We start from the raw sequence: 57,671 nt of genomic DNA, 5'->3' as shown, positions 1-57,671 counted from the left end.
GATCAAATTGGCTTATACACGGGCACTTATTACAGCTGCATTGAATGGTCAGTTGGAAAACGTAGATTATGCCAGGGATGAGGTATTTGGCCTCGAATATCCGGTGGTTTGTCCGGATGTTCCGTCAGAAGTATTAAATGCACGAAATACCTGGGCAGATCCGAATTTGTACGATCAAAAAGCAATTGCACTTGCAGAATTGTTTACAAACAATTTTGAAAAATATGAAAGCAAAGCCAGTGAAGACATCAAAGCAGCTGCGCCCAGAATTGGGGTAAGAAGTGTTTGATAAGTTGAGTTTGAAGCGCTGATGTAATATCTGGAGACAATTTTTAAAACTAACATTTGTTAGTATTTTTCATTTTTGGATATTAAAAATGAAATGAAAACCCCAAGATTTATGTCTTAGCAAATTATAAAATGATCTATTTTGGAAAGGACCTTGTGTTTTAGATGATGGTCTTAGAGCAACGGATTAAAAAGGATCAGTATCTAAAAACCACCTCCCGGCATCATCCAGTTTTTGATAATAGAAGGCTTCTACATTTCGGGAAAACATCCATCAACTAAAATCTGTCATCCATAAGTGCTCACCTCACCTCCAGCTTCGCTCCACTAAGTGGAGAAGAGGGCAGATTCTGGTTCTTTTAAAATTGTTTCTATTATTTTAAATGAGTAGCTCTGCGTAGTCTATTCCCGCTTTCATAAGCCAACTTCGTAATAAAATATTTTTTCAAAGCGGGATACGCTGTAGCGATAGGAAAACTCCGTTTTCCAGACAGATGCTTTTTTGATTTATATTTGTTTGGTTCTCGTTCAACATTTTGTATACTAAGCTCTAAGCTCCAGCCTTTAACAACTGTCAACTGTCAACCATCAACTAACAACTAACACCTACTCCCCCTTTTGTTTTTCGGGTTTTGTGTATTCAGGAAATTCGATTTCAGGTTTTTCAGGTCGGATGGAATCATAAGGGATCGTGAGGCTGTCGTATTTGATTTTTTTAGAGAGCACTATTAAGATGGAATCAGCATATTGTTCGAGTTTTTCCTGAATGCGTTTGTCGCATTCTAGATTTTTTTCATCGGTAAATTGTTTTTGTTGGGCAGCAAGTTTTTCCTGGATCAATTCTTCAATCCTAGTATTCTGATCTTTACATGCTATAAATATCATAAGAAACCCTATCCAATATAATTTATCAATCATAATCCTTTCTGGAGTTTGATGATTTCAGATTTACGCTGAAGGACTATAGAATCGAGTTTGTATTGAAGAGCATAATTCATTTTATGGATACAAATGGAGTCTATACTTCCTTCCAGTGCCGGGATTTGCAACTGAAAAAGACTATCTGCTTTATGGCGTGAAATTTTTTCCACTTCTGTTTGGTCATTTGCACAAGCAGGCAGTATTACGATATAAAAAAGGAAAATGTAAATATACTTAGTCATGATTCGTAACTCTTTTGCGGAGTATAAAACTTTGGCCTAGATACACCCGGCGAACGGTTTCATTAGCTGCCAATTCTTCAGCGGTTCCAGACATCAGAATTTTTCCATCAACTATGAGATAAGCCCGGTCTGTAATAGAGAGCGTTTCATGAACATTGTGGTCCGTAATGAGGATTCCAATATTTTTAAGTTTCAATTTGTCAATAATGGATTGAATATCTTCAACAGCTATTGGGTCAATTCCTGCAAATGGCTCATCCAAAAGAATAAAATTAGGATCAGAGGCTAATGCCCGTGCAATTTCTGTTCTTCGGCGCTCACCGCCACTCAAAGAATCACCTGAATTTTTACGCACCTTGTTGAGATTAAATTCACTCAACAGACTTTCAAGTTTGTCTCTTTGCTCGGATTTGCTCAAATTGCGCATTTCTAATATTGCTTTAATGTTATCTTCTACGCTGAGTTTGCGAAACACAGATGGCTCTTGTGGGAGATAACCAACACCTTTTCTTGCACGGACATACATAGCATCGCGTGTAATTTCCTGATCATCCAGATAGACAGAACCTGAATTTGGTGTAATAAATCCAACGATCATGTAAAATGTAGTTGTTTTGCCCGCGCCATTTGGCCCGAGCAATCCTACAATCTCTCCCCGGTTGACATCTATTGAAATGCCATTCACGACGGCTCTTTGCCCATATATTTTTACCAAGTGATCTGTGCGAAGTTTCATTTCAAAGTTTAATTTTAGCTTTCACCTCCCAATCTGCGCGAAGTTCAGGAAGATTGAAATAGTAAACTGGTTCAGCCTGCATTTTATTTTGTAAGTCAGAACCATCCCATTGCCCGTTTTGATTCAAATCGTGGATTACGCGCAAGCGATAGGATCCGGAAGGTAAGTATTTAAAGATCAGATTTGTATTGGGAGTTAACAGGAGCAATGACCGTTCTGCTACCAGCTTATTGTTGGTTAACAGTTGTAAAGTGAGATTTATTGGAGTAGCGATGGAATCCAACTCCAGCATCAGGCTTGAATATGAATTTAAGGGCGGACAAAATACTTGGAGCGTATCCGCAGCATTCATTTGACCGAAACAGTTTGTAATAATATCTGCTCCTAAAATACAGTTGAATTGTTTTCCGGGTGGCCATTTTCCGGAGACCTTTATGATTCTCGGATCTTTTTCGCTCAGTTGAATAGTTTCAATGATCGCTGTACTGTCGTCGGTTGATATATGCTGTCGAAGCATCTTACAAATAGGATATTCACTCCTAAGTATTAAGGTATCTGTTGGCACAATACTAACATTTGTTAGTTTTACTTTAAAACTAGAATCAGGATTTATGACCTGCTGAACTTTAACAGGAAAGGTATCCATGAAATTTTCTGACTGAATACGGAATTCCTGAGGTTTGGATGAGAAGTTCCAGGCGATAATGCTATCTTGAAAATGAAAGAGCTTTACACTATCGCTGTTGGAATATAGATTTACCTTCTCAATGGGTTTGCGGTTTAAAACAAGACTTGTGTACCCGGATTTTATATTTTTTTCCTTTACATTTAGCGCATATTTCTGTAAGCTCATTTTTAATGAAATGGGTGCTTGTAATTGATTGGGAATAAGCTGAATGGTATGATCATGAAAAGCAACGGATTCGCTTGCTTGGTCAAAATAAAAATTGTTGTTCTTATCTGTAAGTGCATATAAAGTAAAACTCCCCGGACTCAAATGTTTTAACTCAAATTGGCCGCTACCATTTGTGATCACATAATAATAAGGTTTTCGTGTTTTGAAAATGGAATCTGCAGATTCCAGATACAGGCAAACGAGTGTTTGTTTTTGAGGTTCTCCGGTAAATGCATCGATTACAGTCCCGGTAATTTTCAAGGAATCAATAAAACTTCCTGTGGAAAAAACGAACTGCATATTTTCAGCGACATTGCCTTTTGTGATGTCTTTGATGGCAGCACCCAACTGAAGTATATACGTGGTATTGTTTTTAAGATTTTCGCGCTCATCAAATTTTATGAGAAGTGATTTTCCCTGGATCTTATAAATCAATGGATATTCTGTTGAGGGCGCTATTTGAATATGAGTGTTGGGATTATCCAGGCGAAACCATTCATCAAACAAAAATTTGATTTCGCGATCTTTAAATTCAGTTTGCTGATTAAGACTGGAACCGGCTGGTAACCATTTGGGCGGAGTGAGATCATCCGGACCTCCCGAGATTCCCTGAATATTGGCACAGGCTGCCCACAGGCAAATAAAAAACCCCGCCAATAGCAAACACTTCGCATTCATTATACAAAAATAAACAGGTGAGTGATTCTTTTGTTTGTTTTATAAAAAAGAGGCGTTGTAATAATATTATTTGAATCTCAACCTCAATAGATTCAGCCACGAATGTAACTTACAAATATCTATTTTCAACAATCCTTATATAATACCTTCATTGTTGTAGCGATATGAGAAATCATAAGTTAAATGATCAGCGACTGAAATTTTATAAAGAGTTCAATAAGCTAGACTTTCCAAATTCAGCTCATAAATCAATTCAAACTTTTGAACGAATCGAATTTCATTAAAATTCAATCGCTTTAAATTTTAAATCCGACCATTATAATAAGTTACATCCAATCTTGTTAATCCTTGTCAAACTTTTCTACCTTTCCAGTTATGGCTTATAGGTAACCATGAAAGCAAGCCTATCAGAACAAAGTAAATATTGTGCGCCATCCAAACGGGTAAAAACCATTTTTTCCAGGATGGAATCGCATAAAAATGATTGGCGTGATATTGCAAAATAAAATCTGAGAGACATTGTATAATAAATGAAGCTGCAAAAAGCGCCCAGTGATAGACGTTATTTGAATAAATGGATAATGCCAATGCAATGAACACTGAAATGCGTTGGATCCAAACGAAACTTGATAATGCTGATAATTTCCAACTTTTTACAAAGCGCATTTTGCCGGCCCAGCGCAAACGTTGTGCGAGAAATGAACCCCAGCCTGGGATGGCATAGGTTTCAACCATGAGTTCTTTTTCATGTGCAAAACAAATTCCAGCGGGATATTGCTCCTTTATTTTTTCAATGAGAAAGACATCATCTCCCGACGCAATTTCATAATTATTTTCATATGCTTCGGCATTGAGGAACGCAGCTTTTCGATAAGCGAGATTGGCAGCATTGCATAAATAATGTGTCCCTGACTGAATGCCAGCTGCATTAATCAATCCATTTGCGGAGAAATCCAAAGCTTGTAAATAATCCAGAAAACTTTTGGGCTGTACAATGCCAACCGGTCCACTCACGAGTTGGATTTGGGGCTCTTGAAAATAGTCGAGCATTTTAGTTACCCATTGATCTTTAACTATGCAGTCAGCATCTGTAGTCAGAATAATCTCACCTTGTGCATGATTGATTCCATATGCCAGTGCTTTTTTCTTCGAACCTTTTATGGTAGTGCGTTTGTACACTCCTAGCCGCATAAGCTTAAAATTCTGATGTTCAATCGCATTCAGGATAGCATAAGTATCATCTTCTGATTGATCATCGACCACGATGAGTTCCATTTCCTGATGCAATTCTTTTTGCTTTAGACAAGATTGCACACTTTCAAGAATATGTTCTTCTTCATTCCTCGCTGCGATGATGATACTCGATCGAAAACCAGTCGGAAAAGTAGGGTGGGTTGGCGGAATCGATTTTTTCCAGTAGTAAATAAAATAAGCTATCAGGCCGCTATAAGCCAAACTAAGGAGTAGAATACATATAAAAATGATCAGCATGCCGGTTTATTCGAAAAGATCATCGTAACGATGGTCTAACTCAGCTTTGCGCTGGCGGGATTGCTTGGATTGATTAGGTAAGGATTCCACCTCTTCATAACTTGTAAAAGTATCATTTGTGTTTGCAGGATTTTGATCCTTTGAAAGTTTTCCAAATTTTTTAAATATCCACGATTTGAGAATAAGTCCTATAAGTACAAAGGGCAATCCTAATAAGTTCACCAATGCGCCGGCGAGTCCTGCGAGCCAATTATTGGATATTTGATCTGCAAGGCCTTTGAAATGCGCCCATAAGACTCTGCGGTCGAGAATAAGCAAAACGATAATAAAAACAGGTACTGCAAACCATAAAAGCTTGTACAACTGAAAAAACAAATAAAACAATAACACCATGAGCCCCAAAAAGAGAATGCTTCCCAAAAGTCTTTCCCAGTAGGATTTTCCGGAAGAATAATGATATGTTTTAAATGTGCCCATTGGTCTGGCAAAAATAATATAAATACATTAAAGAAAGATATAATATGAATAAATTAACTTAATCGTAGTGATTATTTTATCCAATAGTTGTTTGAAAATATTTCTCAAACAGGTTTCTATAAAAACCATTGGATTTTTGAATTAGTTCATCAGACTTGCCAAATTCTTTTATTTCGCCTTGTTCCAGCGCTAGAATCCAATTTGCCTTTTGAATGGTAGACAGCCTGTGGGCAATTACAATTGCACTTCTATTGGCAATCAGTTTTTCCAAGGCTCGTTGAAGTATAGCTTCTGTTTCTGTGTCCAGGGAGCTGGTGGCTTCGTCTAAAATGAGCAGATCGGGATCGGTAAGCAAAGCTCGTACAAACGAAAGCAACTGTCTTTGTCCTATGGACAGATTGATTCCGCGTTCGGCTAACATGTAGTTGTAATTTCCTGGAAGTGCCATGATATAGTCATGCGCGCCAATTTTTTGACTGGCTTCTACAACCTTTTCGAAAGATATATTTTGGTTTTTGAGTCTTAAATTTTCAAGCACAGTGCCCTGAAATAAAAACAAATCCTGCAATACCACTGCAATTTTGCTCCTCAAATAATTGAGATCGTATTCGTTTATATTTTTTCCATTTAGGTGAATTCTTCCTGAATTAACTTCATACAGTCGGTTGATCAGACTAATCAAACTTGTTTTTCCGGACCCGGTGGTGCCAACAATGGCCAACATTTCACCTTGCTTTAATTGGAATGAAATATTTTTAAGGATGGGGGTGTTTTCATGATAGGCAAATGAAACATTATTGAATTCGAGATCACCTTTTAATCCACCGGATTTAATCGTGCCTTTGTTTTCCTGACCTTCCTGTTTATCCATGAGTTCGAGTACTCTTGAAGCAGCCAAAAGTCCCATTTGTAGGGTATTAAATTTATCTGCCAGTGTTCTTACAGGCTGAAATAATCTTGTTAGATACATAGGGAAGGCAACCAATTGACCGATCGTAACTACGCCTTCCAAAACGCCCTGAGCGCCCCACCATACCATAAACCCAAGTGAAGCCGCAGAAATGATCTCAACGACTGGAAAAAAAACAGCATAATAAAAAATGCCATCGAGATTCGCCTGTGTATACTCCCGATTGATGTTTTTGAACTTATTCAAAACGCGTCCCTCTGCTGTGAAAATTTGAACTGTTTTCATACCGCTCAGGTGTTCCTGTAAAAAGGCATTCATTCGGGCTACTTCGTTGCGAACGCGTTGAAAAGAGCCTTTCACTTTTTCTTTGAAAATATATCCGGCGACCAGCAAGAGTGGAAAAGTTACGAGGCAGATCAAAGTAAGTTTCACACTGGTGTAGAACATCAGGGCCAATACAGTTACCAAAGCCAAAATATCAGCGAGAATGGTGATTAATCCTTCTGCAAATACGGAATTGACGGTTTCCAGATCATTAATTACACGAGTAGTGTTAGTGCCAACCGGTGTGCGGTCGAAGTAAGATAGTTTGAGCGACAAAAGGTGTTCATAAATGCGTTTGCGAAGATCGAGAATGATATTTTGTCCGAGGCTATTGGTCATTATCGAAAAAGCATATCTACATAACGAAAGCATTATCAGCAATAAAAGGTAGATCAGTGCTATTTTCTGCAGGCCTTTCAGATCCGATTTTAGAATGTGTTCATCCACCATGACATTGACCAAAAAAGGCATCCATGCGTTAAGTGGAGCCATGAGGATGGCCAATATAGCGGAGCCCCATAAGAGCCATTTATACGGACGCGTAAATCCGAGGAGTCTTTTTAGTACCTGGTAACCTGACACAATAAATTAGAACGATGGAATTGTTTTCATAGCATCCCTTCATCTGCAAAGCTAAAATATTTATCTTCTGTTACGATGAGATGATCTAAAACATTCAATTCGAGTTGCTGTCCGGCAGCTTTCATTTTTCGGGTCAGGTCAATGTCTTGTTGGCTTGGTTTAAGTGCCCCGGATGGATGATTATGAGCCAGTATAAGTCCTGTGCATTTCCAGTCCAGCGCCCTTTGAAAGATGAGTCTTGAGTCTGCAACAGTACCTGTTAATCCTCCTTTGCTAAAATTTTCTATGGCCAGAAGTTTATTGGATCTACTCAGAAATAGAACCCAAAACTCTTCATGCGTCAGATCCTCCATTTTAGCTTTGATCAGCAAATAAGCATCTTTGCTCGAAAGCAGTTGTTTTTTCTCAAGGGCTTCGGCATGTTGTCGCCTTCGGCCTAATTCCAAGGCAGCTTCGATGAGCAAGGACTTTGCAGGCCCAAGTCCGTGAATTTTACCAAGCCGGAAATGATCCATTTTGCTCAGTTCGATGAGATTAAACTGGCAGGACTGTAGCGTAAGTTTTGCAAGGCTTAAGGCATCATGGGTTTTGGTTCCTGATCCTAAGAGGATGGCCAATAATTCTGCATCGCTCAATGCCGCCTTTCCTTTGCGAATGAGTTTTTCTCGGGGTCTGTCGTCTTCTGCCCAGCATTTGATAGGTAGATGTAGTGGGTATTTTTCATGCATAGCTTATTATTTGGAATTGTATCAGATTATAAGGCCAAGTTAAGCAGACAAAATTTTTAATAAGACAGCACTTATTTAAAGCCGTAAGGAAATGATTGAAGAAGCTTAAATTATGAGTTGGATAATAATAAAATGAACATCAACTGTTTGAATTGAATAAGTAGAAAGGCAATTAATTTTAAATATAGTCTTGAGAAATGAGCAATAGTTAATGGGTCGATTAAAATATGCGCATTTCACTTTTAGTGTTCTCCAGGAATATTCCGGATTGAGATGTTCCTCAGTGTATGAAGTGCCAGAATCAAGTTTAAGGTAATCTGTACATAAAGCCCAGCCTAATGCCCGTTTCCAAAAGCCTGAGAGGATGATGGTCTGAAAAAAATGGAAGCAATGAATGCACTTTGAAATAAGGATTTACAAATGTTGAAATACCAAAGGGAAGCCCATAGCCTAGTCCCAAACCCAACATTCCACCCATCCCTGTTTGCGCATCAATATCGCTGGCAAAACTGGTATTCATATCAAGAATAAGACCGCCATTCATGAAAAAAAATGGACTTAGATTGAGTTGCAAAGTGATAGGAATGCTGATCAATGAAAAGTTGGCAGCAAATGGTCTATCATCTGCATTTGGTGGAACATTTGGTTCGACAATGATTCTATGATGCGAATATTCTATCCCGGTTTCAATTGACAATTTTGGATTTAATCGGTGCAAATAATGCAAGCCTAAAGTGAAAAAATGGTCTGATTGATACGAATTTGCACCATCTAGTTGCTCAAAATAGAACATATCGTTAGTTCCAAAAGATGAATAAGCAATTCCAATTTGGGTTTTTCCAAATTGTACTTCACTATTTTGTGAATAAGCTGCATTAGCAATCGCAAAGACGGAAACAAATCCTAAAAATAATTTTGAATTCATAATTTCTAAATAGGGTTTTTATACCAAGATCATTTTACCATTTGGATTCTTGGATTAAAATCAAATAGTAATGTAAGCAATTTTAAGGAAATGAACACGATAGTTTATTTAATTATTAATAAAAATTGACAGACACCATTGTTTAAATTCAAGGGATAATACAAAAGAGTATTCATCATCTGGATTCCAAAATATAATTTTATCTTGATGGGTATAGGTGGCCTTTTCAGCAGTTTATTAGCAAAGACTCGGGGCTTATCGTATCTTTGCACTAGTTTTTATGACCAGACAAGCCGCACATAATAGCTTTCAGGATTTCGTGAGTTACTTTCCACCGGCAGAGTTGCCATTGACGGTGCAGTATAACGACTTGCATAGTTATGCAAAGACAAATGACCCTTTGCCAGATACATTTTTAGCTGATTATCTCTTGCCTTATTTGGATTTTGAAGTCGATGAGTTCACAGAATTTCTACCTTGCTTTCAAATTTATGGAACTGAACAAAATATTCAGCTCGTTTTTTGGACCGGAAGACTCATGCATTATGCATTTTACCTCATTACCTATGAAAAATCAGGGCGGTTTGTTGATTTAGCTGAAATTGCCGGTTTTTATTCAGATCGGCAGGAAGTTTTTCAAAGGATGGCTCATTTGAATGAAGATTCAGAAGTCTATATTGTGGAGACCAATTTAAGTACGAATGAAAAACAAATCGTAACAGATCAGACCAAAAAATGGGTATTGAATATTTTACCTGATGGCCATATCCAAAAAATGCAAATTGAATCGATATAATAACAAACAAATTCTCTCACTCACATTTCAGCAGTTAATAATTTTATTTGATAATAGCTGCCAGAATTTCAAATAGATGTCCGAATAATATCATGGATCAACGAAAAAAGAAAAAGAGTAATTCTAAGAAATCAACAAGCTCTTTACCCAATCAATTGCGCGAAAGTATCCTTGCTTTTTTTTACAAACACCGCACGAAAAAATATACAGCATTTCAGATCCTTAAGAAACTCAAAGCCAGGGATCCCGAAACACTAATCCATCAATTGGACCAACTTTGTGAAAAGAAAGTTCTATTTAAATCCAGTAGCCATAAATATTCTTTGAATGTTTCAGAAACTGCGGTCAAAAATTCAGAATTATACGAAGGTTATGTAGATATGGCAAAAGCCGGATTTGCCTACATTATTTGTGAAAATGGAGCTAAAGATATTTATGTAGCCCAGAAAAATTTAATGGGTGCAGACGATGGAGACCTGGTAAGCGTAGAGTATATCCATGGAAAAGGAAGGCGGCCGGAGGGTAGGGTTTTTAAAGTTTTGCAACGCGCTCGAACGCAGGTTGTAGGCGTAGCCAGGTTTTTCAATAAAAGCAAAGTTGCTTTTGCACAAAGTGGCCGGCGGTTGTATGAGATTGACATTTTAATTCCTGAGCATTTAGTTGTAGAAGAATACGACAGGGTAGTTGTTCAAATAACCCATTACAAGGAACGCCCAAAAGATTTATTGAAAGGCGTTGTGATTAAAAATCTGGGTCGTGAATCTTCCATTGATGTTGAAATGCAAAGCATTCTTGCAGATAAGGGATTTCCATTGGAATGGAATTTAAAAATTCTAGAACAGGTCCAGAAAATTCCATTGACAATTGAGGCTTCTCCCGAGAGAAAGGATGTGCGGGACTGGCTCACTTTTACCATAGATCCTTTTGATGCAAAAGATTTTGATGATGCTTTATCCCTTTGGAAAAACGAAAAAGGACTTTGGGAATTGGGAGTGCATATTGCCGATGTAAGTCATTATGTGGAGGAAGGGAGCGCACTTGATCTGGAAGCCCGTTACAGAGGCAACTCGGTCTATTTAGTCGATCGCGTATTGCCCATGCTTCCTGAAAAATTATCGAATGAATTATGTTCATTGAGACCGAATGAAGATAAATATTGCTTTTCAGTAGTTTTTACAATGGATGATGATTTCAAAATTCACCAACATTGGATTGGTAAAACTATTATCCATTCTGATCGCAGATATACCTACGAAGAGGCACAGGAAATTATTGAGGGCAAAAACGATCCCTTCTCTTCCAGTTTACTTCAACTCAATTCAATAGCAAAGGAGTATCGCAAAAAACGCATGCAGCACGGAGCGATCGATTTTGATTCTGAGGAAGTCAAATTTAAATTAAACGAACAAGGATTTCCGGAGACATTAGTCGTGAAGGAACGCAAAGAAGCACATATGCTCGTTGAAGAGTTTATGTTGCTTGCTAATAAATACGTAGCTGCATTTATTGCCAAAAAGCAAAAAAATCAAACTCCGATTCCATTTGTTTATCGCATTCACGACAAACCGGATCCGGAGAAGTTGGAAATGTTTCAAACCTACGCCAGAGAGCTGGGCGCTCATCTGGACTTTAGTAGTCCAAAACGCATTTCGACTTCGTTAAATACCCTGAGTGACCTGGCAAAAAAGGACCCAAAATTCAAAGTACTTCAACCATTGGCCATAAGGGCTATGGCAAAAGCAGCTTACAGTACTGAAAACATTGGCCATTATGGTTTGGCATTTCAGGATTATTCGCATTTCACCTCTCCCATCAGGCGATATGCGGATTTGGTGGTGCACCGTATTTTAAATGCAAATCTAAAGGGTAGCTACCGCGTAGATGGCAGGAATCTCGAAAGAGTTTGTTTACATATTTCCAATCAGGAAAGGAAAGCCATGGAAGCTGAACGCGAGTCCAATCGTTATTTCCAGGTCTTGTATTTGAAGTCCAGAATTGGAGCGCATTTTGATGGCCGAGTCGTCGGCATGAACGAAAGGGGGCTATTTATTGAAATTGGAAATACAAAATGCGAGGGCTTTTTGCCATTTAGTCAGCTTGATGAGGAAACTAGCCTGCATAGTAGCCGTTTGCATGCCTATTCTGAATCTAGTCGCAAAAAGTGGACTTTTGGTGATATCATCAAGGTTAAACTGGAAGATGCGGATCTAGATCAGAAGGAATTACTACTGTCGACAGCTTTATAATGGCTTGATTTACAGAATTGTGTTGGCAATTTCAGCTTGAATCCTCTTTTTGCTTTAAATTTTTGTACCTTTGCACTCCATTTTTGAAAGTTAATGGTATTAATTAAGTATGAGTAAAACCAGAATTCTTTTCATTACCCAAGAGATGGAGCCTTATCTCGATCTTTCCGGAATCGGCTCTTTGATTCAAAAATTACCCGCTTATGCCCAAGATAGTGGTATGGAAATCAGAATCCTTATGCCTAGATTCGGGACGATTAACGAAAGAAGGCACCGCTTGCACGAGGTCGTGAGACTTTCTGGAATGAATATCATTATCAATGACGATGATTTTGCCCTTATCATTAAAGTAGCATCCTTACCAGGATCTCGAATTCAAGTCTATTTTTTGGATAATGATGAATTTTTCAAGCGAAAATCGGTGTTTGAAGATGAGTCAGGCAAATTATTTGAGGACAATCAGGATCGCATGATCTTTTTCTGCAAAGGCGCCCTTGAAACTGTTAAAAAATTTGGATGGCCACCAGACATTGTTCATTGCCATGGATGGATGACCAGTCTCATTCCATTTTATTTGAAAAGCAGTTATAAAAATGATCCTGTTTTTAAACATTCAAAAGTGGTATTTTCCGTTTACGATCAGCAAATCGAAGGAAGTTTCACAGAAGATTTTTTAAAGAAAGCGGCCATTAATAATTTAAAACCGGATCAGCTTTTGGCATATAAAAACGGAACAGGAATTACACTTGATAAAGGTGCGATCCAATATGCCGATGGACTGATTCAAGGAAGCCAGATTTTGAACGAAAATGTGCTTTCTGCGATTCAGGCTTCTGAAAAACCTTTTATCAAGACGGAAGGAGAAGAATATTTACCTTCATACCTTGATTTTTATAAGAATCTCGTTCAATAAGTCGTTACTCTTAGAATTCTTTAATCGGATGAGCATTTTAGTGAAAGGAAAGTACTGGCTGGTTGGCCTGGGCTTTATATACATCATCAATTTTTCTTGCAATGAATTTGATTCATTCGGATCAGATCTACTCGACACAGGTTGGCTTCAGGCAAAAGGTCAGGAAGTCTACGATTTTACGGTTAGTCCCGCTGAGCCAGATTCGATAGTGAGTTTTGCGACCTTTACCACGATGGGAGCGGTTGGTTTTGTAAATGCCGCTTTTCCCGTTGGATATATGACAGATCCTATTTTCGGTCAATCTTCTGCAGGTTTTGGAACGCAATTGCGTTTTATACCTACAGATAATCTGGATTTTTTGGATGCACCTATTGATTCGATCGTTTTGTCGTTAAGGTTTGATACAAGCCTGTTTTATGGCAAATATATTGAACCCATGCGGATCTCTGTTTATGGCCTTGAAGATCCTTATGATCCAAGTAAGGTCTATTACAGCAATCACTTTTTGCCGGTAGACAAATCCAAAAAGTATGGCGAGTTGATAAATTATGTCGTCAATAAAAAAGATAGTTTCGAAATCATCGAAGACACACTCAAGAAAATTTTATTTCCACAATTGCGGGTAAATCTGGATACCGCATTATTAATGGGAATCATGAGAAATTATGCCGATACAGTTTATTATGTGAGCGATAGTTTTTCCAAACTTTTTCATGGCCTTGCCATCGTATGCGAAGATGGTAATGGATATTTATCAGTCTTACCCGAACACGGAGACAGCAAATTGACCATATATTACAGGGATACTACCATGCGACAAAGTAAGGTAGAGTTGTATATGAGCAGTCTCGCTGTTAAAACGCCTTTTTATCAGAGAAATACGACGGGTAGTATTGCAGAACAATGTTATTCCGGAACTATTACCGGAGATAGTCTGTTGCTAATCCAGGGTGCAGCTGGAAGAGATGTTCGATTGAAATTGCCTTATCAAAATACCTGGACCGGAAAATTTATTAATTATGCCATTTTGAATTTTGAAGTATCGGAAATGCCCGGAGTAGACTTAGATAACTATGACTTACCGGATTTGCTTCAGATTTTTGATGTCAGTTCCGGAACGAGAATAGCTATTGACGATGTGGTGGTTGCTGCAGGTTCACTGAGTTCATATAAGAGAGCTTTTGGAGGTCATCCGGTCATTGATTCAACAAGTGGCCAGAAAGTTTATAAGTACAAAATGAACATCACAAGACATTTTCAGAAAGCGCGTTTAAAAAATGCCGACATGGATTTGGTGATTTCTCCGTTTTCAAAATTGGAATCACCGGCACGACTGGTTTGGCATGGTAGAAATTTGCGGGCGACGAGTGCAAGACTTGAGTTAATCTATTCAGAGTAAATATAAAATACATAACATTTACACATAATATGTGTGGAATAATAGCATATCTAGGTAAAAAAAATGCTTATCCGATTTTATTGGAAGGCTTGAAACGCTTAGAGTACAGAGGATATGATTCGGCCGGAATCGCACTTTTAAACGGGGAGTTGGATATTTATAAGAAAAAGGGCAAAGTGCAGGAATTATGTGAATTCACAGAATCAAAGGAACTTTTTGCTACAGTAGGAATGGGGCATACCCGTTGGGCCACACACGGCAAACCGGATGATATCAATGCGCACCCGCATCTTTCTGAAAATGGCAAACTCGCCATCATTCATAATGGTATTATCGAGAATTACGCTACTTTGAAAGAAGCGCTTACAAGACTGGGCCACAACTTTAAAAGTGAAACAGATACGGAAGTTTTAATTCACCTCATAGAAGAAATTAAGAAAAGGGATCAACTACCCATAGAAGAAGCGGTTCGCAAAGCACTTAAAAAAGTGGTGGGTGCATATGCAATTGTAGTCATGGATAAAGATGATCCTGGCAAACTGGTCGGAGCCAGGAAATCAAGTCCTTTAGTTATCGGCTTGGGCGATCACGAAAATTTCATCGCTTCCGATGCAACTCCTATCATCCAATACACCAACAAAGTTGTATATCTCAACGACGAAGAAATTGCCGTTTTAACAAAAGAAAGAGGATTGGAGATTTCGACCATTAGCAATGAAGAAGTGCAGGAACCTTTGATCCAGGAACTCGACATGAGCATGGATCAATTGGAAAAGGGAGGCTACGAACACTTCATGCTGAAAGAGATTTACCAACAACCTCAAACGATTTCCGATTGTATGCGCGGCCGTTTAAATGCAACCGAAGGCTGGGTTCGTTTAGGAGGATTGGAAGAACACATCAATCGTATATTAAAAGCAAACAGGATCGTCATTGCTGCCTGTGGCACTTCATGGCACAGTGCGCTTATTGGAGAATATTTAATTGAAGATTTAGCAAGAATTCCCGTTGAAGTTGAATACGCATCCGAATTTAGATACAGAAATCCGATTCTTACAGAGAATGATGTTGTCTTGGTGCTTTCACAATCGGGCGAAACTGCAGACACACTTGCTGCGGCAGAATTAGCGAAGGAAAGAGGTGCATTGGTGTATGGAATCGTAAATGTGGTAGGTTCTTCTATTGCGCGATTAACACATGCAGGATCTTATATACATTGCGGTCCGGAAATTGGAGTGGCCTCTACCAAAGCTTTCACCGGGCAAGTTACTTTGTTGACCTTGATGTCATTGGTATTGGGTCATCGAAACGGATCCTTATCCAATTCTTATTATCATCAGCTCATAGCCGAACTTGGGAGCATACCGGATAAAGTAGGAAAAGTTTTGTTGCTCAATGATCAAATCAAATATCTGGCAAAAGAGATTCAACAGAATAATAATGTACTTTATTTGGGCAGGGGTTTTAATTTTCCGGTAGCTTTGGAAGGCGCTTTAAAACTCAAAGAAATTTCTTACATCCATGCTGAAGGTTATCCAGCAGCAGAAATGAAACACGGGCCCATCGCATTGATTGATGAAAATATGCCGGTGATTGTCATTGCTACCAATGTAAGTGCCTACGAAAAAATTATTTCAAATATTCAAGAGGTCAAAGCCCGCAAAGGCATTGTCATTGCTATCGTCACAGAAGGAGATAAAGAGATTAAAAAAATAGCAGACCATTGTATTGAAATTCCTTCAACGATAGATCCGCTGACTCCATTACTCAGCGTTATTCCACTTCAATTATTATCTTATCATATTGCAGTTTTAAGAGCTTGTGATGTAGATCAACCCAGAAATTTAGCCAAATCAGTCACAGTAGAATAATTCATTTATGCGCTTCGAAAACGTCCAATTTAGTTACAATACCTCGCAAATAGAACTCGTCATGCCTGAATATGGAAGAAATATTCAGGACCTGATTCTTTTTTGCAAATCTATCGAGGATCCAATTTATCGTCAGCACTTTGCAGATGAAGTGATCGACCTCATGCATATTATTACGCCATACAATAAAAATATGGATGAGCATCGCACAAAAATTGTGGCATCACTTTTTCAGAATCGCAGAATACGATATCAATGTGATTCCAATAAGTGGAATTATACCCACCCCTGATGATGATAAATTGACACCCGAACAAGTAAGTTATCCTAAGGGAACTGATAAATACAGACATTATGGAAATTATGTCAATCAGCTCATCAAAAAAGCATTGGAAATGGAGCCGGGACCGAAGCGCGAAGCTTTTTCTCATATCATTGGTTCTTACATGAAAATGGCTTTTAAAAACTGGAACAAAGAACACTATGTCAGCGATGATCTGATCAAAAGTGATTTGATTCTAATATCAGGAGGCCAACTCAAATTAGATGATGATGTTCAGTTCAACACCCTTGTAGATTCACAACCGCGTAGCCAAAAGCGCACTTTTAGAGGTTCTCACAAGCAAAACTACAAGAACAAAAAAGGTGGCGGAATGATGAATAAGCACCGGAATAGTAACAACAATAACAACCGAAGACGCGCCTAAGATGTATTTGAATATTTGATGATTCGGCATGCTTAGCAACAACCAAAAAACACTTATCTGTAATGCCGCTCGTTCTTGCATTGAAATTGAGCGCAATGTTATCAATCAATTATTGAATAGTATAAACGATGATTTTATAAATGTCGTCGGAGCACTTTTTCATATGAAAGGTAGAGTGGTTATTACCGGTATTGGAAAAAGTGCGATCATCGGACAAAAAATTGTAGCGACTCTGAATTCGACGGGCACGCCTGCATTATTTATGCATGCCGCTGATGCATTGCACGGAGATCTTGGAATGATCCGCAATGACGATATCGTTTGGTGTATATCAAAAAGTGGAGAGACGCAAGAAATTAAGGCTTTGATTCCCCTTATTAAAACATTGGGTTCTCAATTTATCGGAATGGTTTCACAGCGCGATTCCACCTTAGCAAAACAAGCTGATTTTATACTCCATACACCTGTATCCCATGAAGCCGAACCCAATAACCTTGCACCAACAGCCAGCACAACTGCGCAAGTTGTATTAGGTGATGCCGTGGCGGTTGCCCTCTTGGCCATGCGGGGTTTTAGTCCCCAGGATTTTGCAATGTTTCATCCGGGCGGATCATTGGGAAAAAAACTTTATTTGCGCGTAAATCATATTTATCCGCTACACGGAAAACCAAAAGTAAATTTGAATACAAGCTTGCGCGAAGTGATCATTGAAATGACCGGTCAGCGACTTGGTGTTTCTGCTGTGTTGGATGATGATCAAAGGATTGTAGGAATTATCACGGATGGTGACCTTCGCAGAATGTTGCAAAATAGTACAGAAATAAACGGATTGTGTGCAAAAGACATCATGAGTCCGAACCCTAAAACTATTGATGCCGAAGCCCTTGCCGTGGATGCCTTCCGGTTGATGCGCGAAAACAACATCACGCAATTATTGGTGGCAGATAAAGAAATTTATGTAGGTGTAGTGCATATTCACGATTTAATCAAAGAAGGCATTATTTAAAATACCAATATGTTTTTTCCAATTGGCGATGATAATGTAAAAGGAGGAAGTAAACCGCTGTTTTCATACAGCCTGATCCTGATGAACGTATTGGTTTTTTTATACGAAGTTAGTTTGCAGCATTTTCAGGCAGAAGCTTTTGTATTTGAATTTGGGAATATCCCATTAGAACTGCTATCCGGAGTAGATTTATTTACAGTGCTTACGTCTATGTTTCTTCATGGAGGTTGGATGCATCTCATTGGCAATATGCTTTTTTTATGGGTCTTTGCAGACAACGTTGAAGCCATCATTGGCACGTTTAATTTTATCTTGTTTTATCTTCTGGGTGGAATTGCCGCAACTTTGATCCATGCTTTATTCAATCCCATCAGCGATATCCCCGTGGTAGGCGCCAGTGGAGCGATCTCTGCCGTAATGGGAGCCTATCTTATCTTGTTTCCTGCATCGAGAATTCGCGTATTTATTTTGTTTTTGTTTAGTTCTGCAAACGTGCCTGCATTGCTTTTTCTCGGAATTTGGATCTTGCAGCAAATGGTATCCGGATTTGGAACCCTGGGACTAGGTACCGAAGAACAAGGCGGTGTAGCATGGTGGGCACATATCGGTGGTTTCATTTTTGGTGTCATTGCCGGATTTATTGCGCGCAGAAATTATTCAGGCAAATACCGATATGTTGGAGATGATCAATAAATGTTGATTGTCGATGGAACTAACAAACGTTCGTTAGTTGTGTTTTAATTTTCGGCATCCTTTTAATGCTTTCAATCCTGTAAACATTTTGCACCCTAAGATGCTGTTGCGTACCTACGGCACGCGAAGAAATTTTCTGCGAGTTTTTACCAATATGATGTCCCTACGGGACATGGATAAATGTCAAGAGTAAATATTCAATAGTCATCCCGACATGAAGAAGCAAACTAATGATGATAACTTAATGATGTCGGGAGTCCAAAGCAAGATGCTCTTGACAATAAAAGTTATGTATTATGCTTGAAATCCGATAAACTAACGATAGTTAGTTTATCGGATTTCAAGCAGTCAAGCAGTCAAGCCTCGCATATCCCGATACGTCATTTTTTAAGCGCGATAAAAAACGCGATTTCACAAACCAATGCCGGCTTCAGCCGGATTCATAGATTAAATCCTTCATAATTTTAATGTGAAAACGGAACTCCAAAAGCACATAAAATGAACCCGAAACCATCATTAGGAATGGGTTTCAACCCATTCCCGTCAAGCAGTCAAGCCTCGCATATCCCGATACGTCATTTTTTAAGCGCGATAAAAAACGCGATTTCACAAACCGATGCCAGCTTCAGCCGGCTTCATAGATGAAATCCTTCATAATTTTAATGTGAAAACGGAACTCCAAAAGCACATAAAATGAACCCGAAACCATCATTAGGAATGGGTTTTAACCCATTCCCGTCAAGCAGTCATCTTCCTCAAATAACCCCACGAAAGCAAAGTTGAAAACACATATAGGCTGCATCCAATTTGTGTTCCTAGCGTATATTCAACGAAAAAGGAACTCCATAATATGACTTGTATTGAAATAATAAGAGGATGTCGCCACCAGGTTTTTTGTAAAGCACTGAAGTATAAGATCGATAACAGACTCAGAAAACCGAAAATACCGGTAAAAGCCCAGGTGAAGATGAATTGATTGTGTGGCAATTTGTAATTTTCATTGCTTAGGCATTCCTGGTATATGTTAGCAGTCGCTTTGTAGAGATCGCCAATACCGCACCCAAAAAAGGGCTCTTGTTTGATCATTTCCAGACCCATTTGTATGGACATCCAACGCTCAATGTCTGAATAGTTCAACCATTTTCCGCGACTGAATTCGCCGATCTGCCACCAGGTATAATAGATTTTTTGTTGTAAGCTGGGCAGCATATAATAGCTCAGGAATGTTATGCCTAACAAGCTCAGCATTAAAAATAATTTTGTTTGCATACGCGCAGCCGGTAGTCCGCTAAACATATATGCGATGATGGCCAGGTACATCGAAAACAAGCCGGTTTTTGCGCTTAAGAGATGATTGAATGAAAAAAAATAAATGCAAAGCAACAATCCGACCTTTGTCCAAATTTTAGGAGCATTTAAATTTGTGAAAAAAATGTGCAAACAAATTAAAGCACACATAGCAATCAACATACTGTAGCGAATGTGAGAAATATGAGTCACAAATGGTTTGCCTTTGAGTAATTGAAGATTGTAGAAATCCGCATTTTGCAAATAATCAAATCCGATATACAGAGAACTTATAAAACAAACTACTATGAAAATGCCAAGTATGGCATAAAGTAATTTGGATGTTAGATATGCATGCCGGTAAAAGACAAAAGGCAAAAGGAGAAATGGCAGTTGCATTCTTGAAAACCAGATCCAGTCTTTAGGGAGATCAGACCAATAACCCGATATAAATTGAGTTGCCCAAAAGAGCATCATAGACAAAAGCAGGGGCTCCTGTAGCATCTCTCCGAAATCCTGTTTCCAAAGAACATTTATCTTTGGGATAAAGCCATTTTTTGAACACATAAAGGGAATCAGCAAACTCAAGACGATTACGCTGTTAGAAACGAGAAAAACGGACCAGCTGATGCCTGTCGCCACGAGGACAAGTCCTAATGCAAAAGCCCATTGGAGTAAGTGCCAGGAGCCTAAATTTTCTTTCCAATTAGACATTAATGATCTCATTGCTTAAAATACCCGCTGTTGAAGTTTAACTTTGTCGCGTAAAATAATACAAATGTCGGTAGACAGGTTTGCAGAAGTACAACGATTGATTGATGAAATAAATTCTTTTGAAATAAAGGATCAGGATGCACTTGAGTCTTTCCGGCTTAGCTATTTGGGCACAAAAAATAAGATAAAACCACTATTTGCGCTCATGGCTCAGGTTGAAAACGAACGAAAACGAGAATTTGGCCAAATTCTCAACCTGGCCAAGACAACTGCCGAGCAAAAATTTGAAGATTACAAAGATTCACAAACTCAGGTTGGATCACAAACTGTCGATATTCCTGATTTGAGTCTTCCGCCAGTTCGACTCCATACCGGCCGCCGACACCCAATCTCTCAGGCAATGGACCGAATCGTTGACATCTTTTCCAAAATTGGTTTTGAAGTGGCAGAAGATAGGGAAATCGAAGACGACTGGCATAATTTTACGGCTTTGAATACCCCTGAGGACCATCCGGCTCGCGATATGCAGGATACTTATTACCTGAAAGATTTCGCAAACCTCCTTTTGAGAACACACACTTCCTCTGTGCAATCGAGGTTTATGACTCAGAATAAGCCGCCCATCCGAATTCTTGCACCGGGAAGGGTGTATCGGAATGAAACAATTTCGGCCAGGTCCCATTGTCAATTTCATCAGGTAGAAGGTTTGTACATCGATAAAGGAATTTCTATGGCCGACCTCAAACAAACTTTGTTGTTTTATGCGCGCGAAATGTATGGACCTGATGTACAAATTCGACTTCGGCCATCCTATTTTCCGTTTACCGAGCCTTCTGCGGAAATGGATATTTACTGGGGTCTTAAAAATGAAACGGACCACCGCATTACAAAAGGCACAGGCTGGCTTGAAATTTTAGGTTGTGGAATGGTGGATCCTGCAGTATTAGAAAATTGTGGAATTGACCCAAATATTTATTCCGGATTTGCTTTTGGAATGGGCATCGAAAGACAAGCCATGTTGCAACACAAGATTCCTGATATCCGGTATTTTTTTGAAAATGATGTGAGATTTCTAAACCAGTTTTAAGGAATCCCGAAATAGTGCAGATTACGAAACTATGAAAAAAGCAACACTTGCTAAAGGAACCCGCGATTTTTTACCCTTGCAATCGCGCCGGCGAAAATATATTTTTGAAACCATAGAAAATCAATTCATTCGCTATGGTTATCAACCCCTTGAAACCCCGGCCATGGAAAATCTCGATACACTTATGGGTAAATATGGCGAAGAAGGAGACAAGCTTTTATTTAAAATACTCAATAGCGGCGATTTTCTGAAAGATGTCGATGAAAACATGCTTCAAAACAGAGAAGCCGGTAAAATTGCAACGCACATCTGCGAAAAGGGATTGCGTTACGATTTAACAGTGCCTTTTGCACGCGTGGTAGCAATGAACCAACACGAAATTAATTTTCCCTTTAAACGCTACCAGATCCAACCTGTTTGGAGGGCAGATCGGCCGCAAAGAGGACGGTATCGCGAATTTTATCAGTGCGATGCAGATGTAGTGGGTTCTCATTCATTGTTGTATGAAGCAGAATTGATTCAGATCTATGACCAGGTTTTTAGAGAATTGCAAATACCGGTGAACATTCATATCAATCACCGTAAAATTTTGGAAGGCATGGCCATAGAAGCAGGTATTCCCGACAAGTTTATAGCAATGACCATTGAAATTGATAAGTTGGATAAATCGGGACCTGAAGTTTTGAAATCATCGCTCCTTAATTTGGGAGTTCATGAAGATAAAAGCAATTGGTTATTGTCAAGTCTGGAGCAAAAGGACGTCTCGGTTTTTAATATCAATGAAGTCGCAGGAGTTGGTGTTTCAGAGCTGCAAAAAGTATTTGCATTCAATAAAAACTACCAGGCTCATAATAGCGTCATTTTTGATCCGGGATTGGCCAGGGGCTTGAGCTATTATACGGGCTGTATTTTGGAAGTGAAACCTAAAAATTTTCAAATGGGAAGTTTGGGCGGTGGTGGACGATATGATGATCTCACAGCTGTCTTTGGGTTGAAAGGAGTTTCGGGTGTAGGAATTTCTTTTGGGGCTGATCGTATTTACGATGTGCTTTCAGAGTTAAATTTATTTCCGGAAAGACTTGGAAAAGAACCCGTGGCCATGTTGTGTGCACTTGATGAAGATGCCTTACTTTATGCTTTCGACCAGGCAGGAAAAATGAGAGCTGCAGGTCTTCCAGTAGAAGTTTATCCTGAGGCTCAGAAACTTAAAAAGCAATTCCAGCATGCTGAAAAATTAGGAGTACCATATGTCATCATTATTGGGGAAGAGGAACTTAAAACCCAAACTCTAAATATCAAGGATCAGTCTAATGGAGAACAAATCCGGATCCCTGAATCCGAATTGATCAGGTTCTTTGTTAAATAGCTGTAAAATGCCCGTTTAACCATAATATTTAATTGGCGAACTACGCTATTGATAAGCAATTGTAAATACATATTAAAAAATATCTTTATATGTATTAACAATGTATTTAGGCTGTTAACTTTTTGTTTTCAGTTTTAATATGTATCTTTGTCATCCTTCTGCATTTAGATATGACTTTTTTGGTGTATATTTATGGAAGTTATCTAAAAGCTGAGGGATAGAGAAACGGATAAATCCTTTTTCGATCCATGAACAAAATGAAATCTATTTTCAGTATTCTGATTGCCGTCGCATGTCTTCAAAATGCGTCCTCCAATTCCGGAGTTGATTCTCTTTTGACAAAAGAGAATCTGGCAAACAATCCGGCAGCTTTCGAAGATCTCATCATTACCCGCCTTGGACTAATGCAATGTCTGGTATTTGCCAAAGCCGAAGAAGATGTCATTGATCAGGTGAAAAGGTTTGTTGGTAAAAACCGCAACCGGGCGATGGAATTATTGCATCGCACCGAAACTTATTTCCCACTCATCGATAAAATATTTGCGGAATACGAACTCCCGAACGAATTAAAGTATCTTACCATTGTTGAGTCTTCATTGGTCATCAATGCAAAGTCTTATGCAGGCGCTGCCGGATTATGGCAATTGATGCCATCCACAGCAAGATTGTTGAATCTCCGCGTCGATGATAAAATTGATCAGCGCTTAGATCCCGTATTATCCACTCATGCAGCTGCCCGTTATTTTAAAACTTTGTATGGGATGTTTAATGATTGGTCATTGGTTCTAGCAGCATACAACTGTGGCGAAAATCGCATCAAGAGATTATTGCAAAGTTCCAGTAAAAAGGATTTTTGGAGTTTGCGTTCAAATTTACCTCGTCAGACGCAGTTATTTGTTCCAGCTTTTATTGGCGCTACTTATTTTATTGAATATTCTGACGAGCACGAAATGATTTTAGATGTGAATCACATTGAATCCAATAGACTCACTTTCGCTAAAATATTTAAAGAAGTACGCTTAAAGGATTTGTATAAAAAGACAAACATAACTCCGGATGTATTTAAAGCCTTCAATCCGGTTTATAAAAGAGGTCTCATACCAGCTAGTCCTAAAGGATTTTACATCAGTTTACCGGATAGCCTCATGGTTGAATTTATTGACTATTATACTTACAGAAATAATAAAAATCAATCCATGAGTGAAGTTCAGACGCTTATGGAATTTGCCACGCTCTCAGATGCGGAGATTATCTCCTTTTGCAGACCTCAAATTACGCATCCCGACAATATCTCCATCGTTCAGGTCAATGAACACAGCATAGCTTTTCAATTCAGTCCGAAATCAATTGATGAAATACCAATTCCGCCGATGGAGCCCTCAGCTGAATTTAAATATCACATTGTTGGTATAAGGGAGTCTCTATTTTCCATTTCTGAAATTCATCAGGTTGAACTTGAAGATCTCATAAGCTGGAATGAACTTACGAATCCGGAATCACTTCAGGTCGGAACAGTGCTTAAGATAAAGGCTGAGAGGCTTTAAGTCTGTTAGTCTGTTAGGCTGTTAGTCTGTTAGGCTGTTAGGCTGTTAGGCTGTTAGGCTGTTAGGCTGTTAGGGTTAACAATTACTAACGGGTGTTAGTTCAAAAGAGGGTCTTCATGTTGAATTTATTTTTCTGATTTTTTTAACTTAATAAGACATTTTCTTGAGACTTATTAAGGTTCCTGAAAAGAATTTATCGGAAAATCCTGGTTTGGGTTTGATCTATCATTTATATTCATGAAATTTTACCTTTTACCTTTTACCTTTTACCTTTTACCTTTTACCTTTTACTTTTTCCTTTGAACTTATTAGCTTAAAAGGAAAGAGGACCATACGAAATGTATGATCCTCTTTATGACGAATTCCCTAATAATTCTAATGTTTATGCGATCTCGATCGTTTTATTTTGCTTTTGCTCTATGACGGATTTAGGAATTGAAACATTTAAAATTCCGTTTTCATATTTTGCTGAAATGTTATCTGCCTGTACATTTTGTGGCAATTCGAAAGATCTTTTGAAAGAGTGATAACTGAATTCACGTCTGCGATAGTTTTCTTTTTCTTCATTTATTGTTTCTTTCTTTTCGGCAGAAATGTTTAGAAAATTGTTTTCGACATGAATTTTAAAATCAGCTTTATCCAAACCGGGCGCTGCCAATTCTAATTTGAACTCTTTTTCAAGCTCCAAAATATTTAAAGCAGGCGTTTGATTGCGCAGAAGAGATCCTCCGCTCACATCGCTAAAACTTTTAGAAAATAGATCATCCACGATCTGAACAAATGGTACTAATGCATTGAAATTGTTTCTCATATTTTTCTGATTTAAATGGTTAAATAATTATTTCACTTCAATTGAAATTTTAGCAATAGGTTTTTTAGCAATTTTAATCTTTAACACGCCATGTTCAAACTGTGCATTTGCAGATGAAACATCAAGACTGTCTCCAATTCTCAAAATAGCTTTGAATTTCCGATCTGAAAATTCACGGTGTTTAAGCGTCATTCCTTCTCTGTTGAGGATGCGAGTTGCGTTTAGAGTCAATACCTGTTCTTGCCATTCTAATTTAATGTTTTCTTTGGAGACACCAGGTAATGAGAACTCCAATTCAATAGCATCTTCCATCTCTTTTTGATTCATGAAGGGTTTGTGGAATATTTCCCTTTTCATTTCAGCAGTTTTGCGAACCTGACTTTCGGTTCCACAGCTTTTGGGGCTACAAGCGTAAAAATTTGAATACATCATAATTTTAATAATTTTATAAAAGGACTAGATCAATTGTTGTACCATGCCGAAAAAATAAAGATATTGACAGTTTCTTGCTTTAATATTATGCCATAATGGCGCAATATTAAATTTTAACCAGACATAATGGCATAATTATTATACTTATTTGATAGTTTAGGCTTACATTTGTTTATTCTAAACTCAACTTATTATGAAATTCAGGCAGTTTTTACTGACTATTAATCTGGTGTTCCTGGGGCTTTTAAATCCGCAATTATTTGCCCAGTCCACCGGATTTGGATTCAAAGCTGGACCTACCATGGGACTGCAGAAGTGGGGTGGCGGCAATCAATTGGATCCGCTCTGGCGCTGGCATGTCTCTGCTTTTATGGATTCAGAAAGTTCGGATGGAAAAAATATTATCTATGGACAACTGGGTTATCATGTGAAAGGTGCCGCTCTCAGGTTCAGTGCCATTTACGATATTAACGGCAACCGCTTGCCCGGATCTAGCTTCGCTATGGAGTTTCATAATCTGGTTTTTGAATTGGGCATGAAACGCTTTTTAAAAATGAATCGGTGGAAACCTTTTTATGCGGTAGGACTTCGTGGGGAATATACTTTGGGAACCAAATTCGAGGTCTATCCTGAATTGAAAGAGTGGACTAAGAAATGGAATTATGGGGTAAGCCTTCGCCTGGGAACTGAATTTGCAGCTAAAAAGTTAGTACACTACGGCTTAGAGCTGAATATCGCGCCAGATCTGTCAAAACAAGTTTATGTTCCGGCCACCATTCGTCGAATTGATCCCTGGACCGGACAAGTACTTCCCGGCTACGAACAATCTACCATTAACACAACTATTGAATTGAGTTTTTATGTTCGGTTTAAACGAATCATTATTTATGAGGAGTAGGATGCCTGTTGGCTAAAGGATTTTACGAAGGCTTAAAACGTGTATAGTAAAATTTTCAAATTCCCGAATTTACAAATAGACTAACAACACAGATTCATAAGATTAAAGTATGAAACAACATCATTCCTAATCCCACAAATCCAAAAATCCTTTTAATCCTGTCAATCCTGTTATTTTTTCCAGGGCAATTCGAGTACTTTTCTGGCAGCTAGTGTTCCGCAGAAATTTCCACTGTCATAATCCATTCTGTAATGCACACCTAGCGGTAATCGGCTCAAGGCATTTTCATTGGCTAGATCGCGCAATGTGTTAAAGGATCTTGCTCTTCCCAGAAAATCAGTTCTATTGGCATGACAATTATCAGTAAATGGATAATTACCACCAACAAAAGCTTCCAAGATACCTACACCTGCGAATCCAAAAGTCGAATGACCGGAAGGATAAGCTGGAAAGGGTGGTGTAAATCCTAACCATGGAATGGTCCAGTTCGGGTCAATCTCTCTTTGAATAAAGGTTATAGGTCTTTCAACATTGTATTTATATTTATTATACCATGCAATAACACCTGCTTCATTCAAAGCCAAACCGAGGCGTGCATACATCACCGCAACGGTTTCCAGGTCCATGTTTTCATTTTCTATAATTTGATCAGCAATGGCGATCAGTCGGGTAGGAGGGCTAAAAGTCCAACCAACGCGATCGTCACTCCAAAACTCAGCCATATGTTCTAAGTCACCTGTAGGCTCCTTTCTGGCGAGATTTGTTAACACATAACACTCCCTTGCTTGCAAGTAGTAATGAGAACCAGTATCTGAACTACAAGTAATAGGTGCTACTAAAGCATCCATATCAGCTTGACTCAAAGCAAATCTCCTCACTTTTCCCCATTGCGGAAATAATCCTCTGTCGGTCACTGTAAGCGGATCTGTGGGGACCCATTCACAACCGCTTGCATTTACAGGATCAGGATAAGGATTAAGGTGGGCATTATGTCCAACCGCATCTGATATCGCAAACCTCCAAATGGCAGCAGCAACTTCTTTGCCATGAGCTTCAGAGTTAATCAGAATTGTTTCAATGGCATCTTTGCGATAACTGGCTTTAAGTTCAGCTTCTTTGGATCTGATTAAATTTAAAAATTGTCTTTGGTCCAGCGTATTTCCACTTTTATCTTTAAATGTTACATTTTCAAAAAATTTGATCATCAGATACCCGTAAGAAGCATTAATAACTGCAGGCCAGTACAAATTCTTTTGAATTTCAGGCATATCTGTAATGCCAAATCTGTATTGCAAAGATTGATATTCAGGCATGCCGCCTAAGCAGGCTTCGTAAGCACTTAATCCTAAATAAGCTAAGGCTCTTGGCGCGGGTCCGGGTCTGAAGAAGGAAGCATAGCGCTCAACTTCCATAAATACGTTGCTCCATTCGTGATAAACATCACTTTCCTGAGATTTTAACAGGGTATTACCTTCTTCTATTACGTCCGTTTTATTACAAGAGGAGAACGTCAGTAAGACAATCACAAAGCTCGATAACAGCTTGTTCATGAGATTTTTCATAAAAATCAACCTTTAGTTAAGTAAGTGTAAGTTAGTTTGGTCTTTCTAAAAACTGAGCGAAATTACACCTTAATTAAAAAAAATCCCAAAAATTAGAAATTTTTAATCTTTGAGTCTTGATATTTTATCCAGATTTACTATGTAATTCCACTAATAATTAATAGTATATACATTTAGATAAATCATGATTTAAATTTTTACTTGAAATTTGGATTCATTTATATATGACTGTAAATTAAGTGTTCGGAATGTCTTCTTTTCTGAATTTATAGAGATTTCCGGCTTCAATTTCTTTGTATTTCTGAACCTGTTCGAGTGCATCTGGCACTACATCACTGCAAATGACAATTAAGGAACCTTCCGTTGCATTTTCAATAGCATGAGCTATGGCATCTCGTTCTTTTTTAATGACCGTGAGTTTCGTTTCTTTTTCTGCCTGCTGGATGCCCACAGTGAGCATATCGATAATTTCCTTATCAGAACGACCCCGAAGATTTTTATCCTGCCTGATGATGATCTCATCAAACATTTCTGCAGCCACTTTTCCAATGCCTTCGTTGTCTTCCGGTCTGCGGTCTCCGATGCCAGCGATAATGCCCACTTTGTTCGTAGCATCAATTTTATCTACGAAATTTTTCAAAGCCTGGAGTCCGGCAGGATTATGAGCATAATCGAGCATTACTGTAAAATTTTTAAACTCAAACATGTTGAGCCTGCCCGGGGTTTGAGCAGGAGATGGAATAAAAGTTTCTAGAGCATTGCGAATGTCATCCAATTCAAATCCATAAATATATCCCGTAAGCACTGCAGGAAGGATGTTTTGGATCATGAAACTTGCACGACCGCCAAAAGTGAGCGGAACATTCACGGCATTCACAATGCGCAGCTTCCATTCTCCTTTACAAATCGTAATGTAGCCATTTTCATATAAGGCACAAATCCCATTATTCTTCATGTGTTTTTTGATCCTGGGATTGTTTTCATTCATAGAAAATAAGGCCAGTTTTCCTTTTTGTAACTCACGCATGGCATAAACGAGATCATCGTCTGCGTTTAGGATCGCATAGCCTTCAGGAAGAATCGACTCTACAACAACTGATTTTACCTTTGCCAATTGCTCCATGGTATGGATTCCTTTAAGACCTAGGTGGTCAGGGGCTACATTTGTAACGATTGCGACATTGCAATTTTTATATCCCAGTCCAGCTCTTAATATGCCCCCTCGTGCGGTCTCAAACACAGCAAAATTGACGGTTGGATCTTTGAGTACGAATTCAGCGCTTCCGGGTCCACTGCAGTCTCCTTTCATCATGAGATGGTTTTGGATATAGATACCATCTGTTGTCGTATAACCCACAGTGTAACCCATCATTTTTACCATATGCGCGATAAGCCGGGTCGTTGTGGTTTTCCCATTGGTGCCGGTGATTGCAACGATGGGTATCCTGCTGTCTTTACCCGGAGGGTAGAGCATATCTATCACGGGTGCAGCTACATTTCTGGGAAGGCCTTCTGCCGGGGCTAAATGCATGCGGAATCCGGGTCCGGCATTGACTTCAATGACGGCGCCTCCCGTTTCAGAAACAGGTTTGCTGATATCACTGGTCAGAAAATCAATACCGCAAATATCAAGTCCAACGATGCGAGAGATGCGCTCGGCCATAAAAATGGTTCCGGGATGCACAATATCTGTTACATCAATGCTGGTTCCACCGGTTGATAGGTTGGCTGTATCTTTTAGGATGAGGATTTCATCTTTTGCCAAAATACTGTCTGTTGTGTAGTTTTTGAGTTCCAGCAATTTGCGCGAAATGTCGTCGATCGTAATGTAAGTTAAAACCTTTTCATGTCCGTAACCTCTGCGTGGGTCTGCATTTGTTTTATCAATTAATTGCTGAATACTGGATGTACCGTCTCCAATAATCCTTGCAGGCAATCTTTTGGCAGCGGCCACCAATTTATGATTGATCACCAGCAAGCGATAATCTTCGCCGATAATAAATTGTTCGATAATCACAGAATTTGAAATTCGTTTGGCGAGGTTAAAGGCATCCAAAGCCTGCTCCCAATTGGTGATATTCGTGGTTACTCCCCTGCCATGATTGCCATTAATGGGCTTGATAGCAAGTGGATACTTCAGATAATCGATGGTTTCTTTCAAACCGGCTTCCGTGCGAACGATTTCTCCTTTGGGTACAGGTATTTCTGCTTGGCTGAGTAAAAATTTAGTGTCTTCTTTATCACCTGCAATATCAACTCCAATAGATGATGTTTTGCTAGTGACGGTGGCTTGTATCCTCGTTTGGTTAAATCCATAACCTAGCTGGCACAGGCTGTATTTATTTAATCGGATCCATGGAATGCCCCTTGCAACTGCTTCATCGATAATACCAGAGGTGCTGGGGCCAAGCCTTCCCGTTTCCCGCAATTCCCGCATTTCCTGAATGTCAGCTGCAAGATTATAAGGTTCATTGTCGATAATTGCTTGCGCAATTCGCACGGCAGCTTTGGCCGCATAAATGCCTACTTTTTCTTCGAGATAGTCAAAAACGACATGATAAACCCCCTCTTCACCATAAGTTCGAGTTCTTCCAAATCCAACTTCCATACCGGCAATGCTTTGGATTTCAAGAGCTATATGTTCGACTACATGGCCCATCCAGGTTCCTTCTGTGACTCTTTGAAAAAAACCACCGGGTTCACCGATAGAACACCGATGCTCATACATCCCGGGAAGTAAAGCTTTAAGCCGATCTAAAAAACCATCTATGGTGTGGGTTGGTCTTTGCTCCAACTCTTCCAGATCCAAAACAACGACAACTAATTTATGTCGTCTGACAGACCAATAGTTTGGTCCTCTCATGACATTGATTTCCCGTATGCGCATTTTTATATTTTAAGGCTTTAAGGTAATAATTTTGCTTAATTCTTTACAATCCTTATACATTTGTGGCCGATCAGAAACCGCATTACATGGAATATAAAGGAACTATAATTCCGGTTGGAGGAAATGAAGACAAGGGCACAGGACTCAATGAAATGTACACCATGGACTTTATTGAGCAAGGCATTTTGTCAAGAATTGTAAAGGAAAGTGGCGGAAAAGAAGCCCGTGTGGTGGTCATCACATCAGCTTCCTCAATACCTGTGGAGGTTGGCGACAATTACATGAAAGCATTTGCGGCACTGGGTTGTGAAAATGTTCGCCTTTTGGATATCCGGAAAAGGAGTGAAGCACAATCAAAAATCTATTATAAATATATTGAAGAGGCAGATTGTGTCATGTTTTCTGGGGGCGATCAATCCAAGATTACCAAATTCTTATTAAATACACCACTGCATCAATTACTTCAAACAAAACTAAAACAAGAGCATTTTGTGTTAGCCGGCACCAGTGCAGGAGCGATGGCCATGTCTTTTCAGATGATCTCAGGAGGAAGTGTAGCGGATTCTATGCAAAAGGGCAATGTTCGAATGTCTCAGGGTATGGGATTTCTGGAGCAAGGGATTATAGATACCCATTTCATCCAAAGGGGCAGATTCGGAAGGTTGGCTGAAGCAGTAGCCCGATTTCCGCAATTATTGGGGATTGGATTAGCGGAAGATACTGGGATCGTCATTAAAAAAGGAAATTTATGTGAAGTGATTGGATCCGGAATGGTCATCCTTTTTGATGCTCGACAACTAAGCCATAACAGGTATGAAGATTTGGAACCCGGAACTCCTATGTCATTGTCAAACCTCACTACTCATATACTCGCCCATGGCGATCGGTTTAACATTAGGGAAAGGAGTTTAAAAATCCTGCCTTTGAGCTTTATGACTTCAAATTAGACGAGATTCTTGTGAAAATTTAATTTTTCTAAGCCCAGACAAAACTACAATTTTTAATATATAAAGCCTTAACATTATGGCATTTGAATTCATTTTACATTTAATGATGGATTAAGATCTTTAAATCTTTTTTTGTTCTTAGTAGATTTTAATTTTTAATAGCTTTATGGATTGAAAATTATTTCTAATTTTGTCTCCAATCCTTTAATAATAGGAATATTATTAATCCCTGATAATTGATCTCAATGAATAAGAAATACCCCTCTTTTGGTGTTTTAATATTGTTTGTATCTGTGCTGTTTTACCAATGCAGCAGAGAAGAAGTCATTCAGGATTATTCTCTGGATGATAAACTGACCAAACTTCTTGAAACAAGCTCTTCAAATGGCGATATCCGGGATTATGTCCTGGTAGATGGATCTAATTTGGCGGAAATACCAAATCAGGATCCTAAAAATCCTTTAAATCCAAAGAAAATACATTTAGGTAAAATGTTATTTCACGAACCAGCTATAGGGGTTTTGCCCAATAAGCCGGAAGGAATGATGACTTTTACCTGTGCATCTTGCCATGTGGCTGAGAAGGGTTTTACAGCTGGAAGATTTCAGGGAATTGCCGATGGCGCTGTTGGATTTGGGCACAGTGGAGAAGCCAGGCAAAAATCACCTCTTTATAAAGGAGATGAAGTGGATGCTCAGGGTGCTCGCCCGTTACCTACCATCAATTTGGCATATGTAAGAAATGCTTTATGGGCCGGTAATTTTGGAACTTATAGTTTAAATGTAGGTACTGAATCTGTTTGGAACAATGACACTTTAACCGCTATCAATCATTTAGGACTTGAAGGACTGGAAGCGAATAATATCAGAGCTTTACAAGTTCATCGAATGACCATGAATGAGAAAATGGCCAAAGAATTAGGCTATAAAGAACATTTTGACCAAGCTTTTCCGGATATACCTGAGCACGAACGATATAGTTTAAAAACAACTGCCTTTGCTATAGCCGCTTACTTCAGAACGATTACCACAACTGAAGCTCCTTTCCAGCATTGGTTAAAAGGTGATAAAACAGCAATGACGGATGCCCAAAAAAGAGGGGCCACGCATTTCTTCGGTAAAGCAGGCTGTGTGCGTTGCCATAGCAGTCCTTCCTTAAACAGTTTCAACTTCTTTGCTTTAGGTGTTTATGATCTTTATCAAAGTCCGCACGGGGAATCGTTTCGGACCGGTCCGCAAGATAAACGCGTAAAAGGACGTGGCGGGTTTACTGAAAATCCAGAAGACTTATACAAATTCAAAGTTCCACAATTATACAATCTCAAGGATGTTGGGTTTTATTTCCATGGAGCTAGTAAAAAATCACTTCGCGAAGTAGTTGAATACTTTAATGCAGCCGTTCCTGAGAATCCATTAGTTCCCAAATCGCAGATAAGCGGATTTTTTACACCACTGAAACTCAGTGAAAAAGAAATTGATGAACTTACAGACTTTCTTGAAAACGGTTTGTACGATCCAAATCTCACGAGATTTTTACCAGATCACAATCTTTCATTTTTGTGCTTTCCGAACAACGATGAACAATCGCGGATAGACGAAGGATGTAATTAGGAGGGCCTCAGCTTAAAGTTAAAAGGCTGAAGAGGGGGAAAAATTTGGCAGCTGATAGTTTTATTTTATTTCCAATTCTATTTTGACTTGAATCTTATTAAATCTTTTGCGGGAAATCTCACGATTTGTGGCTGATGCTTCCATATGGGTTTGATGGTTTTCGGTTTTTTCTGAAAATTCTGTAGTGAGTTTACCCAATTGATGTTTTACATCTGATGATGTTGTTGCGTACCTACGGCACGCGAAGAAGTTTTCTTCTATCTTTTTTACCAATATTTTGTCCCTACGGGACATGAATAAATGTCAAGAGTAAATAGTCAATAGTCATCCCGACATGAAGAAGCAAACTAATGATGATAACTTAATGATGTCGGGAGCCCAAATCAAGATGCTCTTGACAATAAAAGTTCTGTATTATGCTTGAAATCCGATAAACTAACTATCGTTAGTTTATCGGATTTCAAGCAGTCAAGCAGTCAAGCAGTCAAGCAGTCAAGCAGTCAAGCAGTCAAGCAGTCAAGCAGTCAAGCAGTCAAGCAGTCAAGCAGTCAAGCAGTCAAGCAGTCAAGCAGTCAAGCAGTCAAGCAGTCAAGCAGTCAAGCAGTCAAGCCTCGCATATCCCGGTAGGTCATTTTTTAAGCGCGAAATAAAACGCGATTTCACAAACCGATGCCGGCTTCAGCCGGATTCATAGATTAATTCCTTCATAATTTTAATGTGAAAACGGAACTCAAAAAGCACATAAAATGAACCCGAAACCATCATTAGGAATGGGTTTTAACCCATTCCCGACAAGCAGTCAAGTCTCACATATCCCGGTAAGTCATTTTTTAAGCGCGAAATAAAACACGATTTCACAAGCAGATGCCGGCTTCAGCCGGATTTATAGATTAAATCCTTCATAATTTTAATGGAAAACGGAACTCAAAAAGCACATAAAATGAACCCGAGACCATCATTAGGAATGGGTTTTAACCCATTCCCGACAAGCAGTCAAGCCTCGCATATCCCGATAAGTCATTTTTTAATCGCGGAATAAAACGCGATTTCACAAACCGATGCCGGCTTCAGCTGGATTCATAGATTATATCCTTCATAATTTTAATGTGAAAACGGAACTCAAAAAGCCCCTAAAATGAACCAAACTCATGTGGGTTTTAACCCATTCCAGCAACAGTCAAGTCTCGCATTCCCGGTAGGTCATTTTTGCCAAATAAACCGATTTCACAAACCGATGCCGGCTTCAGCCGGATTTATAGATTAAATCCTTCATAATTTTAATGTGAAAACGGAACTCAAAAAGCACATAAAATGAACCCGAAACCATCATTAGGAATGGGTTTTAACCCATTCCCGACAAGCAGTCAAGCCTCGCATATCCCGGTAGGTCATTTTTTAAGCGCGAAATAAAACGCGATTTCACAAACCGATGCCGGCTTCAGCCGGATTCATAGATTAATTCCTTCATAATTTTAATGTGAAAACGGAACTCAAAAAGCACATAAAATGAACCCGAAACCATCATTAGGAATGGGTTTTAACCCATTCCCGACAAGCAGTCAAGTCTCACATATCCCGGTAAGTCATTTTTTAAGCGCGAAATAAAACACGATTTCACAAGCAGATGCCGGCTTCAGCCGGATAAATAGATGAAATCCTTAATAGCTTTAATGTGAAAACGGAACTCAAAAAGCACATAAAATGAACCCGAGACCATCATTAGGAATGGGTTTTAACCCATTCCAGTCAAGCAGTCAAGCTTTTTCCTCCAAATATCTAGTGCGACGGCTACCGCAATTATCACTTGAGGAATGGCAAGATAAAACATGCGGCCCAGATCTGCTGACAGAAGAGCTTGTAATAGTACGAAGGGCAGATAAGCAATAAAGATCGCCCGGCCGTGTTGCAAAATTTTACTTGTAAATTCTTTGGTGTGAAACAGTAATGCGCTGAGTGGAAACACGAACCAGAGTCCGATGGCGGAGAACAATTCATAGAGTCCATGAAAACTGAACAATCGTTTGAAGGCAAGTGGAATGGTTTGAAATGAATCCAAATCTTTTAACAAACTTGATGACCAGTGATGAGCTGAATAATGGTCCATCAAAAAGCGAAAACTAAATACCAAACATCCTGAAAGCAATAAAGACCAAGCTAATTTCAAGCGACTTGGATATCCATAAAAAATCAGAAGTGGGATCATAAAAATATAAGCTTCTTTGGCCCAGGGCCCAATCAGGATACTACAAAGTATTAAAGGCCACTTTTTGGAGAGCATACCATAAATACCCAATACTATTGACAGCAAATACAAACTATCTACCAAAGGAAGTCCAGAAGTTTCGAGGGTCCATCGATTGCTAAGGAAAGCTAGTAGAGCTATTCCGCAAACCATTTTATTATCAAGATAGATTTTGCTGATCTTGTAAATGAACACGGCTGAAAGGCTCATAAAACCTGTGTTGATCAAGAGAAAACTCATGCATAAACTAAAATCACCCTGAAAAGTCCAGGGCGCCATGATTTCAAACAGCGGATGAAATAGCGTATTGATAAGACCGGCTATTATTGGAATGATGATTCGGTATTTGCGGATTTCACTTTGGTCAAAATCCCACTGCGCCATTGCTAAATAGGTCTGGATATCGGGACTCTGATGTAATGGAAAGTAAAGCATTATGTGAAATCCCAATCCGAACAGTAAAAAAAAGCTAAACACAGCAACTGCTAAGGTTTCATGGTGTTTTATCAGACAGGACAGGAGCTTCTTGTTTCGCATCTGTACAAAAGTAAGAAACGGCTATCTTTGTCCCTTAGATTTTTAAAGATGGGAATACTCGATAAAATATATACAGCGGAGCGTGCAGATGAAAATGCAGTATCAGACAATCCGGTATTCATGCGGCAACTGTTTGCATATACGCAAGCTGCAGAAGAAGTTAGCGGATGCATTCTGGAAATTGGATGTGGCGAAGGTTATGGAATAAAATGGCTGTCTCCCAAAGCAAGTCGTTATGTGGCAATAGACAAACACATTCCTCTCAATCAACAGAATTTTGCGCATGTCGAGTTTATCAATATGGAAGTGCCATGGCTTACTGAAATGGAAAACGATCAGTTTGATGTGGTGATTTGTTTTCAGCTGATCGAACATATCCAGGATGACCAAACGCTTTTGAAAGAAATATATCGCGTGTTAAAACCAGGCGGTAAATTGTTGCTAACAACGCCGAATCAATCCATGACTTTGAGTAGAAATCCCTATCACATCCGGGAATACAATACAAATCAGTTTCGCGAATTATTGAGCAGGTATTTTGATTCCGAAAAAATATTTTTTGGAGGCGTTTTCGGTGATGCAACTGTCATGGAATATCATGAACGCAATAGAAAATCTGTCGAGCGATTCCGGAAATTCGACATTCTCGGACTCGAAAAACATCTTCCGGCTTCGTGGTTTAAAATTCCATACGATATCCTCAACAGAATGAATCGGAATGTTCTGAAAAATAACAACGATGCCCTGGTGAGTGGCATTAGCACCGCTAATTTTTTTATCAAAGAAATGGATGGGGGCCAATTGGATTATTACTGCAGAGCGGTGAAGTGAGGAAGTTTGAGGAAAGTTGGCAGTTTTTAGTTCGCAGGATTCGATTTGTTTGGTGGAATCGTTTTCAGATGTTAGAATGAGGAAAGTTTACAATTAACAGTCTTTGTTTGAATTGGACTTTTGCATTCAGTTTTGAAGTATTGAAATTCATTCGTTTGAAAAATGGATCAGAACTTTGATTCATCATCTGTTTGGAAAACGGAGTTTTCCTATCGCCCCAGCGTATCCCGCTTTGAAAATTTATTTTGAATCATTAAAGATACTTAAAGCGGGAAGAGACTACGCAGAGCTGAATAAAATTTTATTAATTATCGGATATTTTTAATACTAACAAATGTTAGTTTGTTATTTTCCATAATCCATAATCCATAATCCATAATCCATAATCCATATCCTTTCAATTCTATCAAAAATGCACCCAACCCTGTGCTTTCATTTTGTGGAGATTGCCGCTGTTGGTTTTGAGTTGAATGCCGAAGTCTTTTTCTTTGCATTCGCCGATGTAATAAAATCCGGGGAGGTATTGAATTTTTTTGGCTTCAATGGGATCGACGGCTATCAAGAGTTCGTAGTCTTCGCCTCCATTGAGAGCGCAGGTGTATGGGTCCATATTGAATTTCAGCGCCATCAATTTTGATTCTTCGCTGATGGGTATCAAATTTTCCTGAATTTCAGCACCGATTTTACTTTGTTCGCAGAGGTGCATCAAGTCAGATGAAAGTCCGTCGGAGAGGTCGATCATGGCATGAGGAACCACTTCTGCTTTTTCTAACCATAAAACGACATCTTTGCGGGCTTCCGGTTTTATAAATTTGCCGATGAGTTGTTTTTGATCTTCGAGTTCCGGTTGCATGCTCTGATCTTCGAGGAAAATTTGTTTTTCGCGTTCGAGTAGTTGCAAACCTAAATAAGCAGCACCGAGTTCACCACTTACAAAGAGATAGTCGCCTGGTTTGGCACCGGACCTATAGGCTATTTTCTCAGGACTTTGTTTGCCTATCGCTGTGATAGAGATCACAAGACCTCGCAAGGAAGAGCAAGTATCACCGCCGACTAGATCTACATCGTATTCTTTACAAGCATGCCGGATTCCTTCGTATAACAATTCTAGGGCTTCTACAGAAAACCGATTGGAGGCTGCAATTGATACTGTAATTTGTTCGGGCATGGCATTCATAGCATAGATATCCGACAAATTGCTGATGACTGCTTTGTATCCCAAATGTTTGAGCGGAAAATAGGCCAGATCAAAATGAATGCCTTCCAGCATCATATCTGTGGAAACAACTGTAGCAGCATTTTCGTATTGGATGACAGCAGCATCGTCGCCGATACCCTTAAGTGTTGAGTTTTTCAGGATCGGAAAATTTTCCGAAAGTCTTTTTATTAAAGCAAATTCACCCAATTCGGAAATTTCGGTGCGGATGGGTTGATCTTGTTGGTCACTCATGCAAATTCAATTTATTTTTCACAACGGGCCAGATTTGATTTTCAGGCAGCGGAGCTTCAAAACGCAATAACTGATGTGTGGAAGGATGTAAAAAAGAATATTTCCAGGCATGTAAACAAATCGAACGATCGGCACTTCCTCTCCGCGCTCCATATTTTACATCAGATTTTACGGGTACTCCGAGATGCGCCAATTGAGCTCGAATTTGGTGAAAGCGGCCGGTTTTAATAGAGATGTGTAAGACTAAATACTTATCGAGTTCATCGATGACTTTGTATTCCAGATCACAGGCAAGATCAGAACTGTCTTGTGTGACGTGGGTTTTGTGTTGTTGATCAGACTTTCGGATGAAATTATGTAGTTTTCCTTCTTTGGGGATCTCGGCTTTTTCTACAATTGCGAGATATTCCTTGATCAGATCAGTACCGCTGAACTGCTTTTGCAATTCAACATGGCTCTTTTTGTTTTTTGAAAAAATGACGAGACCCGAAACCGGCCTATCAATTCTATTGATCATATGCAAATCAACTTTGCAATAGGATTTCAGGCATTGAAGCAATGACAAGTCTCCCGTTTTATCATTTTGCACGGGCATACCTGCAGGCTTATTTGCAATGACCAGATAATGGTCCTGAAAAAGCAGATAATCTTTTATTGAAGTTGTCAGCGAAATGATCAGTTAATTTCTTCGTAGTCGCTATAATTCCCCTTGTTATTTTTTGGTTTTTTGGGATCAATAATGATGATTTTGTCTTTCAAGAAAAGAGCATAAATTGCATAAATGGCCAAACCGAAAATAATCAGGCGAATCATAAATTCAAACTTAATTTGGAAATCAAAGATACATCATAATCATACGCAAATGAAGGTAATTGCGTTTAGTATGTATTGATTGCAGTACGCGGTCCAGGTATTGCGGGAAGTTTGTACTTTTACATGCATAATTAAATTATATTAATTTTTTATCATTTATAATATACTGATTATTAATATTATATGAAATTTAGTAAAACTAATCTCGTAGGCTGGGTCGTATTTTTGGCCGTTTTTATCATCTATTTTTTCTCTGTCGAGCGAACCGGAAGTCTTTGGGATTGCGGTGAATTTGTAGCCGGAGCCTATAAATTACAGGTTGTTCACCCTCCAGGCGCGCCTCTGTTTTTGATCATTGGGAGGATGTTTACCTGGGTTGCTGAGATACTTTCTGACAATCCGGCCTACATTGCTTTTGCCGTCAATATCATGTCTTCTTTGTGTTCAGCCTTTGCAGCGATGTTTATTAGCTGGACCACTTTGATTGTTGCAAAACTTTCGAGTATCGGTCGCAATGATCAGCACGATGAGAATGAAAGCTGGCCTATTTTAGGTGCCGGGCTCATTGCAGGTTTGGCAAGTGGTTATATTTCTTCAACCTGGTTTTCTGCTATTGAAGGTGAAGTGTATTCGATGTCGACCATGTTTACGGCTATGACCATATGGGCAGGATTTAAATGGTATTATCTCGAAGATTCACCCAAGAACGATAAGTGGCTGATTTTTGCCGTTTTCGCAACGGGATTGTCTACGGGTGTTCACTTACTAAGTTTGCTATCCTTCCCGACGATCGCCATGTTGTATTATTTTAAAAATACAAAACACATAGTTTTTTAGGAATGATTTTGGCCGGACTCGCCGGAGTCGTCGGTATTTTCCTTTTTCAAAGTATCATCATTACAGGTATACCTGAAATGTGGATGTTTTTTGAATTGATCATGGTCAATTCCTTCGGCCTTCCTTTTCACTCAGGATTGTTTCCAACATTGATCGTCGTCGTAGCGATAGCTTATTATGGTTTGCGTTATTTCAAAAACAAAGGAAATGATTTATTGCATAAGGTGGTTTTTACCATGTTGTTATTGGTCATTTCGTATTCCACCGTTGGTGTGGTATTGATTCGTGCGAATGCCAAGCCACCTATCAATATGAATGATCCGCACGATGTGGTGCGTTTGATCCCATATTTGAATCGCGAACAATATGGCGATCGAAGTTTGTTAAAAGGTCCTCATTTTGAAGCGCGTCCAGTCGATACGAAATCAGAAGATCGCTGGGGCCGCGTAGGAGATGAATACAAAGTGGTCGATCAAAAATTCGACTATATTTTCAAAGACAAAGATAAAATTCTATTTCCCCGCATCAGCCACCAGGATCAAGGCAGACCGCAGTTATACAGAATGTGGATGAAACATTTAGATGAAGACAAGGCTAAAGTACCCAGCATGTCTTTCAATTTAAAATTCATGTGGAATTATCAATTCGGTTGGATGTACTGGCGTTATTTTATGTGGAATTTTGCCGGAAGACAAAATGGCGAACAGGGATTTTATCCCTGGGTTAATAAAGATGGGCATTGGTATTCTGGTGTTAAAGCTGTTGATGGTTCCCGCTTATATAATCAGGACAAATTGCCCCGTGTCATCAAAGAAGATGAATCCAGGAATTCATATTATTTTATCCCATTGCTTTTTGGTTTATTGGGAGTAGTATACCATTATCGCAAAAACAGAAATGATTTTCTGGCATTATTGGGATTTTTTATTCTTACAGGTTTAGCACTTTGTGTATTTAATAATTCTCCGCCCAATGAGCCGCGTGAAAGAGATTATGTGTTGGAGGGTTCGTTCCTTACCTTTTGCATTTGGATAGGGATGGGGGTTCTTGGACTTTCCAAATTACTTCAAAGCCGACTCAAATTTTCAACTTCATTGAGTGGTATTTCTGCAACTGCACTGGGACTTGCTGTTCCACTTATTTTGGTCATTGAAAACTTTGATGATCACAGCAGAATGCGCAGCACAGGTGCCAGAGATTACGCAGCAAATATTTTGGAATCTTGCAGACCGAATTCGATACTCTTTACCTATGGCGACAACGATACTTATCCTGTATGGTATGCTCAGGAAGTTGAAGGCATCCGAACAGATGTTCGCGTGATCAATTTGAGTTTGATTGCCGTAGATTGGTATATTGAAAATCAAAGAAGGAAATTCAATGAATCAGCCTTGGTAAAAATGTCGATCCCACAAGATAAATTGAGGGGAAGTTTGCGCAACCAGGTATTTTACTACAATCCTGCAAATCCGGATGGTAAAAACACAGATGCACCTATGTCTGCTTCAAGTTTTCTGAAATTTATTGCAGAAGACCATCCTATTGAAAGTGGTACCGGCAGAGTATTTGAAACTTATATGCCAACCAATAATGTGTATATTGAAATAAATCGCGAACGTGCCATTCAAGCCGGCTTATGTAGTCCGGAAGACAGCACTTTTGTCGACAAGATTCCGGTGGGTGTTGGCGGACCTTATATTACCAAAGATGATATAGCGATTCTCGATATCATCCTGTCAAATATCTATGAACGACCTGTGTATTTCAGTGTAACCTGCAGTCAGGAGAAATTACTGGGATTACAGGATTATATGGAGCTTGAAGGTATGGCCTTGCGCATTGTCCCATTAAAATCTCAAAGCGATCCGAGTTTATACATTTATGGTTCGGGTAAAATAAATGCCGACAAGAGCTATGAGGTTATCATGGATAAATTTAGATGGGGCAATTTCGACAAAGTGGATTTATTTGTAGATCACAGTTTTGCACCAAGTGTACAAGCCAAACGCATGATCATGATGCGTACCGCTTTGGCTTTATTAGATAGTGGAGATAAAGAGCGCGCAGCAAAAATGGCGAATAAGTTTTTCGAATCTTTTCCGAACATGAACTTTCAGTATGATGTTCGCATCATGCCGTTTATTCAAGTACTCATCGATGCAGGGGATATGGAGTCAGCCAAAAAGAATCTTAGAATATTGGCTACCGAAACTTTGGATATGCTGGAATTTTACGACAGCTTGAAACCCGATGAACTGGAAAGTGGTTTTAGTCAGGAAAGAGGTTTGTCTATGTCGGCAGTAAGGGAAATTATTGAGCGCAGTAAACAAATTAATGATCCTCAGTTTCAAACGGAGATGGAAACTTTTCTCAATAAATACCACAACGCGACACCTACGCTTCAAAAATAGTTTAGGATGAAAATATCAATGGGCTGCGATCATGCAGGATTTGAACTTAAACAGCAGATCGCCATTTGGTTGGAGGAAAGAGGGATAGATGTTTTGGACCACGGAACGAACAATGCAGATTCTGTGGATTATCCCGACTTTATCCATCCTGTTGGATTTGACATTGATCAACAAAAAGTGGATTTTGGAATTGTCATCTGCGGAAGTGGAAACGGTGCGGCTATCGTAGCTAACAAACATCCGTTAGTTCGCTGTGCCTTGTGTTGGACTACAGAATTGGCAACACTGGCCCGAAAACACAACAATGCGAATGTGATCAGCATACCTGCCAGGTTTGTAAGCCCTGATGAAGCATTACAAATGGTGAATGCTTTTCTGCAGACGGAATTTGAAGGCGGCAGACATCAAAATCGAATTGATAAAATTGCCGTATGCTAAAACGAGTTTTGTTGATTGGATTTTCAGTTTGGCTAACAAATACAATTGCACAAAAGGATTATTTTCATGAAGTGATTCGCCCGGATTCAAGCAAAGCAGCTATAAAGGATAGTCTTACAGCTTATGCAGAAATCATTCAGCCGGAGCAATTGCGAAAGCACATAGAATTTCTGGCATCTGATAGTTGCGAAGGCAGAGAATTGGGAAGCCGGGGAAATGATTTGGCCGCTCAATACATTTCAGCTTATTTCGAAAAAAACAGATTATCTAAAGTACCCGGAATGAAATCCTACTTTCAGGAAGTTGGATTTAAATGGATCTACTGGGATAAACTCGTTTTTAAAATCGGTGAGGTTCCTTACAAACAATTATGGGATTATTTGAGCATTCCTGCTGAGAATCATGATCTCGACTTCAAAACATCTGAGTTTGTTTTTTTAGGTTATGGCATTGATGACGAAAAGTACAGTGATTATAAGGGAGTCGATGTAAAAGATAAAGTGGTCATTATTTACAAAGGAGAACCTAAAAATAAAAAAGGGATTTCCTATTTAAGCGGCAAGGTCGAATTATCTGAATGGGCTACTGACTTGTCGAAAAAACATGAAGCAGCTTCCAAAAACGGGGTCAAACTTTTGATGGTGATTGAAGATCAATTTAAGGAATGGGTTGATCTCAACAGGTCTGCAGTCATTTCGCCACAAGTGTATCTCGACTCTGAAGACAAAGGCGGTGAAGCCAAAACCAATATCATGTATTTATCTTCTACAACAACTTCGATGATGTTGGGCAAGCAAATTAAAAAAGTCATAAAGGCGAGAGATAAAATTAATAAGACTGGAAAACCGCAGCCCTTTGTTTTAAAAGCCGAGTTGGAATTTATACAAAAGCGAAATGTAAAAGTGGAAAGGGGAAGGAATGTGTTGGCTTATGTAGAAGGAAGTACATATCCTGACGAAGTGTTGATCCTTTCGGCACATTACGATCATATTGGAAAAAGAGGTACTGAAGTATTCAATGGTGCAGACGACAATGCATCAGGTACATCGTCCATGATGGAGTTGGCCAGAACTTATCAAATGATGTCGGAGTCGGGTGTCAGGCCAAAGCGTTCTGTGATATTTGCGCTCATGACCGGCGAAGAAAAAGGATTGTTGGGTTCTATGTATTATGTGAATAAACCTCTTGTAAGTCTAGAGAAAACGATGGTCAATATCAATATAGATATGATCGGCCGTACAGACGATATTTATAAGACCGATTCGAATTATATTTATGTCATTGGTTCCGATCGGTTAAGTTCGGAATTGCATAATTTGAATCTTGAAGTCAATCAAAAATATGTGCAGCTAAAAATGGACCACAGATATAATTCTGAATTGGATCCCAATAGATTTTATTACAGGTCTGATCATTATAATTTTGCAGAGAAAGGTGTACCCGCTATATTTTTCTTTAGTGGTGTGCATAAAGATTACCATCGGATCACGGATGATATTGAAAAGATCATGTTTGCAAAAACAGCAAACATTTCCAGGCATATTTTTTATTTGTCCTGGGCATTGGCCAATAAGAATGGATTTCTGGCAAAATAGCAGAGCTGGCAATCGTCATAATGCTACTTTAGGTCCTCCATAAGTTTTAAATTCTAAAATCCCGGGTGATTCCCTATTGGAGTATCTGTCTGAAAAGCCGTTCAATTTTCCACGATGCTAAGAATCGCTTTTTCAGACAAAATATTATTCTATTTTTATTGAAATAACTAAAATAATCGAAATTATATTTTAAAATATTTCTAAAATTCGATAATAATATTAAGATACCTGGCATTTATCAGAATCCCTTATATTTAGGCGCAGAATTCTTCGACAAAACAAAAATCAAACGAAACATGGAACAAGTGTCACAAGCAGGAAAGCATCCAAAGGCATTATTTGCCTTGTTTTTTACAGAGATGTGGGAGCGGTTTGCTTACTACCTTATGGTAGGTATTCTACTCATATACATGACAGATACCGCTACGGGTGGTAAAGGCTTTCCGACCAAGATCGGAGCCGATATTGTAGGAAGTTTTATCGCACTGGTATATCTCACCCCGTTTATAGGTGGGCTGATTGCAGACCGGTATTTAGGCTATTTGAAATCTATATTCCTGGGTGGATTGCTCATGGCCAGCGGATATATAGGTTTGGCCTTGCCCGGGAATACAGCGATGTTTATTTCTTTGGTATTGATCATTGTTGGTAACGGATTCTTCAAACCGAATATATCCACTTTACTCGGAAATATTTACAACCGCGAAGACCTGAAACCATTAAAAGATAATGCATACAACATTTTTTACATGGGCATTAACATTGGTGCCTTTGTATGCAATTTTGTGGCTGCTTATTTGCGCAATCAATACGGTTGGGGCTATGCTTTTGCAGCTGCGGGTGTTGGACTTTTATTGGGTTTGGGAATACTTGCACTGAATCTTAAAAACAAAGACATTCAAAATGCCAATGTTAAAAAGCCGATTCAACCGGAGGACATGCCATTGTCGCAAATTTTATCGAAAGTGTTTCTTCCGGCCGTTGTTGCCGCCATTATAGGATGGATTTTACCAAGCCAGATCTTCGGCTCCCCAATCATGGGAACTCAGGCCAACGATGCATTTATTTTTGCCTGTCTGCCCATTATTTCATTTTATATCTCCCTATGGTTAAATGCTAAAGGACAGGATAAAAGAAGCATTGGTGCATTGTTATTCATTTTCGCTATATCTATTGCATTTTGGACGATATACAATCAGAATGCAACGGGTTTGACCTTATGGGCTGAAAGACATACTGACCGAGTTGCTTCAGAATCAACAGCGCAAATTACTGGAGCCATTTTTCCGATGCAGCAAGTTACAGACACGCCGCGAATGGTCAATAAATTGGATCCGTTTATGCGTGAAGTCAAAGATGCACAAGGTGTTGTTGTTCAGGAAATGGGTACAGACCCTTACTTTTTCAATGTACCTAAGGAAGAAATAGCCGCAGGACAAACAGTCAAGCTCACCAATACAGAGTTATTTCAGTCGATCAATCCCTTATTTATAGTTTTGCTCACGCTGCTCTTTGTACCCCTTTTCAGTTGGCTCCGAAACAGAGGGAAGGAACCAACCACCATGTCCAAATTTGGGATGGCTTTGTTTATTTCCGGATTATCTGCATTGGTGATGGTTTTTGCTATTATGTCTGTGCCATCTATTTATACTCATAAAGCATCGCCAATCTGGTTATGGCTGACCTATTTTATTTTTACCATTAGTGAAATTTTCTTAAGTCCGATGGGGCTCTCCTTGGTTTCTAAACTAGCTCCTGCCCGATTAACTGCATTGATGATGGGAGGATTTTTCCTCTCCACATCAATTGGTGGAAAAGTAGCAGGTGTGATGACCAGTTTTTGGGATGATTTTACAGACAAGAAATTATTTTTTATGATTCTTGTCATTGCTGCGTTCATTGGAGGTACTTTAATTTATTCCCGTATCAAATTACTCAACCAGATTGTAAAAGATAAGACGGGACTTCATTGATTTTTATTTATAAATAATTACAGCAGCACACACTATGTTTAAAAAGCATCCAAAAAGTTTGCCCTACTTATTCTTCTCAGAAATGTGGGAGCGATTCGGATATTATCTGATGATTGGCATTTTTACTTTGTATCTAAAAGATGTCAAGGAAGGTTTCGGAATGACTGAAGCTGAATCTGCAGACCTCTATGGTACCTTCATTGCACTGGTCTTCTTTACGCCATTTATCGGGGGCTTGCTTGCCGATCGTTATCTGGGTTATAGGAGATCCATTATTTTCGGAGGGATCCTTATGGGATTAGGTTATTGTCTTATGTTTTTTCATTCACTTACTACGCTCTACATCGCAATGACAATGGTCATTTTGGGGAATGGATTTTTCAAGCCAAACATTTCTACGATGCTTGGAAATATTTACAATAAACCGGAATATGTCCAGCAGAAAGACGAAGGTTATAATATCTTTTACATGGGCATCAACATCGGGGCATTTACCTGTAATTTTTTTGGCGCTGCACTTTATACGATGTTGGGTTGGGGTTATGCTTTTCTTGCAGCAGGCGTCGGCATGTTTATCGGGGTGATTATTTTTATTTTGGGAATCAGACACTATCAGAATGCAGATGATAAAAGAGGTGTGAAAGAAGGTGATATGAGTATGTTGCGCATTTGCATGCTCATTATAGTACCTAGTGTTGTTGCCGGTATTTTGGGCTGGTTGATTGGAGGCATAACCACCACGAGCAATCCGGATGGCAATATTTTTGGAAGTGATAGTAATGATGCTTTCCTTTTTGCTTGCATACCGGTACTCTATTATTATTTTACCTTATGGTATAAAGCTTCTAAAAACGAAAAAGGTCCGATTGCTGCATTGTTGGCCATTTTTTTGGTGGTTATCTTATTTTGGGCAGTGTTTAAGCAAAACGGATCTGCATTAAATACCTGGGCCGACCGCTATACGGACCGCCAGGTAACTGGCTTGACCGGAGATATATTTATGAATCTTAAGCAAGCGAAACCGCTGTTATACCAAAAAGATTCTGTGGCTTTATACGATGATTTATTTAGAATCCAAAAGTCAAATGGAGTTGTACTAAAAGAATATAACTATCCGGTGTATTTCCGCAATATGGAAAAAGAACAGTTGCCGGCAGAAGGGACCGCCGTGAATTTGTGGATCACCAATTTAAGTCAGTCCATCAATCCCGGTTGGGTTATTTTATTGACACCACTGGTGGTTGCATTTTTTGCTTACCTCAGGAATAGAAAAAAGGAACCAAGTACAGCAACAAAAATTGCCTTCGGGATGCTGATTTCAGCATTATCAGTTTTGGTAATGGTGCTGGCGGTGTATGCCGGACACAATGGATCCGAGAAAGTAAGTGTACTATGGCTGTTTGCCGGGTATGGAGTGATTACCATTGGTGAATTATTTTTAAGTCCGATGGGACTATCCATCGTTTCCAAATTGAGTCCACCGCATATTACCAGTGTCATGATGGGTGGGTGGTTTGTTTCTACCTCAATAGGTAATAAACTCTCCGGAGTTTTGGCCAGTAGCTGGGATAACTATGAAGACAAAACAAATTATTTTTGGGTAAATTTTGCTTTGCTTTCTTTTGCAGCCATCATTGGATTTGTAATTCTAAAGTGGCTTAATAAAATTCTAAAAGAACATTCTGTAAACTAACATTTGTTAGTTTACAGATAAAAAAATAGAAAATACAAGGGCTTATTGATGCATATCTAAAAAACGAATATGGAAAACCAAAACAACACATTCAAACCTTTTATTCCTGCTAATGAAACTGTGGCTGAGTTCTCGGTCAAGGCAATTCTGTTGGGAATCTTTTTTGGAATTTTATTTGGAGCTGCTACTGTTTATCTTGCACTCAAAGCAGGCCTTACAGTATCTGCATCGATTCCTATTGCGGTGCTGGCCATATCGCTGGGACGCAAATTCTTTAAAACGACCATTCTCGAAAATAATATTATTCAGACAACCGGTTCTGCCGGTGAATCCATCGCAGCCGGAGTGGTCTTCACGTTACCCGGATTTTTATTTTTATCTGCCGAAAGTAACGGCGTGGAATCATTTAATTACTGGACCATTTTTACATTGGCGGTATTAGGAGGAATCCTGGGAACCTTAATGATGATTCCTTTGCGAAAATCGCTGATTGTGAAAGAACATCAAACCCTTCCTTACCCTGAAGGTACAGCCTGCGCAAGTGTTTTGGTAGCCGGAGAGAAGGGCGGCGATTTTGCCAAAACGGCGTATTTGGGATTGGGCGTGGCTATTCTGTATGCCATGATGCAAAAGGTTTTTCACCTGATTGCAGAAGTGCCCACCTATGTCACTCAATTGAGTAATAAATATTGGCCGGCGGGTCGGATCCAAGGAGAAATTACACCGGAATATTTAGGTGTTGGATATATCATCGGACCTAAAATTGCAGGTGTACTTGTAGCAGGAGGAGTTTTGAGTTCATTTGTGCTCATTCCGCTTTTGGCAACATTAGTTCCGGGTGATATCATCTATGCGCAAGTTTTAAAACTCGGATTTAATCCGACGCGTTTTGGTTGGGATGAGACCACTCATACTTTTGCTAATAGTGCAGAGGTTATTTACCGATGTTATATCCGGCAAATTGGAGCCGGGGCAGTTGCTGCCGGAGGTTTTATTACACTGATCAAAACGATACCAACGATCGTTAGTTCATTTAAAGAATCTATTGGTTCGGTTAAGTTGGGAGGTGATCAGGTGGTGAGCCGTACAGAGCGCGATCTCAATTTGAAAGTGGTTTTATACGGAAGTTTAGGTTTGGTCTTATTGGTTGCATTATTGCCCATCATACCCGGACAAGGAATGATCTCTAAATTATTGGTAGGTATATTGATCGTCATATTTGGAGCTTTCTTCGTAACCGTTTCTTCGCGCATTGTCGGACTTATTGGTTCTTCGAATAATCCGATTTCCGGGATGACCATTGCTACCATCATGGCGACTTGCCTCGTGTTTATCGGTGTAGGATGGACCGGAAAATTATTCGAGCCAATGGCACTTGTTGTTGGAGGTATGATCTGCATTGCTGCAGCAAATGCCGGAGCCACCAGCCAGGATTTAAAAACGGGATACATCGTAGGCGCAACTCCTAAATACCAGCAGATGGCCTTATTTATCGGTGCGATATTTTCCTCTATCGTCATTGGATGGACCGTCAAATTATTGGATACACCGGATTCGACCATGGTAGCACAAGGCATTCAACATGCGATCGGCGAAAAATACAATGCCCCGCAAGCGACCTTGATGGCAACCTTGATCAAAGGAATATTATCCTTTAATCTGGATTGGCAATTTGTAATCGCAGGTGTTTTTCTGGCATTGGTTTTAGAATTATGCGGCATCAAATCATTATCTTTTGCAGTAGGTGCATATCTCCCTTTGGCAACAACACTCCCTATTTTTATTGGAGGTGCTATCAAAGGAGTTGTTGACTGGAACATGGAGAGAAAGCAAAAAGCAAAGGAAAATGAAGATCTTGGAAAAGGAGCCTTATTTGCAACCGGATTGGTTGCAGGTGGAGCGCTGGCCGGGGTTATCGTGGCGCTGTTGAATGTCAATGAAGGCATTGCCAACAGTCTGGCCAGCATTTCTCTGGAACATGGCATCAGCAACACATTTGGAGCAGGCATGTATCAGATCTTAGGGGTCTTGTTCTTTGCCGGATTATCATTTTTGTTGTACCGAACGGCTACGAAAGATTAAGATCTGAGTTTAGATAGCTTAAATCAATAAATATTTGACAGGAATTTTGAACTCAGTTCAGGAATGACCTGTTTATTCATTTGATCGAAGTCTTCGATTGGAAAACTTTATTTTATTTAAATGAAAATTATGAAAAATCATCATCTGATTTCTCTTATAGTGCTTGTCATCCTATTTGGTGCCTGTGCTCCTACGATTTACGTTGCACCTGATTTTGATAAAGTAAAATCGAAACATGACATCGTAGCAATTCTGCCCTTTGATGTACAGATCAGCATGAAGAGTTTGCCAAAAGATGTAACCCAGGAAATGATTCGCGAAGATGAAAAAAAGACGGGATTCTCTATGCAGGGGCATTCGTATACTTATTTCCTAAAAGAGCAGGGTAAGAATAAATACAGTGTTAAGTTTCAGGACATCGATAAGACCAATTCCTTATTGACGAAAGCCGGATTGAGTTATACAGATACCAAGACAACAGCCAAAGAAGAGTTGTGCAAAATTCTGGGTGTTGATGCAGTTATTTCCGGAAAATTGACCATGGATAAACCGATGTCGGATGGAAGCGCTATAGCAGTAGGTTTGATCTTTGGCTATTGGGGTTCGACCAATAAAGTAAACGTAAGCATGACGATACACGAAAATGCCAAAGGGAATCTCTTATGGAAGTACGATTGGGTTGCCGAAGGTGGTGTTGGGAGTAATAGCGAACAGCTCAGCAAAAGTTTGGTGAAAAATGTGTCAAAAAAGTTTCCGTATCAGCGGAAATAGGGTTAGTTGATAGATGATAGGTGTTGGTTGATAGTTATTATTAAAGTATTTGGAGAACGAGAACAAAACAAAAACAGCATCGATTCAACATTCGTTTGGAGAACGGAGTTTTCCTATTGCCCCAGTGTATCCCGCTTTGAAAAAATTTGGGGTGTATATTTTACACTAATAAAGCGGGAGGAGACTACGCAGAGCTTTTAAGGTGGAGATTATTCTTCTTTACAAATGAAGGCAATGAACCAGTACCTATTCATGCAGAAAAAGGCGAAATGGAATGTAAATTTTGGATAAAAGTAGATGAATTTGAAATTGAAAAATCGATTGGATATCATATGAATCCAAATTTTAGAAAAGAAATTCGCAAAATAATTTATGAACATTTTGATTATATTGTGGAGGAGTGGAATCAATATTTTATGAAGTAGATATGATAACAGATCAAATATTTAAAGCTACTGAAGTAAAAATCATAGATCAGAATCTCCATATTTTTATTGAGGACCGATGTTTTTCTTTTCATCTATCGTCATTGTCCGATGTTTTTAAAACTGCATCAAGTGAATCTATAAGCAATTTCAAATTATCTCCATCAGGATATGGAATTCATTGGCCAGATTTAAATGAAGATATTTCGATTCATGTCCTTTTACATGACAAGAGGCACATGGAATAACGGATTAGTATACTTGCGGTCACTCCGCTTGAAGACAGACAAAATATCCATTTTAATTTTGTTTTCATAGCAGTTAAAAGTGAAAAATTATTTGAGATACTGCGGGATCGAGTGTATACTGTGTGTGCTCGTGTACTTATTTTTATTCAGAGTTTTAGTATACTTGATGAATGATGGACAGTTAAAATATCAATCTCCTCTTTCGAAAATATTTTATAGATAATCCTGTAATTTCCCATTATTATTTCTCTTATTGTAGGGTCATTATGTTCAGGAACAGGTCTGCCAATGTAAATGTGATCTTTTATTATTTTGGCTTTATTTCTTATACGCCTTACCTGAATTTTCGCATATTTTACTGAATCCTCAGCAATAAATTCAGCGATAGAATCTAAATCATTTAAAGACCTAGGCGTCCAATTTAAACGAACCATTTAGGGAGGTGTTTTTCTAATTCTTCATCAGGGATTACATTTCTTGATTCAGATTGCTTCAAGCCTTCTTCAATTTTATCCAGGAGCATGATGTGGTCTAAAATTTCATCTAAAGAAACATCCTCTGGGAGAGTCTGGAATGTTTCGATGAGTTTTTGTCTTTTAATTGTCATGACTATAATATTTATTTTGCTAAGATAAAAATAACATCCATAATTTACAAATGTTTGGCAAACGAGCTAACAGCTGCTACACGAAATTGGCTGTGCAGTGGTTCAATAAAGCTTTGTTCTTCGTTGCAAGTTAAGTGGTGGCCGACTGTTTCGTCTCCGAAATCGCCAACTTCTTGATGCAGTTAACCGACATTTGTTATTTCAAATTTAGCTGAGTAACAAAACAAAAACAGCATCGATTCAACATTCGTTTGGAAAACGGAGTTTTCCTATCACCCCAGTGTATCCCGCTTTGAAAAAATTTGGGGTGTATATTTTACACCAATAAAGCGGGAGGAGACTACGCAGAGCATTTACTAACATATGTTAGTACATGAAAGATATTTGTAAGAATCGAACATAAAGTAATCATCGATCTCCCTCTCCGCAGAGTGGAGAGGGCCGGGGGGAGGTGGCATTGAGGTGCTACAACAATCCCCCAATAAACTGATCAATCTTCAGTCCATCGGCTTCTGCTTTATAATTCAATACAATTCGGTGTCTTAGCACCAATCCGGCAATGGCTTGAACGTCTTCGATATCCGGTGAATATTTTCCGTTTAAGGCGGCGTGGCATTTAGCTCCTAAAACGAGGTACTGCGATGCCCGGGGTCCTGCGCCCCAGCTTACGTATTGATTGACTTCTTTGACGGGGTTGTCTGCATGTGGTCGGGTGCGGGAAGCAAGGGATACGGAATATTCGAGGACATTATCGGCGATGGGAATTTTTTTGACTAATTTTTGATAGTCGGAGATTTCGCTGGCGTTGACTACGTTTTCAACTTTGGCAAAGTAGTCGGAAGTCGTTTGTTTTACAACTTGTACTTCTTCCGCGTAGCTTGGGTAATCCAATAATATATTGAACATAAAGCGGTCGAGTTGGGCTTCGGGTAATGGGTAGGTACCTTCCTGTTCGATTGGGTTCTGGGTAGCCAATACGAAAAAGGACTGGGGAGTATGTGTTTGATTCCGCTTACGGTGATATTGCGCTCTTGCATGGCTTCGAGTAAAGCGGATTGTGTTTTGGGCGGTGTCCGGTTGATTTCATCAGCCAAAACGATGTTGGCAAAAATCGGGCCTCTGTTAAATTTGAATTTCCGGTCTTCGTCGAGGATCTCTGAACCGGTGATATCTGAGGGCATCAGGTCGGGTGTGAATTGTATGCGTTTGAAACTCAGATCCAAGGCTTCTGCTATGGTATTGATTAATAGGGTTTTAGCTAATCCGGGCACTCCTACCAACAAGCTGTGGCCGTTGCTGAATAGGGAGATTAGGGTTGCTTTGATAACGTCATCTTGTCCCACAATGATCTTGCCGATTTCCGCTTTTAATTTTTTGTATGACAGCGCTAAGCTGTCGATTCCTTCTACGTCTGATTTAAATTGCATCTTGATTTATTCTTAAGAGGCGCAAATTTAAACATTCAGAGTAGTAATTCTTGTCACAATGGTATAGAGCAACAAAGAATTTAACAATTCCTTTTGTGATTTGGGTCCTTATTCATGTGGATGGCTTGTAGGGATGTATAGCCACAAAGGCACGAAGGCACGAAGTTTCACAAAGGAATCCTTCGTGGTCCTTCGTGTCTTTGCGCCTTCGTGGCAGGATAACGAAATGCCTTATTTTAAAAGAAAAGTAAGTTAGAGGTTTTCAAATTAACTAAATGCTTATAGGGATGTATAGCCACAAAGGCACGAAGGCACGAAGTTTCACAAAGGAATCCTTCGTGGTCCTTTGTGTCTTTGCGCCTTCGTGGCAACCTAACGAAATGCCCTTATTTTAAAAGAAAAGTAAGTTAGAGGTTTTCAAATTAACTAAATGCTTGTAGGGACGTATAGCCACAAAGGCACGAAGGCACGAAGTTTCACAAAGGAATCCTTCGTGGTCCTTAGTGTCTTTGCGCCTTCGTGGCAGCATAACGAAATGCCCTTTTAAACCCCGAATTATTTTTCAAAACTTTCTTTTAGAAATTGGCTTGCAATTGCATGCGCAAAGTATGCAAAGGATCTGTATCGGCCGCTTTTCGTCCATTGTACGAAAACTGCAATTGCAAAATAGAACTGATCTTGTAATCTGTTTGAAAATTCCAACTGAAATTATCGCCATCGCCAAAACCCTGCAAGATGGAATACTCCGCAAGACTCCCTTTTATCCCTGAATACCGGGCATGGAGATAATAGATTTGAGCCCGCAAACTTAGTTTCTTTAACAGAAAGGCCGCAATACTTAGTTCGCCATCATAAAAATGACTTTGCTGATCGGAAACACTTTCTTCGCTGATATTCCGGTAACTGGTATTCAACTGTAATCTTAAATTCTTATGAACCCGATACACGAACCCCGGAATTACAGAAAAAGTATTTACTTTAAAATTCTGATCAGCATAAAATTCGCTATTGCGTTTTTCCTCTTTAAGATGTAACTCCAAAAGAAAATCAAGATCTCGCTTCAAAGTAAATCTCGATTTTAAGTGAGGATCCTGCGTTGATTTTTCATCGGTACCGGAAGTCAATAAAATTTTCTGACTGCTCTGCGCATAAGCTAATTGAAATTCAAACACTGCATTACCCCTGTTGAAAAAAAAGTGATTGACGCATGAACGATTGATAGGCGATTGTATTCATTTTGTTAGCGCTAAAAAGCAGCGGATTTAAGCGATCTGAAAATTTGCTATTCTCATCAACTTTGGAAGTAAACCGGGCCGACGATTCGAGAGAAAATGAACGAAGCAGATTTAAATATTTCTGCCCCGCCTTTTTATAAGTTTTAAAATCTATATTCAGGACCTGATTCCAGGACGATTGGTAAATCTGCTGGTATTCAGAATTAAATAACTGGAAGCGCACAAAACGCGCAGTGTCGATATCAGGAGCATAAACATATTCATAAATCTGCCGGATATTGTCTTTGTTGAAGTCGATAAAAATAAATTGTCCCTCACCTGGTTTGCGCTCCTCGAATACAAATTCCTGACGCGGCTCCACACCACTTTGGAGTTCGTAAAAGTTTCGGAACTGCATGGCATTTTTAAAAAGTTTTAACCGATGATCGAGGGTGCCTATAAAATAAATACTAGATAAGGAATCGTCCAATTGAGGATTTGAATAATCTATTTTTCTGCCAGTGAATTTGAGTTCCCACTCGCCACTTTTATGGTTTTGGACGTAGGTTTCCAATCCGAATTCATAAGACTTACTAAAGCTTGAAAACGATTTGAATTCGGGCGTAAAATCTTCGCGAAATTTGAACAGCAGGCTCGAATGGGTGTTTTTATTAAATTTTTTCTGCAATTTGGATTCAAAAACATCAAAAGAAAAACTGCCGACCACTAAACTGTCGGTCAAGATTTTAAATTTTTCGTTGCGTTCGCCGAACGCCCTGATTTCTAAATGTAATTCATTTCTGAAATGCTGCAATATTTCTAAGCTTGGTCTGAAAAAACGAAAACCATTTACGGGATCTTCAGAAGCCATTTTATTATAAGACAAACGAACGTTCGTTAGTTCATTTTTCCATCCTGTTTTGAATACATTTCTGTTGCCTTTGTAAAAATCGGAACGGTACATCCGGCTATGTAAAAAATCTGCATAAATATTTTTACCAATAAATATTTCACAGGAAACTTCGGGATAATGATCGGTGCCCGGAGCTTGGTTTAATAAATTCCAGTCTCGATCAAACTCAACAGATCTATAGGCATTGATGGCTGAAAAATTTTGATGGACATATTCATATTGGGCTTTGGTTTTGAGAACGATAGTTGAATCCAATAAAATCAAATCCGGTGTTCGGCCTAGTATTTTAAGTCCAAGACCCTGGTTATCTTCATCCTGTAATGCGGACACCCTGTTTTTATCTTTAGATGAAAGTGCAATCTCAGCCGAAAGTTCAGCTTTGTTATCGCTGAGCAATTGAAATCCTCCCGTGATCATAAACTGTGAAGCCGGTGCAATGAGAGCTACTAAAGGTTCGTAATTGCCGCGCTGGTTTCCGCTGAGCGGATCTGGACTCATCCATTCATACACACGACCGTTAGCCGTTGATTGTTTCAATACATATTGACCTGAACCGGGGGCCACTTCCGAAAAATTAACCTGTAATGCAGAACTATCGGCAAAAGGATCATAATACAGGTAAGACATTTGTTGAAGGATTCCCTTGATAACAATACTCGTATCGCCTTGCCGGTAATATACCCGATTGATGTTGTAATTGATACCTGCATTTTGGATACCGGATCTTACCGCCATATTTAAATCATCGCCTGAGGATTTCAGGATGCTTTGATCCAGGGAATCCAAATCTGATGCAATGGCTGCCTGTTTGCTATCCTGTTCGTTAAATATATTGAAGTAGAAGCGTTTATTTAATTTATGCATTTGGCTTTGATGCAGGACCAAACTGCGCGTATAATTTTGATCGAGGTATTCAAACTCGACGACAAGCCTCGATTGATCACTGATGAGCGTAGCCGGCATGAAGCGAATTTCTGCAAGATTGTAATCGACTGTATAATTTTCAGTTTCTCCGCGTTGCAACAATTGGCCATCCAACCAAACTTTTTCACTGCCGGCTAAGACGATGATAAAAACTTCGCCCGCATTGCCGTTGAGACGGTAGGGACCCTGATTTCCATTTTGGGTTTTGATCAACTGTCGGTTTGATTTTCCTTTGGATACAGCCAGCGCCGTTTTATTTTTTATTTC

At 39.2% G+C, this 57,671-nt stretch carries 48 protein-coding genes and 1 pseudogene (1 of these 49 running past the window's edge); 27 read left to right on the top strand and 22 right to left on the bottom strand.

Features of this window, described 5'->3' with window-relative positions; all coding sequences use genetic code 11:
• Positions 1 to 289, top strand: partial view of a phosphoenolpyruvate carboxykinase (ATP) gene (gene pckA / locus IPM92_09410; GenBank protein ID MBK9108565.1) — the 3' portion only. The gene continues 1,328 nt to the left of window position 1, outside the view; the window shows 289 of its 1,617 coding nt (coding positions 1,329-1,617); its start codon lies off the left edge, out of view; it ends in the stop codon at positions 287 to 289.
• A gap of 605 nt (positions 290 to 894) precedes the next feature.
• Here pckA and IPM92_09405 read toward each other — a convergent pair.
• From IPM92_09405 to IPM92_09365, 9 genes are all read right to left on the bottom strand, one after another.
• Complete coding sequence (locus tag IPM92_09405) at positions 895 to 1,206, bottom strand: hypothetical protein (protein MBK9108564.1); 312 nt, start codon at positions 1,204 to 1,206, stop codon at positions 895 to 897.
• Positions 1,203 to 1,451 (bottom strand): hypothetical protein, encoded by a 249-nt coding sequence (locus IPM92_09400; protein MBK9108563.1) that lies wholly within the window; start codon positions 1,449 to 1,451, stop codon positions 1,203 to 1,205. The genes IPM92_09405 and IPM92_09400 overlap by 4 nt, the downstream gene beginning before the upstream one ends.
• Positions 1,444 to 2,187: an LPS export ABC transporter ATP-binding protein gene (gene lptB, locus IPM92_09395; protein ID MBK9108562.1), complete on the bottom strand. Its 744-nt coding sequence runs from the start codon at positions 2,185 to 2,187 to the stop codon at positions 1,444 to 1,446. Before lptB ends, IPM92_09400 begins: the two co-directional genes overlap by 8 nt.
• A gap of 1 nt (position 2,188) precedes the next feature.
• Positions 2,189 to 3,760 (bottom strand): Ig-like domain-containing protein, encoded by a 1,572-nt coding sequence (locus IPM92_09390; GenBank protein ID MBK9108561.1) that lies wholly within the window; start codon positions 3,758 to 3,760, stop codon positions 2,189 to 2,191.
• 351 nt (positions 3,761 to 4,111) lie between these two features.
• Positions 4,112 to 5,251 (bottom strand): glycosyltransferase, encoded by a 1,140-nt coding sequence (locus IPM92_09385; protein MBK9108560.1) that lies wholly within the window; start codon positions 5,249 to 5,251, stop codon positions 4,112 to 4,114.
• Between the two features lie 6 nt (positions 5,252 to 5,257).
• Entirely contained in the window at positions 5,258 to 5,728 is a 471-nt protein-coding gene (locus IPM92_09380; GenBank protein MBK9108559.1) for a hypothetical protein, read from the bottom strand.
• A gap of 76 nt (positions 5,729 to 5,804) precedes the next feature.
• Positions 5,805 to 7,454, bottom strand: coding sequence for an ABC transporter ATP-binding protein (locus IPM92_09375; GenBank protein ID MBK9108558.1), 1,650 nt, complete (start codon positions 7,452 to 7,454; stop codon positions 5,805 to 5,807).
• A 116-nt stretch (positions 7,455 to 7,570) separates the two neighbouring features.
• Entirely contained in the window at positions 7,571 to 8,272 is a 702-nt protein-coding gene (radC, locus tag IPM92_09370; GenBank protein ID MBK9108557.1) for a DNA repair protein RadC, read from the bottom strand.
• Positions 8,273 to 8,579: 307 nt separating this feature from the next.
• The gene (locus tag IPM92_09365) at positions 8,580 to 9,197 is read right to left on the bottom strand and encodes an outer membrane beta-barrel protein (GenBank protein ID MBK9108556.1); all 618 of its coding nucleotides are present in this window, start codon (positions 9,195 to 9,197) and stop codon (positions 8,580 to 8,582) included.
• A gap of 280 nt (positions 9,198 to 9,477) precedes the next feature.
• Here IPM92_09365 and IPM92_09360 point away from each other — a divergent pair, with 280 nt between their 5' ends.
• The 9 genes from IPM92_09360 (at position 9,478) to IPM92_09320 (ending at position 18,828) form a co-directional block, all read left to right on the top strand.
• Complete coding sequence (locus IPM92_09360; protein ID MBK9108555.1) at positions 9,478 to 9,993, top strand: hypothetical protein; 516 nt, start codon at positions 9,478 to 9,480, stop codon at positions 9,991 to 9,993.
• Between the two features lie 92 nt (positions 9,994 to 10,085).
• A complete protein-coding gene (rnr, locus tag IPM92_09355; GenBank protein MBK9108554.1) occupies positions 10,086 to 12,239 on the top strand; it encodes a ribonuclease R in 2,154 nt (717 codons plus the stop codon).
• A 109-nt stretch (positions 12,240 to 12,348) separates the two neighbouring features.
• Positions 12,349 to 13,152, top strand: coding sequence for a glycogen/starch synthase (locus tag IPM92_09350; GenBank protein MBK9108553.1), 804 nt, complete (start codon positions 12,349 to 12,351; stop codon positions 13,150 to 13,152).
• A gap of 28 nt (positions 13,153 to 13,180) precedes the next feature.
• Positions 13,181 to 14,551 (top strand): DUF4270 family protein, encoded by a 1,371-nt coding sequence (locus tag IPM92_09345; GenBank protein ID MBK9108552.1) that lies wholly within the window; start codon positions 13,181 to 13,183, stop codon positions 14,549 to 14,551.
• Between the two features lie 29 nt (positions 14,552 to 14,580).
• On the top strand, positions 14,581 to 16,422 hold the full coding sequence (gene glmS / locus IPM92_09340) for a glutamine--fructose-6-phosphate transaminase (isomerizing) (GenBank protein ID MBK9108551.1): 1,842 nt from the start codon (positions 14,581 to 14,583) through the stop codon (positions 16,420 to 16,422).
• 7 nt (positions 16,423 to 16,429) lie between these two features.
• On the top strand, positions 16,430 to 16,714 hold the full coding sequence (locus tag IPM92_09335; GenBank protein ID MBK9108550.1) for a DUF4290 domain-containing protein: 285 nt from the start codon (positions 16,430 to 16,432) through the stop codon (positions 16,712 to 16,714).
• Positions 16,638 to 17,129: a DUF4290 domain-containing protein gene (locus IPM92_09330; GenBank protein MBK9108549.1), complete on the top strand. Its 492-nt coding sequence runs from the start codon at positions 16,638 to 16,640 to the stop codon at positions 17,127 to 17,129. The genes IPM92_09335 and IPM92_09330 overlap by 77 nt, the downstream gene beginning before the upstream one ends.
• A 28-nt stretch (positions 17,130 to 17,157) precedes the next feature.
• Positions 17,158 to 18,135: a KpsF/GutQ family sugar-phosphate isomerase gene (locus IPM92_09325; GenBank protein MBK9108548.1), complete on the top strand. Its 978-nt coding sequence runs from the start codon at positions 17,158 to 17,160 to the stop codon at positions 18,133 to 18,135.
• 9 nt (positions 18,136 to 18,144) lie between these two features.
• Entirely contained in the window at positions 18,145 to 18,828 is a 684-nt protein-coding gene (locus IPM92_09320; protein ID MBK9108547.1) for a rhomboid family intramembrane serine protease, read from the top strand.
• A 738-nt stretch (positions 18,829 to 19,566) separates the two neighbouring features.
• On the opposite strand, the gene IPM92_09315 is transcribed toward IPM92_09320, so the two are convergent.
• Positions 19,567 to 20,841 (bottom strand): O-antigen ligase family protein, encoded by a 1,275-nt coding sequence (locus IPM92_09315; protein ID MBK9108546.1) that lies wholly within the window; start codon positions 20,839 to 20,841, stop codon positions 19,567 to 19,569.
• 52 nt (positions 20,842 to 20,893) lie between these two features.
• On the opposite strand from IPM92_09315, the gene pheS reads away from it, so the two are divergent.
• The 3 genes from pheS (at position 20,894) to IPM92_09300 (ending at position 24,826) form a co-directional block, all read left to right on the top strand.
• Positions 20,894 to 21,916 (top strand): phenylalanine--tRNA ligase subunit alpha, encoded by a 1,023-nt coding sequence (gene pheS / locus IPM92_09310; GenBank protein MBK9108545.1) that lies wholly within the window; start codon positions 20,894 to 20,896, stop codon positions 21,914 to 21,916.
• 31 nt (positions 21,917 to 21,947) lie between these two features.
• Positions 21,948 to 23,282, top strand: coding sequence for a histidine--tRNA ligase (locus IPM92_09305; GenBank protein MBK9108544.1), 1,335 nt, complete (start codon positions 21,948 to 21,950; stop codon positions 23,280 to 23,282).
• 257 nt (positions 23,283 to 23,539) lie between these two features.
• Positions 23,540 to 24,826 carry a transglycosylase SLT domain-containing protein gene (locus IPM92_09300; protein MBK9108543.1) on the top strand — a complete coding sequence of 429 codons (1,287 nt, stop codon included), beginning with the start codon at positions 23,540 to 23,542 and terminating at the stop codon, positions 24,824 to 24,826.
• 382 nt (positions 24,827 to 25,208) lie between these two features.
• Here the strand turns inward: IPM92_09300 and IPM92_09295 are convergent, their stop codons facing one another.
• Together IPM92_09295 and IPM92_09290 are read right to left on the bottom strand one after the other, a co-directional pair.
• Positions 25,209 to 25,637 carry an Hsp20/alpha crystallin family protein gene (locus IPM92_09295; protein ID MBK9108542.1) on the bottom strand — a complete coding sequence of 143 codons (429 nt, stop codon included), beginning with the start codon at positions 25,635 to 25,637 and terminating at the stop codon, positions 25,209 to 25,211.
• Positions 25,638 to 25,664: 27 nt separating this feature from the next.
• Positions 25,665 to 26,069, bottom strand: coding sequence for an Hsp20/alpha crystallin family protein (locus tag IPM92_09290; protein ID MBK9108541.1), 405 nt, complete (start codon positions 26,067 to 26,069; stop codon positions 25,665 to 25,667).
• A 193-nt stretch (positions 26,070 to 26,262) separates the two neighbouring features.
• Between IPM92_09290 and IPM92_09285 the strand changes: the two genes are divergently transcribed.
• The gene (locus IPM92_09285) at positions 26,263 to 26,967 is read left to right on the top strand and encodes a hypothetical protein (GenBank protein MBK9108540.1); all 705 of its coding nucleotides are present in this window, start codon (positions 26,263 to 26,265) and stop codon (positions 26,965 to 26,967) included.
• Positions 26,968 to 27,137: 170 nt separating this feature from the next.
• On the opposite strand, the gene IPM92_09280 is transcribed toward IPM92_09285, so the two are convergent.
• Entirely contained in the window at positions 27,138 to 28,529 is a 1,392-nt protein-coding gene (locus IPM92_09280) for a vanadium-dependent haloperoxidase (GenBank protein ID MBK9108539.1), read from the bottom strand.
• A 235-nt stretch (positions 28,530 to 28,764) separates the two neighbouring features.
• The gene (gene cphA, locus IPM92_09275; protein ID MBK9108538.1) at positions 28,765 to 31,416 is read right to left on the bottom strand and encodes a cyanophycin synthetase; all 2,652 of its coding nucleotides are present in this window, start codon (positions 31,414 to 31,416) and stop codon (positions 28,765 to 28,767) included.
• A gap of 86 nt (positions 31,417 to 31,502) precedes the next feature.
• On the opposite strand from cphA, the gene IPM92_09270 reads away from it, so the two are divergent.
• Both IPM92_09270 and IPM92_09265 read left to right on the top strand, forming a co-directional pair.
• Positions 31,503 to 32,363 (top strand): cyanophycinase, encoded by an 861-nt coding sequence (locus IPM92_09270; GenBank protein MBK9108537.1) that lies wholly within the window; start codon positions 31,503 to 31,505, stop codon positions 32,361 to 32,363.
• Positions 32,364 to 32,608: 245 nt separating this feature from the next.
• Positions 32,609 to 33,973 (top strand): hypothetical protein, encoded by a 1,365-nt coding sequence (locus IPM92_09265; protein MBK9108536.1) that lies wholly within the window; start codon positions 32,609 to 32,611, stop codon positions 33,971 to 33,973.
• A 1,732-nt stretch (positions 33,974 to 35,705) separates the two neighbouring features.
• On the opposite strand, the gene IPM92_09260 is transcribed toward IPM92_09265, so the two are convergent.
• Positions 35,706 to 36,752, bottom strand: coding sequence for a hypothetical protein (locus tag IPM92_09260; protein ID MBK9108535.1), 1,047 nt, complete (start codon positions 36,750 to 36,752; stop codon positions 35,706 to 35,708).
• Positions 36,753 to 36,800: 48 nt separating this feature from the next.
• On the opposite strand from IPM92_09260, the gene IPM92_09255 reads away from it, so the two are divergent.
• Positions 36,801 to 37,583, top strand: a complete 783-nt coding sequence (locus IPM92_09255; protein MBK9108534.1) for a methyltransferase domain-containing protein — start codon at positions 36,801 to 36,803, stop codon at positions 37,581 to 37,583.
• Between the two features lie 406 nt (positions 37,584 to 37,989).
• Here the strand turns inward: IPM92_09255 and thiL are convergent, their stop codons facing one another.
• The gene (gene thiL / locus IPM92_09250) at positions 37,990 to 39,033 is read right to left on the bottom strand and encodes a thiamine-phosphate kinase (protein MBK9108533.1); all 1,044 of its coding nucleotides are present in this window, start codon (positions 39,031 to 39,033) and stop codon (positions 37,990 to 37,992) included.
• Positions 39,026 to 39,628: an RNA pseudouridine synthase gene (locus tag IPM92_09245; GenBank protein ID MBK9108532.1), complete on the bottom strand. Its 603-nt coding sequence runs from the start codon at positions 39,626 to 39,628 to the stop codon at positions 39,026 to 39,028. Before IPM92_09245 ends, thiL begins: the two co-directional genes overlap by 8 nt.
• Before the next feature lie 401 nt (positions 39,629 to 40,029).
• On the opposite strand from IPM92_09245, the gene IPM92_09240 reads away from it, so the two are divergent.
• The 10 genes from IPM92_09240 (at position 40,030) to IPM92_09195 (ending at position 52,319) form a co-directional block, all read left to right on the top strand.
• Positions 40,030 to 40,683: a DUF2723 domain-containing protein gene (locus IPM92_09240; protein ID MBK9108531.1), complete on the top strand. Its 654-nt coding sequence runs from the start codon at positions 40,030 to 40,032 to the stop codon at positions 40,681 to 40,683.
• Between the two features lie 2 nt (positions 40,684 to 40,685).
• Complete coding sequence (locus tag IPM92_09235; GenBank protein ID MBK9108530.1) at positions 40,686 to 43,094, top strand: DUF2723 domain-containing protein; 2,409 nt, start codon at positions 40,686 to 40,688, stop codon at positions 43,092 to 43,094.
• 6 nt (positions 43,095 to 43,100) lie between these two features.
• A complete protein-coding gene (gene rpiB, locus IPM92_09230) occupies positions 43,101 to 43,532 on the top strand; it encodes a ribose 5-phosphate isomerase B (protein ID MBK9108529.1) in 432 nt (143 codons plus the stop codon).
• Positions 43,526 to 45,127 carry a M28 family peptidase gene (locus IPM92_09225; GenBank protein MBK9108528.1) on the top strand — a complete coding sequence of 534 codons (1,602 nt, stop codon included), beginning with the start codon at positions 43,526 to 43,528 and terminating at the stop codon, positions 45,125 to 45,127. The genes rpiB and IPM92_09225 overlap by 7 nt, the downstream gene beginning before the upstream one ends.
• A gap of 296 nt (positions 45,128 to 45,423) precedes the next feature.
• Positions 45,424 to 47,100, top strand: a complete 1,677-nt coding sequence (locus IPM92_09220) for a peptide MFS transporter (protein MBK9108527.1) — start codon at positions 45,424 to 45,426, stop codon at positions 47,098 to 47,100.
• 34 nt (positions 47,101 to 47,134) lie between these two features.
• On the top strand, positions 47,135 to 48,793 hold the full coding sequence (locus IPM92_09215) for a peptide MFS transporter (GenBank protein ID MBK9108526.1): 1,659 nt from the start codon (positions 47,135 to 47,137) through the stop codon (positions 48,791 to 48,793).
• A 69-nt stretch (positions 48,794 to 48,862) separates the two neighbouring features.
• Complete coding sequence (locus IPM92_09210) at positions 48,863 to 50,875, top strand: oligopeptide transporter, OPT family (GenBank protein MBK9108525.1); 2,013 nt, start codon at positions 48,863 to 48,865, stop codon at positions 50,873 to 50,875.
• A 129-nt stretch (positions 50,876 to 51,004) separates the two neighbouring features.
• A complete protein-coding gene (locus IPM92_09205) occupies positions 51,005 to 51,646 on the top strand; it encodes a hypothetical protein (protein MBK9108524.1) in 642 nt (213 codons plus the stop codon).
• Positions 51,647 to 51,801: 155 nt separating this feature from the next.
• Positions 51,802 to 52,071 (top strand): DUF4160 domain-containing protein, encoded by a 270-nt coding sequence (locus tag IPM92_09200; protein MBK9108523.1) that lies wholly within the window; start codon positions 51,802 to 51,804, stop codon positions 52,069 to 52,071.
• A 2-nt stretch (positions 52,072 to 52,073) separates the two neighbouring features.
• Positions 52,074 to 52,319, top strand: a complete 246-nt coding sequence (locus tag IPM92_09195; protein MBK9108522.1) for a DUF2442 domain-containing protein — start codon at positions 52,074 to 52,076, stop codon at positions 52,317 to 52,319.
• 146 nt (positions 52,320 to 52,465) lie between these two features.
• Here the strand turns inward: IPM92_09195 and IPM92_09190 are convergent, their stop codons facing one another.
• From IPM92_09190 to IPM92_09170, 5 genes and pseudogenes are all read right to left on the bottom strand, one after another.
• Entirely contained in the window at positions 52,466 to 52,753 is a 288-nt protein-coding gene (locus IPM92_09190; protein ID MBK9108521.1) for a type II toxin-antitoxin system RelE/ParE family toxin, read from the bottom strand.
• Positions 52,741 to 52,926: a hypothetical protein gene (locus IPM92_09185; protein MBK9108520.1), complete on the bottom strand. Its 186-nt coding sequence runs from the start codon at positions 52,924 to 52,926 to the stop codon at positions 52,741 to 52,743. The genes IPM92_09190 and IPM92_09185 overlap by 13 nt, the downstream gene beginning before the upstream one ends.
• 465 nt (positions 52,927 to 53,391) lie before the next feature.
• Positions 53,392 to 54,353: pseudogene (locus tag IPM92_09180) on the bottom strand (AAA family ATPase).
• Between the two features lie 575 nt (positions 54,354 to 54,928).
• Positions 54,929 to 55,525: a hypothetical protein gene (locus tag IPM92_09175; GenBank protein ID MBK9108519.1), complete on the bottom strand. Its 597-nt coding sequence runs from the start codon at positions 55,523 to 55,525 to the stop codon at positions 54,929 to 54,931.
• 4 nt (positions 55,526 to 55,529) lie between these two features.
• A partial coding sequence (locus tag IPM92_09170) for a hypothetical protein (GenBank protein ID MBK9108518.1) occupies positions 55,530 to 57,671 on the bottom strand: 2,142 nt, incomplete at its 5' end.

It is taken from the genome of Saprospiraceae bacterium (assembly GCA_016719615.1).
In the GTDB taxonomy this organism is placed as follows: Bacteria; Bacteroidota; Bacteroidia; order Chitinophagales; family Saprospiraceae; genus Vicinibacter.
Note: the sequence above shows the minus strand (reverse complement) of the source record. Positions and strands in the feature narration are given on the sequence as shown.

Excerpts from the sequence above, each read along its gene's own strand:
- IPM92_09220 (MBK9108527.1), top strand. The coding sequence starts at position 45,424 with ATGGAACAAGTGTCACAAGCAGGAAAGCATCCAAAGGCATTATTTGCC.
- IPM92_09335 (MBK9108550.1), top strand. The coding sequence starts at position 16,430 with ATGCGCTTCGAAAACGTCCAATTTAGTTACAATACCTCGCAAATAGAA.
- IPM92_09195 (MBK9108522.1), top strand. The coding sequence starts at position 52,074 with ATGATAACAGATCAAATATTTAAAGCTACTGAAGTAAAAATCATAGAT.
- IPM92_09185 (MBK9108520.1), bottom strand. The coding sequence starts at position 52,926 with ATGACAATTAAAAGACAAAAACTCATCGAAACATTCCAGACTCTCCCA.
- IPM92_09210 (MBK9108525.1), top strand. The coding sequence starts at position 48,863 with ATGGAAAACCAAAACAACACATTCAAACCTTTTATTCCTGCTAATGAA.
- IPM92_09325 (MBK9108548.1), top strand. The coding sequence starts at position 17,158 with ATGCTTAGCAACAACCAAAAAACACTTATCTGTAATGCCGCTCGTTCT.
- thiL (MBK9108533.1), bottom strand. The coding sequence starts at position 39,033 with ATGAGTGACCAACAAGATCAACCCATCCGCACCGAAATTTCCGAATTG.
- pheS (MBK9108545.1), top strand. The coding sequence starts at position 20,894 with ATGTCGGTAGACAGGTTTGCAGAAGTACAACGATTGATTGATGAAATA.
- IPM92_09305 (MBK9108544.1), top strand. The coding sequence starts at position 21,948 with ATGAAAAAAGCAACACTTGCTAAAGGAACCCGCGATTTTTTACCCTTG.
- glmS (MBK9108551.1), top strand. The coding sequence starts at position 14,581 with ATGTGTGGAATAATAGCATATCTAGGTAAAAAAAATGCTTATCCGATT.
- IPM92_09385 (MBK9108560.1), bottom strand. The coding sequence starts at position 5,251 with ATGCTGATCATTTTTATATGTATTCTACTCCTTAGTTTGGCTTATAGC.
- IPM92_09260 (MBK9108535.1), bottom strand. The coding sequence starts at position 36,752 with ATGCGAAACAAGAAGCTCCTGTCCTGTCTGATAAAACACCATGAAACC.
- IPM92_09320 (MBK9108547.1), top strand. The coding sequence starts at position 18,145 with ATGTTTTTTCCAATTGGCGATGATAATGTAAAAGGAGGAAGTAAACCG.
- IPM92_09240 (MBK9108531.1), top strand. The coding sequence starts at position 40,030 with ATGAAATTTAGTAAAACTAATCTCGTAGGCTGGGTCGTATTTTTGGCC.
- IPM92_09365 (MBK9108556.1), bottom strand. The coding sequence starts at position 9,197 with ATGAATTCAAAATTATTTTTAGGATTTGTTTCCGTCTTTGCGATTGCT.
- IPM92_09375 (MBK9108558.1), bottom strand. The coding sequence starts at position 7,454 with ATGGCTCCACTTAACGCATGGATGCCTTTTTTGGTCAATGTCATGGTG.
- radC (MBK9108557.1), bottom strand. The coding sequence starts at position 8,272 with ATGCATGAAAAATACCCACTACATCTACCTATCAAATGCTGGGCAGAA.
- IPM92_09360 (MBK9108555.1), top strand. The coding sequence starts at position 9,478 with ATGACCAGACAAGCCGCACATAATAGCTTTCAGGATTTCGTGAGTTAC.
- IPM92_09205 (MBK9108524.1), top strand. The coding sequence starts at position 51,005 with ATGAAAAATCATCATCTGATTTCTCTTATAGTGCTTGTCATCCTATTT.
- lptB (MBK9108562.1), bottom strand. The coding sequence starts at position 2,187 with ATGAAACTTCGCACAGATCACTTGGTAAAAATATATGGGCAAAGAGCC.
- IPM92_09285 (MBK9108540.1), top strand. The coding sequence starts at position 26,263 with ATGAAATTCAGGCAGTTTTTACTGACTATTAATCTGGTGTTCCTGGGG.
- IPM92_09300 (MBK9108543.1), top strand. The coding sequence starts at position 23,540 with ATGAAATCTATTTTCAGTATTCTGATTGCCGTCGCATGTCTTCAAAAT.
- IPM92_09225 (MBK9108528.1), top strand. The coding sequence starts at position 43,526 with ATGCTAAAACGAGTTTTGTTGATTGGATTTTCAGTTTGGCTAACAAAT.
- IPM92_09255 (MBK9108534.1), top strand. The coding sequence starts at position 36,801 with ATGGGAATACTCGATAAAATATATACAGCGGAGCGTGCAGATGAAAAT.
- IPM92_09245 (MBK9108532.1), bottom strand. The coding sequence starts at position 39,628 with ATGCCCGTGCAAAATGATAAAACGGGAGACTTGTCATTGCTTCAATGC.
- IPM92_09390 (MBK9108561.1), bottom strand. The coding sequence starts at position 3,760 with ATGAATGCGAAGTGTTTGCTATTGGCGGGGTTTTTTATTTGCCTGTGG.
- IPM92_09190 (MBK9108521.1), bottom strand. The coding sequence starts at position 52,753 with ATGGTTCGTTTAAATTGGACGCCTAGGTCTTTAAATGATTTAGATTCT.
- IPM92_09345 (MBK9108552.1), top strand. The coding sequence starts at position 13,181 with ATGAGCATTTTAGTGAAAGGAAAGTACTGGCTGGTTGGCCTGGGCTTT.
- IPM92_09295 (MBK9108542.1), bottom strand. The coding sequence starts at position 25,637 with ATGAGAAACAATTTCAATGCATTAGTACCATTTGTTCAGATCGTGGAT.
- IPM92_09350 (MBK9108553.1), top strand. The coding sequence starts at position 12,349 with ATGAGTAAAACCAGAATTCTTTTCATTACCCAAGAGATGGAGCCTTAT.
- cphA (MBK9108538.1), bottom strand. The coding sequence starts at position 31,416 with ATGCGCATACGGGAAATCAATGTCATGAGAGGACCAAACTATTGGTCT.
- IPM92_09315 (MBK9108546.1), bottom strand. The coding sequence starts at position 20,841 with ATGAGATCATTAATGTCTAATTGGAAAGAAAATTTAGGCTCCTGGCAC.
- IPM92_09400 (MBK9108563.1), bottom strand. The coding sequence starts at position 1,451 with ATGACTAAGTATATTTACATTTTCCTTTTTTATATCGTAATACTGCCT.
- IPM92_09235 (MBK9108530.1), top strand. The coding sequence starts at position 40,686 with ATGATTTTGGCCGGACTCGCCGGAGTCGTCGGTATTTTCCTTTTTCAA.
- rpiB (MBK9108529.1), top strand. The coding sequence starts at position 43,101 with ATGAAAATATCAATGGGCTGCGATCATGCAGGATTTGAACTTAAACAG.
- rnr (MBK9108554.1), top strand. The coding sequence starts at position 10,086 with ATGGATCAACGAAAAAAGAAAAAGAGTAATTCTAAGAAATCAACAAGC.
- IPM92_09215 (MBK9108526.1), top strand. The coding sequence starts at position 47,135 with ATGTTTAAAAAGCATCCAAAAAGTTTGCCCTACTTATTCTTCTCAGAA.
- IPM92_09380 (MBK9108559.1), bottom strand. The coding sequence starts at position 5,728 with ATGGGCACATTTAAAACATATCATTATTCTTCCGGAAAATCCTACTGG.
- IPM92_09405 (MBK9108564.1), bottom strand. The coding sequence starts at position 1,206 with ATGATTGATAAATTATATTGGATAGGGTTTCTTATGATATTTATAGCA.
- IPM92_09290 (MBK9108541.1), bottom strand. The coding sequence starts at position 26,069 with ATGATGTATTCAAATTTTTACGCTTGTAGCCCCAAAAGCTGTGGAACC.
- IPM92_09265 (MBK9108536.1), top strand. The coding sequence starts at position 32,609 with ATGAATAAGAAATACCCCTCTTTTGGTGTTTTAATATTGTTTGTATCT.
- IPM92_09280 (MBK9108539.1), bottom strand. The coding sequence starts at position 28,529 with ATGAAAAATCTCATGAACAAGCTGTTATCGAGCTTTGTGATTGTCTTA.
- IPM92_09270 (MBK9108537.1), top strand. The coding sequence starts at position 31,503 with ATGGAATATAAAGGAACTATAATTCCGGTTGGAGGAAATGAAGACAAG.